The sequence below is a fragment of the Pseudomonas sp. T8 genome (assembly GCF_024610635.1).
In the GTDB taxonomy this organism is placed as follows: Bacteria; Pseudomonadota; Gammaproteobacteria; order Pseudomonadales; family Pseudomonadaceae; genus Aquipseudomonas; species Aquipseudomonas chlororaphis_I.
The window spans coordinates 3,354,020-3,411,112 of record NZ_CP102374.1; the positions used below are offsets into that span (position 1 = coordinate 3,354,020).

Consider the following 57,093-nt stretch of genomic DNA (forward strand, 5'->3'; position numbering starts at 1 on the left):
AGAACATCCTCGGCAAGCTGCGCAACAGCCTGACCGGTACCACGCCGATTGTGGATAACTTCGATGAGGCGCTGGTCACCGAGCCTTATACCTACAGCCCGGAACAGCGCATCCCGCAGCTGCGCAAGCAGATGGAAGCGGTGCACACCGAAATCCACCAGACCACCGGCCAGGACTGGCCGGCGCTGCTCGCCCGCCTGCTGGGCGAGCGCCAGTTGCCGAGCCTGCTGATCGCCCCGACCACGCCCCACGGCCAGCGCGTCAGCCAATACTGGGCCGAGCATCCCGGGCTGCCGACGTTGAAGGCCTACGACCGGCCGGTCGAGCAATGGAAAGCCGAGCTGTTCAACGACACCCCGGCCAGCCTCACCACCACCCTCGGCGCCATCGCCGCCACCGGCAGCCTGATCCTCTGGCCGACCCGCGAAGAACCGCGGCTGATGAGCCTGGTGCCGCCGGTGCATTTCGCCCTGCTCAAGGCCAGCGAGATCCGCGACAACTTCTATCAGGTCCAGCAGGAATACGCCTGGGCCCAGGGCATGCCGACCAACGCGCTGCTGGTGTCCGGCCCGTCGAAGACCGCCGACATCGAGCAGGTCCTGGCGTACGGCGCCCACGGCCCGAAAGACCTGGTGGTGCTGATCCTGGAGGACCAATGAGTCTACCGGCGGCTTTTCTGCGTGATGTACAACAACTGATTCCCCAGGAGCGGCGTTTCGACGATCCGCTCTCCACCCTCGCCTTCGGCACCGACGCGAGTTTTTATCGGCTGATTCCGCAACTGGTGATCCGCGTCGAGTCCGAAGACGAAGTGGTGGCCCTGCTCAAGCTGGCCCAGCGCGACCGGGTTCCGGTGACTTTCCGCGCCGCCGGCACCAGCCTGTCGGGACAGGCCATCAGCGACTCGGTGCTGCTGGTACTCGGCGATAACTGGAACGCCCGCGAGATCCGCGACCAGGGCCAGCAGATCCGCCTGCAGCCGGGGGTGATCGGCGCCCAGGCCAACGCCTGGCTGGCGCCGTTCGGGCGCAAGATCGGCCCCGACCCAGCCTCGATCAACGCCTGCAAGATCGGCGGCATCGTCGCTAACAATGCCAGCGGCATGTGCTGCGGCACCGCGCAAAACACCTACCACACCCTGGCCGGCCTGCGCCTGGTGCTGGCCGACGGCACCCGCCTGGACACTGAAGACGCCGCCAGCGTCGCGGCCTTTCGCAGCAGCCACGGCGAGCTGCTGGAGCGCCTGGCCAGCCTGGGCCGCGAGACCCGTGCCAACAGCCAACTGGCCGCAAAGATCCGCCACAAGTACCGCCTGAAAAACACCACCGGCCTGTCCCTCAATGCCCTGGTGGATTTCGATGAGCCGCTGGATATCCTCAGCCACCTGCTGGTGGGCTCCGAAGGCACCCTGGGTTTTATCAGCGCGGTGACCTACGACACGGTGGTCGACCACCCGAACAAGGCCTCGGCACTGATCGTTTTCCCGGATGTGGAAACCTGCTGCAACGCGGTGACCGTGCTGAAAAGCCAGCCGGTGTCCGCCGTGGAACTGCTGGACCGCCGCAGCCTGCGCTCGGTGCAGGACAAACCGGGGATGCCGGCGTTCGTCCAGCAACTGTCCGCCAATGCCTGCGCGCTGCTGATCGAATCCCGTGCTGCTTCATCCGCGCTGCTGCAGGAACAACTGGCGCAGATCATGGCGTCCCTCGCCCCTTTCCCGGTGGAGAAGCAGGTCGACTTCACCGAAGACCCGAAGGAAAACGCCAAACTCTGGGCGATCCGCAAGGACACCTTCCCCGCCGTCGGCGCAGTGCGCAAGACCGGCACCACGGTGATCATCGAAGACGTGACCTTCCCGGTGGAACAGCTGGCCATCGGCGTCAATCGCCTGATCGCGCTGTTCGACAAACACAGCTACGAAGAAGCAATCCTGTTCGGCCATGCACTGGAGGGCAACCTGCATTTCGTCTTCACCCAGGGCTTCAACAGCGCCGAGGAAGTGGCGCGCTACCAGGCCTTCATGGATGACGTGGCGCAACTGGTGGCGGTGGAATTCGGCGGCTCGCTGAAGGCCGAGCACGGCACCGGGCGCAATATGGCGCCCTTCGTCGAGCTGGAATGGGGCAGCGATGCCTACCAGTTGATGTGGCAACTCAAGCGCCTGCTCGACCCCAACGGCATCCTCAACCCGGACGTGGTGCTCAGCGAAGACCCGCAGATCCACCTCAAGCACCTCAAGCCGCTGCCGGCGGCCGACGAGATTGTGGATAAGTGCATCGAGTGCGGTTTCTGCGAACCGGTGTGCCCGTCCAAGGGGCTGACCCTGAGCCCGCGCCAGCGCATCGTGATCTGGCGCGATATCCAGGCCCGCAAACGCGCCGGCATCGACACCAGGGAACTGGAAGCGGCCTATCAATACCAGGGCCTCGACACCTGCGCCGCCACCGGCCTGTGCGCCCAACGCTGCCCGGTGGGCATCAACACCGGCGAGCTGGTGAAAAAGCTGCGCGGCCAGCACGCCACCCATGCCAAGGCGGCCGATTGGCTCGGCTCGCACTTCGCCACCACCTTGCAGGGCGCGCGGTTCACCCTGCATGTGGCCAACGGTGCGCGGATACTGCTGGGGGCGCCACGCCTGGCCAGGGTTTCGGCGGCGCTGAGCAAACTGTCCAAGGGCCAGGTGCCGCAATGGACCAGCGCCATGCCCCAGCCGGAACGCGCCATTCGGTTCAGCCCGGCGATCAGCGACCAGCGGCCACGGGTGGTCTATCTGGCGGCCTGTGTGTCGCGGGTGATGGGCCCGGCGGCCGGGGACAAGGAGCAAAGCTCGCTCTACGACAAAACCCGCGGCCTGCTGGAAAAAGCCGGTTACCAGGTGGTGATCCCGGACAATGTCGACAGCCTGTGCTGCGGCCAGTCGTTCGCCTCCAAGGGCTACGCGGAACAGGCCGAGCACAAGCGCCAGGAACTGATCGGCGCCCTGCTCCACGCCAGCCGCGGCGGCCTCGACCCGATCTACTGCGACACCAGCCCCTGCACCCTGCGCCTGGTGCAGGACCTGGGCGACGTGCGCCTGGACCTATACGACCCGGTGCGCTTCATCCGCACCCACCTGATGGACAAGCTCGAGTTCACCCCTCAGGAAGCGCCGGTCGCCGTACACGTCACCTGCAGCACCCAGCACCTGGGCGAGAGCCAGGCGCTGATCGATCTGGCGCGGCGTTGCAGCAATAACGTGGTGATCCCGGAAGGCATCCATTGCTGTGGTTTCGCCGGCGACAAGGGCTTCACCACCCCACAGCTCAACGCCCACGCCCTGCGCAGCCTCAAGGACGCGGTGCAGCATTGCAGCGAAGGCATCTCCACCAGCCGCACCTGTGAAATCGGCCTGAGCCAGCATGGCGGGATCGACTACCACGGGCTGGTGTACCTGGTGGATCGGGTGACCCGGGCTAGAACGGTTTGATCGGCATGTACCAACTGTAGGAGCGAGCTTGCTCGCGATGGACTTGAGAGCGCTGCATTTACCCAGTAAATACGCGCTACCGTTAACGACCATCGCGAGCAAGCTTCGCTCCTACACAGGCATTAGGTGTTGCCCGCATGTTCAGTGGTCATGACGCCGGTCAGAAAAATAGAACCCTGCCCCACCACCGCAGTCCACAGATCGAGCTTCCCAAAACGGGAGTTTCCCGAGAACTCGGCAATCCGTGCTGATGGCCAGCAACGCCTGGCCCTTCAGTTCAAGGAGACGCATATGAAACGTTCTGTACTGTCAGGCCTGTTCGTCACCGCTTCGATCCTGGCCTCCCCCAGCTTCGCCGGGAACCAGGAAGACCTGTGCCAGATGAACCTGCAAACCATCCGCGACGCCCGGACCAGCATCCAGGCCGCGGACCTGCAGGCCAACATCGACGCCACCGTGCAACAAGCCCAGGCGGCCCAGGCGAAAAACACCGAGGAAGGCACCAAGGAATGCATCGCCCTGACCACCCGCGCGATCCAGAGCATCCAGAACAGTGCCAAGGGTGAAGGCGGCGGCTAACCGGTCCCGCCTTCGGGATGGCCTTGCGGGCCATTTTGGCGTAGACTGTACAAACCTGCTGGTAATGCACAGCAGGTTCGGGGCCGTTTAGGATTCGACGCCGGTTGCGAAACTTTAGGTGCATGCCGAGTTGGTAACAGAACTCGTAAATCCACTGTTGCAACTTCCTATAGTTGCCAATGACGAAACCTACGGGGAATACGCTCTCGCTGCGTAAGCGGCGCTAGCCTTCCTTCTGGTACCTTCGGGTCCAGCAATCATCAGGGGATGTCTGTAAACCCGAAATGATTGTCATACAGAACAGAATCGCCGTGCAGTACGTTGTGGACGAAGCGGCTAAAACTTACACAACTCGCCCAAAGCACCCTGCCCGTCGGGTCGCTGAGGGTTAACTCAATAGACACGGCTACGCATGTAGTACCGACAGCGGAGTACTGGCGGACGGGGGTTCAAATCCCCCCGGCTCCACCAAAATTACATCTAAAGACGTCCACGGACGTCTTTTTTTGTGCCTGAAATCCAGTAAATACAGGGCTTTCAGCGCCATCAGCGTCCACGGACATCCATGAGCAGCCACACCTTTTGGCATTCCAAATGGCATTCCAAGCCCATAAGTGCTAATTTTTGGAATGCCAAATCCCATCCTGGAATGCCAATGTGCGCACAAGCTACTCGCCTCTCTGAGCTCAAAATCAAATCTGCCAAGCCTTCTGAAAAGGACTACGTCCTGTTTGACGGCGGCGGACTTCAAATGCGAGTGAGAAGCAATGGCTCTAAGCTATGGAACTTCAACTATCGACACCCCGTGACGAAGAAGCGGATCAACATGGGCCTAGGTACCTTCCCTGAAGTCTCGTTAGCGCAGGCACGAAAGGGCTCCATTGCAGCGAGGGAAGTACTTGCCCAAGGCCTCGATCCTAAAGAGCAACGAGATGCAGTGCTGCAAGCAAAGCAAGCTGAAACTGGGCACACATTTCAGAATGTCGCGACGTCCTGGTATGAACTGAAGAAGGATGCAGTGACACCAGCTTATGCCGAGGACATCTGGCGCTCGTTGACGTTGCACGTTTTTCCGGATTTGGGCACCACACCGATCTCAGCCATCAGCGCACCACAAGTCATCAACCTGCTTCGGCCACTCGAAACCAAAGGCAGTCTTGAAACAGTTAAACGGCTATCACAGCGACTCAACGAGATCATGACCTACGGGGTCAACTCGGGACTGATTCACGCAAACCCGCTTAATGGGATTCGATCTGTCTTCAAGAAGCCGAAAAAGAAGAATATGGCGGCACTTGCTCCCGATGAGCTGAAAGAACTCATGGTGGCAATTGCCAATGCCAGCATAAAAAGGACCACGCGCTGCCTTATCGAATGGCAGCTCAACACCATGACCCGCCCAGCAGAGGCAGCTACCACCCGCTGGGCGGACATCGACTTCGAGAAGAAGATCTGGACGATCCCTGCTGAGCGAATGAAGAAACGACGTATACATATCGTGCCGCTTACAGATCAAGCACTGGCACTGCTGGAGGCAATCAAACCATACAGCGGACACCGGGAGTATGTATTTCCTGCAGACCGAGACCCTCGAACCCATTGCAACAGCCAGACCGCCAACATGGCGCTAAAGCGCATGGGCTTTGAAGGTCGGTTGGTGAGCCATGGCATGCGCTCAATGGCTAGCACTATTCTCAACGAACACGGCTGGGATCCTGAGTTGATCGAGGTTGCGCTTGCCCACGTAGATAAAGACGAGGTCCGCAGCGCCTATAACCGAGCCGACTATATAGAGCGCAGACGTCCAATGATGGCCTGGTGGAGCGAACACATCCAACAGGCTGCCACCGGCAACCTATCTGTGTCGGCAATCAGAGAAAATCGAGATAAAAAAGTTGTTTCGATACGCTGATCAAAGGGCCTCCTACCGAGAGGAGCCGAGCCCCTCCCGGTCTTTGCTTGAAATTCAACCTTTGGATAGGAACCGCACGGACATAGTTTTTCTCTGAGTATGCCAAAAGCGAAACAGGAACGAGCTCATTGGGTTCACTCAAATTTTCAAGGGCAATAAATAGAGCCCTGGAGTAACACCAGATCATCCCTAGCTGATCTAGCGTTTCGCCTGCAGGGCGCTCTCGATACTGCTCAAGATAAATGGCTTGAGTGGGCCGCTGATCTTACAGGCGGCTGAACGTGAAAATCCTATCTGGCCTTTAACTCCTTTGTAGACGACTTCATAGGAGGCAGCTTCAACTAGGAAATCAGCTAACCCCAGTAGTTTCACATTCTCTGTATTGATACCTTCTTTGGATGCCAACTCAATCCGAGCGAGCGAATTGGCTCTAGGAATCGCTCCTGAAACTTTCAGGCTGTTTAGGGTTTTGCTAGTGGCTTTCTCCAAGGCCGCCTGTACCAACCTGTCACTGATGACGATCTGCTCACAAGCAAAGCCAAACCCTACAGCGGCCTCCAGCGCGTTCAACATTTCACGTATTGACCTTGCTGGACTCTCAATCCGGAAGATGGTGAAGCCCTCGTTGAGGACAGTAACATACTGGGAGTTGACGGTAGCGACCTGCTGATACTCATAATTCCCATCACTATCCAGGCGGACAGCATTGATAGTAGATGGCCAGATATAGCGAAAGGTTGACTCGCTTGCGTCGCTCAGAAAGCCTGTTGTGCTGGCATTGTCGTAACCTACGTCTCGTAGTTTGGTAAAGAACTCAGCCACAGAGCAGGGTAGGCGAACCTGATACCACTTGTAGCGTGAAATCATGATTACTCATCTCCTTGAGTGCATTCAGCCCTAAGCTTCTGCATCTGTTCACGTGCAGTTTTCTCAATCAACCTGGACATTGAGTCAATCTCAGCTTTCAAGGGCGCACGCCTTTTGCCTAGTTTGCCATCTACGTATGGGTATACAGACTTGATCAGGATCGAGAAGTCTGTGCAGCTTATTGGATCTGCAAACAAAACCTCCACGCTAATTACATCTCCATTGCCAAGGACTCGCTGCGCAGTCCAACACATCTTGAAAATATAGAATGCATCTTCATGTACAAGATCAAGAAGCAAGGAAGATCGTGTTATACCATTACCTTTGAGCAATACTTTTTCGATATGTGTTTCGTGCTCATCAGAGGCTAACCCCTCATCGTCGGCATTTAACTTCGGCTTATACACATAAACGTCTGAAACATCGCGACGACTGAAGCCCTCTAGGCTTGTACTGAGTTCAATGAAGAAACGCGTTCTCATCTTTGGATCAATCACGTCATACAGGTTTACCGTGACGCGCTCAATTTCATCGGGTACTACCGAGTCCACCTTCGCTACAATTTCATCCCGCACAGAGCTCATAAATTCGTTCTGTGCGTTGTTGATCAGATAGCCTTCAGCAGTCTTAATAAACTCGACAACCCCATCTTTTATTTGCTGTTGCGCAAATTCAGTTTTCTTGTAGTCAATGAGTGAATACTGGATCCTCAGAGAGAAATCATTACCACTCCTAACAATATGTGCGATATCTCCATTGGCAACGATTTGCTTCTTGATCTCTTCAAGAGCGAATTTAAGCTCCTCTGGATCAATGGTACCAACAAGATCCATAGAGGTAGTGCGCTCCCTTCGCGGAAGAATGCCCAGCTTCTCCGATATGATCTTGTGGTCGTAGTAGTCATGAGGAAGACGAGAGAAATACTCAGCCAGATCGTCTCTCGGAGTCTTTTTGGAGACAATCATGTTGCGGCGCTCGAAGAGCACGGCCAAGGTGGGGGAATCCACCCGATGCTGAATCAGAGCATCGAAGACATTTTTGTCCGATGCATAGTACATGGCTGGGCCGAAAGTCCTTTTCTTCAATTGCGCCACCCCATCCAACCTGGATTATACGAGTCAGTCACTGCAGTCACCGCCTCAAAGCTGATCGCGTTAAGAACGGTTTCCCGAATCGGATCGAAGCCCCAAGCCTTGGCGTATCTCTCTTTAGCGGCTTTGAAGTTCGCTACCATCTGAGGGTCGGCACTAGGCACTGTGACCCGAATTTGAACTGACTTGCCAGACTCCAACATCTGATATCGCGACAGACTGTCCAAAAAATATTCGAACTCAGTATGCGAGGCGCCCGGGCGATTGTAGTACACCACGTAACCTGGCTCGGTCTTGTCCGTACCTTTGTGCTGGACAATCAAGTAAGGGCTGGTAAGCGCTTCAATAGTTGCCGGTTGTCCCCACACGTCCCCCTGCCGCCGACGCAATACTAGGTCAGGATAGTAAAAGGTGTACTCACTGGACATCTTCTTCTGACTCGTCAGGCGAATCATATCGTTGGCAATAGTAAAGAGACGATTGATGTCATGCGGCCCAAGGTAGTGAAGATAGACATTGGGCGGTATCGGGATTGAGTCAAAGCCAATCTTTTCAATCAGACTGTAAAACGGTTTCTCATAACCGTGATCATGGTTGTGCACGAAGAGAAGCCCACGAACTTCATAGTTGTCGCAGTCAGTAATTGCGAAAGTATTTCGCCAGGAGTCTGAATCCCTGGCGCACTCGACGGTGATCGCCAAAGACTTGAAGGCGTCGCGCAGCTTTTGCTTGCCGATGCTTTCTTTTTTGTAGGCTTTGAGGTCGGTGTGCAAGTAGATCGTGCTGCCGAGGTAGGGGTCTTCATAGTAGAAGATGGCATCGCCAGGGTGTTTTGTCTTCGGCTTGTCGTCGCTACCCAGGTGAGTAGGACAGTGGCAGTCAAAATTCTCGTTCCACTTGCCCTTCATCTGCCAGAAGAAGCTGCTGAAGATATCGACTGAAAGCTTCTCGGCAATCTCACCAACGTTTACGGTTTCCGACATGGCTCCTCCTAAGCAATCGATCCTGGCTCTCAGACCAGAGAATGAGGAGCCAGCATAACAGGATCAAAGGCGTGTAGAAGCCAGCTGCCACTACTTCGCATTAAGTCGATTAATTGCGCCTAACCAATATCCTCACTGTAGGCCTACCTTAAAAATCCGACTCGAAAAATACTTAACACTACATAACCACCTTGACTACACCATCAAGGAGGTTCGCCCCATGTCATTGCAGTGTCCTCGCTGTCATTCCCCCAAAGTCGCTTCTTTCCATCACGCTATGAAAGTCGGCGCGGCCATCGGCACCGTGGGTGGTGCTGCGCGCGGCGTCAGTGCTGCGCTAGCTGGAGGCCAAGCGGGCGCGCTTATTGGCGCTATCGCCGGCCCTGTCGGTATCACACTCGGTTCGGTATCGGGTGCCATCCTCGGCGGGTTGGCCGGCGGTGTCGGCGGCTGTGCTCTCGGCGCCCAACTGGGTGAGTCGCTCGATCGCCACGTCCTGGCCCACAACCTCTGCTTGCTATGTGGCCACCGCTTCAACCTCCCGACCTAACCAAGTCAACTTCCCTTCTATTTATTACGTCCGGTCGGTGCTGCGCTCTGCGTGGCGCTTTATGCCGGCTTGCACCTAACGGAATTACAACCATGGCTCATCTCGTCGAAACTATGGCCTATGCTGGCGAAACTCCCTGGCATGGCCTAGGCAATCAGCTCACTCAGAAGCAACCCATCGAAGTTTGGCAACGCGAAGCCGGCATGGACTGGGAGATCCAGGAAAGCCCGGTTCACTTCAAATCAGAGACCATCGGCCATCTGGGCGCGATCCATTCCTTCCCCGAGCAGAAGGTGCTCTTCCGCTCGGACACCAAGGCACCGCTGTCGGTGGTTTCCCAGCGCTACCACACCGTGCAGCCGCGAGAGGTACTGGAGTTCTACCGCGATCTCACCGAGGTCTCCGGCTACGAGCTGGAGACTGCGGGGGTACTCAAGGGCGGTCGCAAGTTCTGGGCGCTGGCGCGTACCGGTCAAGGTGCTGCGCTCAAGGTTAACGATCAGGTCAACGGCTACCTGCTGTTAGCCACGTCCTGCGACGGCACCCTGGCCACCACGGCAACACCCACCACCGTGCGCGTGGTCTGCAACAACACCTTGACCATCGCCCTGGACGGCACCAGCCGTGCGATCAAAGTGCCGCACAACACGCGTTTCGATCCGAAGGCGGTGAAGAAGCAGCTCGGCATTGCCGTCTCGCAATGGGACGACTTTATGTACCGCATGCGTGCCCTAGCCGAACGCAAAGTGCAGTGGCATGAGGCGCTGGGCTTCTTTATGAATGTGCTCTGCGAAACCAATCCGACCGCTGCGCTGCCGGAGGTGTTGCCCAACGAGCGCGCCCTGCGCAAGGTCCAAGAGCTGTACGAGGGGCGTGGCCGGGGCAGCCAGCTGGACTCGGCACGCGGCACGGCCTGGGGCCTGCTCAACGCTGTGACCGAGTACGTCGACCACGAACGCCGTGCCCGCAGTAACGAGTACCGCATGGACTCAGCCTGGTTCGGCCAGGGTGCGCAGATCAAGCAACGCGCCCTGGACACCGCTCTGCAACTGGTCGCCTGACCGCTTACTTACTCCCCCCATAACGCCCGATCAGCCTTGTTGCTGATCGGGCGTTTCTATTTTCCGCAAGGTGAACGCTATGAAAGCTACTCCGTTGACCAGCGCCAGCAAGTCGCGCCCGGCACTGCGCTTGATCAGTACAAAGGAATTACCGCGTGAAGATTGGCTGGCCGTGCGTAAGCAGGGCATTGGCAGCTCGGATGCCGCCGCGGCGGTCGGTCTGAATCCCTACAAGTCGCAGCTGGAACTGTGGCTGGAGAAAACCGGTCGCGACACCACGCTGCCGAAGGCCGACCCGCACGATGAGCAAAGCCCAATGTACTGGGGCAATGTCCTCGAACCGGTCGTGGCCTGGCATTACAGCAAACGCTCCAAGAACAAGGTTCGGCGCATCAACGCTGTGCTGCAGCATCCGGATCCCGAGCTGCCCTGGATGCTGGCCAACATCGACCGCGAGGTGATCGGTGCGGACGATGTGCAAATCCTCGAATGCAAGACAGCCGGCATAAACGGGGCACGCCTCTGGAAAGATGGCGTGCCCGAGTATGTGGAGTTACAAGTGATGCACCAGCTCGCTGTCACCGGCAAACGGGCGGCAGATGTGGCCGTGCTACTCGGTGGCCAGGCGTTGGAGATTCATCGCATCGAGCGTGACGAGCAGATGATCGCTCGTCTGATCGAGCTGGAGCGCAAGTTCTGGCACTACGTGGAAACAGATACACCGCCGCCGGCTGATGGTTCTGCCTCGGCTGAAATGGCGCTGCGCTGTCTCTATCCAGAGGACAACGGCCGGACCGTCGACTTCAGTGGCCGCGCCGGTTTGGCAGCGGTGTACCTTGAGCTCAAGGCTGTGCGCGAATCCATCAGTGAGAAGGAAAATCGCGAAGCCCAGCTCAAGCAGACGCTACAGCAGGCCATGGGTGAAGCGACCCGAGCGGAGTTCAGCAACGGTTTTATCAGTTGGCGCAAAGCCAAGGACAGCGTAGGCCTGGACGTCACTCAGTTGCTCAAGGACAAGCCGTACCTGCAAGCCAAGTACCCACTACTGAAGCCTGGTGCGCGACGCTTTTTGGTCGGCTGATTCCCCATTCCCCTCAACCATTCCCTCCCTTGGCCAGTCCATGCAGTTCGTTCTGCGTTGCTGGCCTTTTTTCGTTTGTAGGAGAACCACCATGCTCAAAGGTCTGGCTATCACCCCGCCGGTACTAGGTCGGATTTCTATCGGCAAGGTCATCGAGAAGAACGGCAAACGCCTGCCAGAGAAAGATGACCAGTTCACCATCACCTCGCAGGTGCAAGGCAAAGACGGTTGGTTGCTGCACCCGCTCAATGACGAGCTGCGCAAAAGCCAGGAAGACAAGCTACGCAGCATCCCGGTCCGTCTGCTGTTCAATGAACCGGAACTGAATTTTCGCGCCGACTACACCCTGTTTGATCGGCAGACAGGTCGCCCCGTCTGCGTAGGCAATGGCGAAACCTGCAAGCGTGCTACCCAGAAGGGCATGCAATCGCTGCCCTGCCCGTCGCCCGATGCCTGCCCACTGGCCAAAGGCGGTGCCTGCAAACCTTACGGGAGGCTGAATGTGCTGGTTGGAGATGACGATCCGCTTGGCAGCTTTGTGTTTCGCACCACCGGCTTCAACAGCATCCGCACACTGGCCGCTCGCCTGCATTACTTCCAGGCTATCTCCGGCAACCGCCTGGCCTGCCTACCGCTAGAGCTGCGTCTACGTGGTAAATCGACGCGCCAAAGCCATGGCACGCCGATCTTCTACGTCGATCTCACGGTACGTAATGGCATGGGTATGACCGAAGCACTACAGAAAGCGAGCGACCTCGATACACAGCGGCAAACAGCTGGTTTCAACCAGACGGCACTGGATGAGACTGCTCGCCGGGGGTTCGGCAATGGAGCCTTCGAGGACAGCGAGGAGGACAGTCACGTCGTGATCGAAGAGTTCTTCGCAAACTCGGAGCCCGCCAGCACCTCTAGCCAGGGTGAATCGCAGCCAGCTCCCAACTCTCTCGCTGGCAAGCTGGAAGCTCTCGCCTCACAGGCCCATTGAATCGAACCTGCCTGTGCTGAGTAATCTGCCAGGCAAAAGCTTTTGGAGACCCGCCATGCCTCTACTGCGATTCTTGCTCTGTTTGTTCATTTTCGTCGGTGCGCTCGCCGCCGCAGGAGCGCTGGTGCTAAGCATTCTGCTCATGCTGCGTTTCCCACCTCTGTTACTGGCCGTGGTGCTGGCCTGCTGGATCCTGAGTCGCTTACTCAGGCTACTGTCCCCCGACCAGAAAAATCCCACCTGAAATACTCAAAATCACCGTGCGCGGCCGTGTCCATGGCCGCTTTTCCAGGAGAATGAATCATGCTTCGACACTGCTTGATCTGCGACTCCAAGGCCGTCCTGATCCGGGAAGCAGCCAAGGGAATCGCACTGCTGGTCGGCCTAGCTGACAGAGCTTTGCGAGAAGTGCAGAAAGCGAATGAGGATACCCAAGCGCCAGGCAGCCATCTGCTCATCAATGGGTTGGCCGCTATCACTCCCGCCTATCCATCGGCATTGCGGGTAGCCGAGGATGTCGCCAAATATCACTTCGCGGGGTTCAACTGCTTGTGCCTGCGCTGTGGTGCTCTGTTCGACGAGCCAGGGGAACAAGAATCCTCTGAAACAACAAAGCAACCGCCGTGACTGAGCCCATTAGTTGCGATCGAGTCTAGTGACAAGACGCTCCACCATGTCCATGACGAAGTCGCGGTCATGCGCCTCCAGTCTAGACAGCAAGTCATAGAGCCTCCGCGCCTGATCTTCTGGGCGAGAACTCCCCTCGGTCAGCAAATCAGCCGTTTCACAACCAAAAACCGCCGCCAATTCGACCAAACGCTCGATGTTAGGCATGACGATCCCACGCTCGATACGGGATACGGCCTCGCTTCCAATCCCAAGCTTTTCCGCAACCTGCTCCTGACTCAGCTTGCAACGAGCACGCTGGCGAGCAATTGCTTGACCAACAAGCTCCGCCAGCTGCTTCGATTCGGTTTTTGACATGCCACCCTCCAGTTCAACCTGGATGGTTGGGCATCAACCTGTTGACATGAAGGACCTCCCAAACCGAGACTCACCTCAAAAGGTTGACATTCGACTTTTTCTCTAATCCACCACCTCATGCAGGGAGCTCAGAAAAACCATGATCGTCATAACCGGTCTGAATGAAGCGCAGATTGAAGGTCTCGTGAGAAGCAAAGCGTCCTTCGAGATCCATGGCCTCAGAGGCAATTTCATGGCAGGTATCAAACTGGTTGAAACCAAGATTGAAAGCCAGGGGCTGAAGTGTCGAGTTAAAAGCGATGTGAAAAGTGCAGTGGTGCAAGGCGGCGCACTCGGGGCTGTATTCAGTGTACTGACAACACCCGCCACGTTGACCATAGCGACATTAACGGCAGCAGCAGGGGTAGGCCATACGCTCGTTACGTACAACCCCGACTACGAAATCATCAAGGACTACGTCAACAAGCAGCTCAAGGTTGTTTACAAGAAATAGCAGCTTGCTCAAGACCTCCTTCGCTCCCACCTTCATAGTAAGAAACAAACCATGAAACGTATTCTCAGCATCCTCCTTCTCGCGTTCTGTGCTCAAGCCAACGCTGAGATCTCCGCGTACCAAGGTACAGCGGCTTTCTTTCCCGACGAGAAATCGGCGCACAACCTCCCGGAAGCGATTCCATGCGTCACCCGGCCAGCAGCGACGGGTCAACCAATGCTCTTCTGTACCTGGCTCACCAGCACGCGGTACGTGGACCTCTGGGATGCTCAACGCCAGCAGAACGTCCGCGTCACCAATAAAGTCAATGGCATGTGCCAGCGTGGAAATTGTCGAATCCAGGGTGCAGAGGTAGGTAACTGGAATGAGGACACTCCGTTTCAGCTCTCCATCTGGTATCGCATAGGCAGTAGCTCTGATGGCAAGCCAGTCGCCTACCGCGTCGACGCCACCCGTCAAGTGTCATACGCCGAAGCGGGTAGCCTGCTGATGAAGTTCTACTTAGATGCAGGTGTCCCGGACAATGAACTGGTTTCGACCTTCGACAAGCGTTACATCGGTGGTTGGGCAGCTTGGAATCAGGAGAAGGGCGGAACTGCATCAGCAGCGACGAAGACTCCGGCTGCTCCCCTGTCCGAATGGCCAGAAGTCAAAACTGCCTGGTGCAATCCGCGCATGGATGACGACTGCTATATCAATAACAAGAAGGTACCAGTCGCTGAACTGAGTAAGTGGTTGCCGGACATCAGCGAATCGAATGCCGACCAGCTAGGCGGCCACTGTGAAACCATCCTCTGCTTCGACAAAGATGACCAGCCGATGGGCTATCTGATGCAATAACAGCCCTGAACACTGCTGCAGAGGCGATGTAATAAGGGGGGCACCTGCCCCCCTGTTTATTTTCGTCCTTTTTTTTCGACCTCATCCGATGCCAATAGACGGGTGCTCAAGCAAGTGCGCTCGCAGTTTCAGCATATCGCGCCGCTGCCCCTCGGTAACGGGGTCTGGCCTCAGTCGTCCATAGGCGAAATTGCCGCCAGCACGGCGGCAGTATTACTGGCAATCGTCATGCTGGTTGAGATTCTCTTTTGTCAAACCACAGCCCGCTTCCAGCGCGCCTTGTCAGCATATTGGCAAGCCCACTAAAGATGCGATTCTCCAATATCCGCAACACGGCAACTCATGAAAATACTTCTTACACCTAATCCACTCAAGTAACATCACGTCACGTTACAAACCTGAGCCAGGTGCCCATGCCGATGAAAACTAGCAATCGCGTTGTGATCGAGGTTGATCCCGTTCAAAAGCAGAAGATCTACGCCGAACTCAAGGCGCGCGGGTTGACCATGCGCGAGTGGTTTCTGCAGCAGGTGAGCCGAGAGCTTTCCATCCCGCAGCCCACCACCCCCTCCAGCCAGTCGAGCAACGATTAAACAATTCTCAGGGAGTCGAGCAGATGCTCAAGACAGTCAAGCAGGCATGCACATTCAATCCCATCATTCGCGACTACCGGATGAGCGAGGGGATCGAGAACCTTTCCGCCCTTATCTCAGATGAGGGAGATGGCCGCGAGTTCTTTGCACGGAACTACATCACCTCCGGCATGGAACAGCTGTTTCGCGAGGGGATGCTGCGGCTTGACGGCAAATCAGATCAGGCGGTTTTCGAACTGACCCAGGCAATGGGTGGCGGTAAAACCCACATGATGATTGCTCTCGGCCTGCTGGCTAAGCACCCTCATCTGCGCAGCGAAGTGCTGTCACCTGATCTTGCTAAGCGGATTGACGTTGGTGAAGTGCGAGTAGCGGCATTCAACGGTCGAAACACTCCTGAGAACTACATCTGGGGTGAGATCGCTACCCAGCTGGGCGAAGAAGAGGCCGTCAAGCCTTACTGGGTCAATGGCCCTCGTGCGGTCGACCAGGCTGGCTGGAAGAAAATCATCGGGGACAAGCCGACGCTTATCATGCTTGATGAGCTGCCGCCTTACCTAGAGATCGCCAGCACCACTGTCATCGGTGGCGGTACGCTGGCCACTGTAAGCACCTATACGCTCAGCTGCCTGATGAGCGCTGCCTTGGAGCTACCACGTTGCTGCATTGTGATTGCCAACCTATCGGGCAGTTATGTTGCTCAGACAAAGGCAATTGCCGAAGCAATTTCTAACCTCCAGCAAGAAGCCAGTCGCCAGGCCAGCACCATCACTCCCGTCCAACTCGCTGGTAACGAGATCTACGAGATCCTGAAGAAGCGGCTGATTTTGGAGCTGCCCGACGAGTCCGTCATCAATGATGTAGCCGAGGAATATGCTCAGCGTATCAAGGCAGCAGCTGATGGTGGATACATTGTGGCGACAAGCCTGGAACAGGTCGCCCAGCAGGTAAGGGAAACCTACCCGTTTCACCCCTCCTTCAAGCATCTGGTTGCATTGTTCAAGGAGAACGAGGGCTTTCGGCAGACACGAGGCCTGATGCAGTTCGCTGCGCGCCTGCTCAAGAGCGTCGATGACCGCGAGACTGATGATGTCTTCCTGGCTGGGGCTCAGCACCTGCGTCTGAATGACGATGCAGTGCGTGAGGAAGTCGGACGCATTGCCAACTCGCTCCGCCCGGCCATGGCCCACGATATTGCCGACGATGGTCAGTCCATCGCTGAAGAAATCGATGCCAACCTAGGTAGCGATGCCGCTCAGCAGGTTGGTGCTTTGTTGCTAGCGTCCTCATTCTCTCGGGCGGTCGGCGGTCGAATCGGCCTGACCGAGGCAGAGATCATCGAGTTTTTGGCAGCCCCTAACCGTAAGTCAGATGAGTTCAAGACCGCTCTGGAGAAACTGCGTGAGCAGGCGTGGTATCTGCATCGCGAAGAAGAGCGTTTCTTCATTAAAGAAACAGAAAATCTCTCTCGCCAGATTGAACGAAATGCTCGCGACATCCCTCAGCCGAAGATCGACCAGGCACTGATCAACAAGCTCACAGCTGTATTGCAGCCGGTTAGCAAGGCTGCCTACCAAGATGTCCAAGTGCTGCCGCGACTGGATGATCTTAAGCTGAGCGGGCCTCGTGTCCTAATTGTGGTGCGCCCGGACGGCAAGCTACCGCCGAGCGAGCTGGTCAATTTCTTCGTGTACCAGCAAGAAAAGAACAATTTCATGGTGCTGTCCGGTCAGGACAGCTATCTCGCCGATACCGTCGAAGATCGTCTGCGCGATCTGTATGCAATTGAGTCCATCTGCAAGCGCTTGAAGGACGGTGACAGCCTCTTCGAGGAGGCACGTGATCGCCAGGAAGATGCCCAGCAGCGCTTCAATAAAGCACTTTCCGGCACCTACAATCGGATCTACTTCCCGGCCAACGACGAGATGGCCGGCAATGCCCAACTCATGCAAGCCACAATCGATAATGGCCTGAACATGGGACAAGGCACCAACTCTGCCGAACACCAGATTGAGCAGCTCCTGGCCAGCCCTCGTGCCAATTACAAACTGATCCTCAATCTATCGGATGAACCGGGCACCTACTGGGCGATGGCGGAAGAGGATCTTTGGCCGGCGAATGACCGCAGAACGCCATGGAAAGATGTGCTGATGCGTGCAAAGAGCAATCCGATCTGGGCCTGGATGCCCGGAGCCGGAGGTATGGAGACCCTCAAGACAGAAGCCTTGAAGCAAGGCCGCTGGCGACAAGGGACTGACGGTTACATCGAGAAAGGACCGTTCCCGGCAGAAAAAACGGCAGTAAACGTGACCGTGCATGCCTCGAACGAAGCAACAGGTGAAACCACTCTGGCCCTGATTCCTCGCAACGCAGGCCAGAGCCCAGTGGTTTATTACGCGCAGACCGCCAAGGTCAGTAGCAGCGACCCTAAGATCGAGGACCTCGATAACTTCACGACCGACGCGGCAACTCTGTACTTCCTGGCCGTAGACAGCGAAGGCAAACATGAAACCGGCGAGCCGCAGCGCTGGGTGGCTGAGCTTCGCGTGCGTCACCAAGTCCAGGCCATCGCCGACAAGCGCATGGTTACCCTCTCCTGCATGCCTGCAGCCGATATGCGTTACACCCTGGATGGATCCAACCCTAAAGATGGGGAACTGTACGGAAACCCCTTCGAGGTTGGCTCACAGGCCGCCCGCCTGATGGTCTATGCCTGCTCGGGCGAGGCTACACGTACCGCCGACTTCCAGATCCCAGCAGCCAACGACAAACAGGTTCAGATTGACGATGCCAAGCCGGCAAAGTTGGCTGAGAATAAGAAGGTGTCACTCGACAGTACCGAAAAGGTGTTCGGTGTACTCAATAGCTTTAAAAACTCGCCGGCCACCTTCAAGGGTGTACGTATCCAGATTGGTGAAGGTGAGAACACCGTTAGCATCAACTTTGTCGAGCGCGAGGTCACAGCTTCCGTGATCGAGGCAGCCATCAACGGTCTGCGTAAGGCGCTGGGGAATGAGCAAGAAAGCGTTACCGTTCAAGTTCGAAGCGGAGCAGCCTTCGAAAATGGCTTCGCTGCCAAGGAGTTCGCCAAACTCAGTGGTGTTGAGCTGCGCCCTGGCGATGTGATCCAGGAAGAATGACCATGGCCAACGCATTACGTAAAGAGGAATCAGGCATGGCTCGTTCCCCAAGTAAAACAGTAATTGGAGCCAAAAAAACCAAGGCACCTGAGCGCCCGACCATCGGTTTTGGTGTTCCTGCCACCACAGACCCTCATCACTTCCTAGTGGAGGTGCCCAAGAGCTCGACTGGCGCAGTTCGCATCATCGAAAGTATCGGGCTGCAAGCCCAGGATCAGCAAACCGGCATCATCGAGCGCGTTGTGATTGAGCGCTCGCGCTGGACAGCAATCCGCAGTGAGGTTCAGCGGGCCTTCAATGTACGCCTGAAGGAGCACAACTTGCGTGTCAGCGCCTGGAAAGTGGGTGACAACTCTGTGGATCGCCTGCTCGGCAAAGAGCTCTGCGTACTGGCCTGGGCGGTTGAAGACATGAGCCCCGAGAAGATTCCTGTCGCAGTACGCAACTGGCTGGCCTTACGCCCCGAAGAACGCTGGTGGCTGTTCGGCATGACCGCTATGAGTACAGGCGGTGTTCATGACGGCAACAAAGGTTGGCGACTGGCTCTCCGACATGCATTGGGCGACGTGGCACAAACAGAACTATTCAAGCCGCAGACTGTGAAATCCCGCAAACCAGATACTGAGCGTCCGACGCTGGGCCTATTCGATTAAGGAAGACCGAAATGACTGCAATGAATACCGTGCAGCTGGTGCCGTTTGCTCTGAAGAATGCACCAGCTCTGATCGAGATTTTGTTTCCGGCACAGAAAGTCTCCTTCGAGGCGCAGACTGAACGCAAGGCGGTGGCAGCGCAGACCCTGACTGGGCTCGGATCCTACTGGAAGGGTCGCAAGCCGCTGATTCTGGTGCGTGCCATAGTACTCGGCAGCCTGCTACCGCCAACGGACAACGCAGAGGCCGATCTGGCAGTGTTCGAGAAGCTGATGGCGTTTGATGATGAGGGTTTGGCACGCCGTGCCCTGGCCGGAAATGCGTTCTCTGCATCGGTTTTGCAGAGCCTTATCCCGATCTCTGATCCAGAACGCTATTTCGGCCGTCGCGGCTGGCGACGCGATATCACTGATGACGACAAGCTCGTACTGTACCGGCAGGCACTGGCCACACTTTCGAACTATGAGGAAAAGGCCAGCGTTGGCAAGCGCCCGGAGGAAGTGGACCAAGATTGGCTTTACGCTCCAGTATGGTCTGAGATCAATCGTCACTATGCCCACTTGGGCATTAACGTGAAGACCTTGCCCGAGCTAGTGGAGCAACTTGGCATCCTGCGCTACGGTCATCGTCCACGCGTGGGCGACACCTTTAGCGGCGGTGGTTCCATCCCGTTCGAGGCCGCTCGCATCGGCTGCGATGCTTATGCCTCCGACCTCAACCCCATCGCGTGCATGCTGACTTGGGGCGCTTTCAATATTGTGGGCGCCAGCGCCGAGTCTCGTGCCGCGATCGAGAAAGAGAATCGCATAGCTGCAAAAGCTGTAGCTTCAGCGATTGATACACTCGGTATCGAAAAGGATGCCAAAGGTAATCAAGCCAAAGCCTTTCTGTATTGCTTGGAAACGCGTTGCCCAGAGTCTGGCTGGCTGGTTCCACTATCGCCAACTTGGGTCATTTCAAAGAACGGGAACGTAACCGCACTGCTGGTTCCTGACTACTCCAACAAGCGATTCGACATCCAAGTCAAGAGCGGAGCTACGGCTGAAGAGATGCGAGCCGCTGCTACTGGTACCGTTGTGGACGGCAACTTACAGTATCAGTTGGATGGCAAGACATTCCGCATTCCGATCAAAACCTTGCGCGGCGACTTTCGTGAATCGCGCGGCAATACGGGGAACCGTCTTAGGCAATGGGTGAAGGCCGATTTTGTAGCTGCATCGAATGACATTTTTCAGGAGCGGCTGTATGCCATTCACTGGATATCCAAGGACACTCTGAAAGATGCGAGGCCAAAAACCTACTTCGCAGCGCCGAGCGAAGCCGATTTAATTCGTGAGCAGCTGGTGGAAAAGATCGTCGCCGAAAATCTGAGCCGCTGGCAAGACGAAGGTCTTGTGCCGGATATGGTCATTGAGCCGGGCGACAAGACTGATGAACCGATTCGAACGCGTGGCTGGACGCATTGGCATCATTTGTTCAATGCGCGGCAGTTACTGCTGTATGCCGAGTTAAAAAAGCATGCCTCCGCTACCCTTTCGCTGAGCATGTGCCAGATGATTAATACCAGCGCACGACTGACACGCTGGACAATTGGCGATGGTCCTGGTCGAAGCGGCGGTACCAAACAGGTATTTGACAACCAGGCACTGAATGTTCTGTACAACTACGGCTGTCGAGCATCTGGCTACTTGCTTGACTCTCTGGAAGCTAAAGTATCCGGCTCGACAATTCCCAATGGCCCTCGGTTTGAGCAGCGGTGTCTTCCTGCCGCCGAGGTCTCGAGTGTTTGCGATCTCTTCATCACCGACCCACCCTATGCCGATGCGGTGAACTACCACGAAATCACTGAGTTTTTTATCGCCTGGATGCGCAAAAACCCGCCCAAGCCCTTCGACGAATTGGTGTGGGATTCGCGCCGTGCGCTGGCGGTCAAAGGCTCCGGCGACGACTTCCGCCGCGGAATGATCGACGCCTACACGGCAATGGCCAACCACATGCCCGAAAACGGCATGCAATGCGTGATGTTCACCCACCAAAGCACAGAGGTCTGGTCGGACATGGTCGGCATCTTCTGGGCTGCTGGCCTGCAGGTTGTGGCCGCCTGGTACATCGCCACTGAGACCACCTCAGAGCTGAAGAAGGGCGGCTATGTACAGGGAACTGTAACTCTGATGCTGCGCAAGCGCCCGGTAGGTGAAAAGGTGGGCTTCAAGCAACGCATCCTGCCGGTGGTACGCCAGGAAGTCGCTGCACAGATTAAGCAAATGATGCACCTCAACGATGAAACTAAGGCTCACATGGGCGAGCCGGTGTTCAACGATGCTGACTTGCAGATGGCCGGCTATGCCGCAGCGCTGAAAGTTCTGACTGCTTACACCAAGATTGGCGAAATCGATGTCACCACTTTCGCTTTCCGTCCCCGCGTTAAAGGTGAAGAAACCGTGGTGGATGAGATCGTCCAGCAAGCTTCCGAAGCGGCGAATAGCCTGTTGGTGCCGGAGGGCGTGTCACTCGAAACTTGGCAGGCTATTGGCGGTATCCAGCGTTTCTATCTCCGCATGCTGGACATGGAGTCGGTGGGAGCCTCTAAGCTGGATAACTACCAGAACTTTGCAAAGGCCTTCTGCGTCGATCATTACAGCAAGGTCATGGCCAGCATGACGGCCAATGGTGCACGACTGAAGCAAGTTGACGAGTTTGGCTCACGCGAACTAACCGATAGCACGGAAATTGGCCCAACCTGGCTGGGCCACCTGATCATCGCAATTCAGCAACTGCTAACTGATGTCGAACCGCAATCTGTGGTCAAAACACTGATGGAAGATCTGCCTGACTACCTCGAGGTCCGTCCAAAGCTGATCGATCTGGTCCGTTTCTTGGAAAACAAGTCCCGCAATGAAGCTGTGCGTTCGGCTGCAGACGTTCTTGTCTCAAGGATGCAAACGCAGCGATTGGACTCCTGAGAGGTTAAAGCATGACGATCACCCGCTTGTCCTCACGCACTCATGCACTGGATCAGAGCTTTCTCGTCGAACACCTCAAAGGGGCTCGGCGTTATCGGCGAATCGCTGGCTACTTCACCAGTTCGCTGTTTGAGGTCGCCGGAGAGCTGATCGATCAGATTCCCGAGGTGCAGATTGTTTGCAATGCGGACATTCAGGCTGAGGACTTGCGGGTTGCACAGGTGTGTGAGGCCAAGCTGCTGGGCAAGCTAAACGAACGCTCGGTCGAGATTGAGTCGCTACTGAATCGCGAACGCTACCAACAACTGGCCTCATTTCTGGAGAAACGTGGCCAGGTCATTCGGGTTGCGCCTGACAGCGCCTGCGGTTTCGTACATGGCAAGGCTGGGGTGATCGATCTGGCCGATGGCCGCAAGCTAGGCTTCATTGGCTCAATGAACGAGACCAGTAGTGGTTGGCAAAGTCACTACGAAATCCTCTGGTCCGACGATTCCCCCGAAGGGGTCGCCTGGATCGAGGCCGAATTCGATTATCTGTGGAATTCAGCCAAGCCCCTCCCGGATGCGGTGTGCCGGGAGATTACTCGGCGCAGCCACCGCCATGAGGTATCCATTGATGAGGTGGAGGAGCCTGAGCAGATTGCCCCAGCTGCCCTGATTGAGTCCCCGCTGTACCGCGAAGGGTTCTCTCTGCAACCCTGGCAACAGGGATTCGTCACAGAGTGCCTGAAGCATTACCAAGAGTATGGCGTTGTCCGCTTGCTGCTTGCAGATGAGGTCGGCTTGGGTAAAACACTGTCCATGGGAACAGCAGCACTTGCGTTAAGTCTCCTGGCCGAGCAGAAAGGGCGCAGTAAGCCCGTCATCATCTTTGCACCGGCGACCCTCTGCGAGCAGTGGCAGACCGAGATGATGGACAAGCTGGGCATTCCCTGCGCGCGATGGCAGACGCAGCAGAAAGCCTGGCTTGATGAGCAGGGAAGAGCAATCTCGGCCGAAGGAGCTGGGCATGTTGCAAGCTGTCCACTGAGGATCGGCATCATCTCAACTGGCCTAATGCTACGCGACTCGCCGGAGAAGGCGCATCTGCTCGGGCTCCGTGGCGGCTTTGGGCTGGTCATACTCGATGAGGCGCATAAGGCGCGCACCAGACAGGGAATGGGCAAGGACGCAGGCACACCGAATGAGTTGCTGGCGTTCATCCGTGAAATTTCTGCCCGCTCAGATCACGTTCTACTGGGGACGGCAACGCCAATCCAGACTCGCCGGGAGGACTTGTGGGACTTGGTGCGGGTTCTGCACCAGGGCAAAGGTAATTTCGTTCTGGGCGGAGATTTTTCAGAATGGCACAGGCCAAAAAACATTATCCCGATCCTATCTGGGGAAGAGGACGTAACGGATGCAGGTTATGCCTGGCGGTTGCTTCGTGCGCCATTGCCTACCGTTAACTCAACTCAAGACAGCCAAGCTCGGCGGCTGTACAGCTTGATTCGCCAGGATCTGGGGCTACCGCAGAACGAATGGATTGGCGGCTCATACTCCGAGCTGGGTGAGGATGCCCGTGAGGTTATGGAAGATGCACTGGAGCGCCGTGTCGCCGGGGCTAGCTTCTTCCAACGCGAGAATCCATTTGTTCGCCATGTGGTGCTGCGCAAACGTACCACGCTCGAAAATGAGGGGCTTCTCAAGGCCATTGGGGTGGACGTTCATCCCGATGTCGGATTAGTAAAGGATGTTCACCGCTTCCATGCCCTGTTTGAAGGATTGGCTCTACGCTCCAGTGAGGACTTCCGCGAGGCTTACAACCAGGCTCGTGGCTTCGGCAAGGCTTTGGCCAGCAGCGGACGTGGAAGCGGCTTCATGAAAAATCTGATGGAGCAGCGCATATGCAGCAGTATCGTCGCTGGGATCAACACCGCCACCAAATTACTGGGCGGCGAGACGATCACTGAAGAAAGCGATGAGGGTGAGGTTTCGGTGCAAGTACAAAGCACCGATGAGCAGCTGGCCCTGGAGCGGCTGCTAGATCGCCTGAAGCTGGTCAAGGAAGATCCAAAACTTAAGGCAATCCTGCACTACCTGGAGAACGAGGGATGGCGTGAGCTTGGCTGCATTATTTTCAGCCAATACTACGACACCGCCCGCTGGGTAGCTGAATCGCTCGCTGCACGCTACCCCGATGAGGCAGTAGGTCTTTACGCAGGGGCTAGTCGCAGCCGGCTCTATCGACAAGGTGACAGCGTGGCCATCGAGCGTGAAACCCTCAAGCGCATGGTCGCGGATCGCAAGCTTCGCCTTATGGTAGCCACCGATGCAGCCTGTGAGGGACTCAACCTACAGACGCTGGGCGCGTTAATCAACGTTGACCTTCCATGGAACCCGACCAAACTCGAACAACGCATCGGTCGCATCAAGCGTTTCGGTCAGACACGCGACAAAGTGGACATGCTCAACCTCGTGAACGAGCAGACGGTGGACGAAAAAGTCTACGACCGCCTTTCCGAGCGCATGAAGGACCGCTTCGATCTGTTCGGTTCGTTGCCAGATACCATCAAAGACGAATGGATTGACGATATCGAGCATCTAGGGGAATTGATGGATCAGTACATCAATGCCCAGAAGCAGGAAACGGGCTTCGATCTACGGTACAACGCGACCATGCGCCCAACCGATAACGACTGGCGTAACTGCGCACAGGTCTTGTCACGTCGAGATTTTGAAACACTGATGAGGAAGGGATGGTGATCGCCGATTACCAGTCTCCTTCCAATTACGCCCTAATCACGAGACGACTCAACCGTTTCGCACCGGCGTGAGTATGGCTGTAGGAGAGCACACAACTACTTGCCTTGCGCCCCGTGTAAGGGCGACATAAAGGTTTTGGGCTGTCATCAACTCAGGATGCAGAATCACCGAGACGTCCGCCTCCAGGCCCTTGAGAAGTAACGTGCTGCCAACGGAACGTCGTGCAATCGGTCGACCAAGATGGCGATTGCGTTCGCGAGCTTGAATCGCTGCAGTCAGAAAGTCGGATGCCCCTCCTGCTACTGCTTGCATGGCAGAGCGACAGCAGTGCAGGACTTCTGGTCGGAACACGCGAGAGCCAGGCTGGTCAGCTAGGGCATTGATCAGTCGATGCGCTCGCTCAAGCGTTGGCTCCGCGACGAATGCAACGGCCTCGACCTCAGCCGGGGTAGGAGGCGTTCGGGCCCGCCCTCCACGTAGAGACTCGACACGCGTTCGTAAGTTTGCGGCACCAACCCCCGTCATCACGTTTGAAGCGAATTCGGCGAGCTGTGCCAGAGGATTGATGCCTTGCAGGTCGAACTGCCTTGCGAAGTTGACTAGATCTCGTAGGTCGACAGCTTCGACGGCCATGGCCCCTGGTGTCTGGCTCGTGAGCTGATGGCGGCCTTGCACATTCATGGCGTCCCCGATGATGAGGACGCTGCCATGAGCGTTGGGGGCCTCAGTTCTCGCGGCCACTAGCCGCTGCTGGACTTCTGTTCCAGCGTTCAACTGAGCCCAACGTACTTCTGCCGGAGCCGTACGTAGGTCCACCGGCTGGCCAACCTGAAGTTGTTGCCGGATGGCGAGTAACCACTGCCCAAGGTTTTCAGCCCCGGCCAGTCGCCAGCGCCAAGGAGTCGTCAGTTCACCCGCAGCCGGGAATTGGAGCTGAACTTCATTCGCCCAATGCACCAGTCGATTGCCACGGAAACCGAAGATGGCTTGCATGGGGTCACCAAGCACGCAGGTCGGAAGCACCTGAGCCAAACCTGACACAATGGCATGCTGGACGACATTGCAGTCTTGATACTCGTCGACAAGCAACCGCGCGTAGCTGGCACGGATAGGCTGGGCAAGGTGGCCAGCGTGCAGCAACTGCCTGGCGGCCTCTCGAATTGCAGGGTAGTCCGCGTTGGGCTGGTGGAGCTCCAAGATTTGCGGGTTGTGGCCGCTTCGCGCCGGGAACTTGGCAATGAGACGCATCGAGAACCCGTCGATGGTGGAGACCCGATACGCGGAGCTAGGAACGCCTGCACGTCTCAGGCGTGTGCGCAAAGCCGCAACGCCAGCGTTCGTGTGCGTCAGGACGAGGATGGGTTTGCTCTGCGTATGCGCGATGAGCGTGTCAGCAATCAGCTGCGTCTTCCCACAACCTGCGGGGGCTGTTATTGAGCCACGCTCGATGGCGAAGATGTCGATTTCAAGAGGCACTTGTGAACGTCCAGAGCTGGTTCGTGACGACCATGAAACCCGCATCGGCATTCTGCAGAGACGGGCCAACGATGTCCCTCGCGACTTCCTGGTAGGTTGTCAACGACTTGAACCACCCGCTGTTGCGGATACGGGATGCGGCGCCCAGTAGCTCTCGCTTCGCGGGTGAGTAGCCATCCACGAGTCGTTCATCCTGGATGTCGTTCAGCGTCACGCGCCCTTGGGACCTAGTCTGAATATGCTCGTTCATCAGTTCGGCGCCCACTATCGCTTCGGCTTTCGCCAGAAGGGCATCAAGTGCTTGGTCACTGAGATGGCGGAAGATCTCATCCTCCAAAGTAAGGCCCGGACGCCAGGTAAGAATTTGCCCGCCTGCGGCCAAGAATGCTTCCGCCAGTCCTGCGGTCGACGGCTTGTCGGCGTCCACAAAAACCAACACGCGATAGCCTAGGTTCCGAAGTGCGGTTCCGCGGGCAAGGCTGTTATCAGGACTTCCCCCGCCAGCGTTCACGTAAGCACCTCCATGTGCTAGAAACGAGGTGGCCCCAAGGCTGACCCACCATTGGTCAAGGCCACGCGCGAAACCTACCTCGCTCGCTCCCTCGCAGACGATGATGGATTTAGCGAGGAACGCCTCAGGGTCAGTCCGAAGGGTACTCTGTACTTCGTTGGCTCCCCCTGCCGTCATAACGCTGTGGCGTTCAGGCCCTGATCGAACAACGAACAGCTGGCTGCCGGACAACTCGCGAAGCGCGACCGGCGAATGCGTCGTCATGAAGACCTGCAGCGGAGCTGCAGTGTCCTTCGCGCCGAGGGAGTCTAGGAAGCGCATTAGCCGATGAGGTTCGAGTCCATATTCCACCTCATCGACTAAAGCAATTGGCGCGGCGCTTGCCGCAGCCCTCTGAAGCCCAGCCACTAGCAGGCGTGACGAACCTGTACCAAGTGAACGTAGCGGAATGCCTGTCTCGCTGTGCAACGCGATGGCCCCCTCACCAATAGACACAGAGTGTGCATCAAGGAGTGCCAGTGGCATCGCCCCAACCGAAACGCCGAGATGCTGCGCTGTCTGCTGCACGACCTCAAGCGTCTGGGTTAGATGTGCGGCCGCTTGATTGCCAAAGTTCGCTCTTGCCTGCCTGGCGGCGCGCGCTAGTTCCGCGCCAAGCTCCGCTCGTTCATCAGTAAGTCGATTGAGCACCGAACCACGACTCCATGACAGGTTCGAACTCGCAAAGCTACCAATGCGGGCGGGAGCTATTGCCGCTCGCTCTTTCCAGGGGAGGGTGCGCTCAAGCTGCTGCAGTTCCGCGCGCTCAGAGAAAAGCGTCCAGCAAGGCTCCAAATCCGCACCAACCTGCAGAAGCAATGTGATGACAGTCTCAAGACCCACCCGAGGTTCATCTTCGACCGCCCCCGTTTCGGGATTGAATCCACGCAAGAAGTCGCCGTACAGGTCGATGTCCATCAGCGATGTAGGAAGATCACCAAGCGTCACGCTGATGGTGATGGGCACTTCGACGTTCAGAGCGAAGAAATCCATATCGCCGAATGAGCTGCTTCGGCGAGCGCCAAGGCAGAGGTCAATCGCGTCGAGGATGGTGGATTTTCCGCTGTCGCCAGGGCCTATGAGGCAGTTAATACCGGGAGATGGCACCCAATCCAGCACTTGGATGGACCTGAAGTTGCTGATTTTCAGTCGGCGAATGCGTGCCACAGAAACTCCTCAAAGGTTAACGGCAGTCAGTGCTCTAGCGACGGAGCCAGAGTCGATAGTATGCCGTCTCTTCATCAAGGTGCAGGGAACTTCAATCAAGTGGTGGTTGTGTTGCTGATGGCGGAACCCTAACCGGTCAGGAAGTGAAGGACCAGCACGCGGGCTGCGACTTGTAAAGATTTCAGGTAGATAGCTACCGTAGCAATCCCTTGCGCAGGCATTTGCCCCGGAGCGGCTTCATCCGCAACTGCTGATCATCCTTGACCAGGTAGCGCACCGCGTCGTGGACATGGGGACGAATATTTCGATCACTACGCAAGATGATGCCAATACCGCGCCTATTCCCGTATTTTTTTTCTTTGTTGTGATTGCAGCTATTGAAGTAGCCCTGCCCCCGCGTAATACGCTCCCACAACTCGCCAATCTGCTGGGCTTTATAGATGTCTCCGCGCACTTCATTACCGTTGAAGAAGAAAGCCGCATGGACGTGGTATCCCCTGTCTTCACCCTGTTCAACACTGCAGATGTAACCAGTCTCAAGGTCGAAGATCGGATTGCGCTCACGCTCAGCAATCAGCCGATCCAGGTCGTCGAATACATGCTCGACACGTAACCTTGCCTGCGCTTCCGAGAGGTAGTACAGATTGACCCTGACTATGGTGGTGCGAGAGTAACGATCAAGCACCGCATCAACGTAATCGGTGACGCTGCCCGCCTGCTGCCTAGCCAGATAACGACGGTCATCCTTCTTACGGCGATACCATAGTTCACGAGTCAACTGACGGATCCGTGCTACCAGGAAGTTCATGCTGCGGTGATGGTCAAGGTAGATCGTACCCTCTTCATTCAGGCAGACAGGACCGGTAGGACGATGCTCCAATCCGATGCCCTGGTATGCCTCCCTGAACGCTTGCAGGTGCTCGCTGTAGCGGTATTCAACCCGTTCATCGAACAGATCCATCATCTGCCGGATGTGAGTGAAGTATCTGGAGAGTCTGGTCTCCTCAACTCGCTCATAACCTGTACGGGTTTGCCTGAACCGAAATGCTGGGCTGTCATGCTGCTCGATGGCCTGAACGAGTCGTTCAATCTGAATGGCGATGTCGGACTGGGAAAGGTAGGTGTATGTATTGCGTTTGGTCATGGTGATGTACCTGATGGGTTATTCGCATATCAGGCACGTGAAGTGTACTTTTTAACCGATGACTTATCGCTCGCTTGAGCGGTATGTACTGTTTGGCTGAAATGGATTAACTATTGGACAATTACTGATTGATAGTTAATGGCTATATAACTAGAAGCACATCAACCCACTGTGGTCGATCCCGGTCAGGCCTGGCAATGGGGAGCAACATTGCCAAGCCTGCCGAGAGATTGACCCATTTGGATCCTGGGGGAGTTAGCTGAGAACACAGGCTTTCCCCCCAGCGGCATAAACGCCATGACCGGCTACCAACCGGTCATGGCGCAGATGATTGATTAGCTGGCCACACTCAGGCGACTAGATCGGGTCACAGTGTCCTCAGCTAGATCACGCTCCTCGATTCTTGCCAAAATCCAGTCGTGCACCTCGCTTTCAACCCAACCGACACAACGGTCCCCCAATGAGACCGGCTTCGGGAAGGTGCCCTCCCCGATGTACTTGTAAATAGTCGACCGTGCTAGGCCGGTCGAATCGATAACGTCTTTCAGGCGGATGATCCTCATGAACGGGGCTCCTCGTATTCGTTCAGAGGATCGGCAGGGGCGGTAAAAAATGACTTACCTTTTTAGTAACCGTCTCGCTGGCGGTGTCAACAACCCGCCATAGAAGCGATAGTCCAGCGGTATTTCCGCCTCTGTCCGCCAGTTTTCGGGGATCACGTCACCGCGCCCCTGCTCCCACAGAATCGTGCATGCGTAAGCCTCCATAGGCCGAGGTTGCAGCAGCAACGCAATGGTTTCGTCGCCCTCGCCTCGCAACACTGGCAGGATACTGAGCTCCGCCAAGTCGAACCCGATCCAATTCGCCGCACCAAACCTAGCTCTGTACGCCTGCGCAATCCCAGCAACCAGCTTGCAAAAATGGCTGATGACAACCTTCCACTCCCGATCAGACTCGACCTCTCCCCTTCCCAAATCGAGTGGCCTTTGCAGGTCTGCCTCAATCCGCTCCCTCAGCCAGCCATGATCGACCGAACCTTCACGATCGAGCTCAAACCAGTGGCGCGAAAGCAATTCGGAGGCGCATCGATAGAGCATGAGCCGCAAGACATCGAAAACAGATCGCCGTTCACGAGCTAGAAAGTGAAGTACCGCCTTGGGTGTCTCTGCGCGGTTCAATGCAGGTGGACGGCGAAAACCATGAATGTCCCGCAACAACACACCGAAAGTATCGTTCCGAACTTTGGACTGCGGCAGCCAGTGCACCAGAACCGCACCTTCGCCACTCAAGCCATAGCCTGGATGATTTAGGTTGAGGAAATACGAGCTGTTTACCTTCTTGGTACGAAAAACCGAACTCGTCACTCCGGGTACGTAGCTGCGAATCAAGCCCACTCCCCTAAGACGCTGGAGCCGATGACTCAAACTCTCGGAGTCGAGTCCTGTCAGTCGTCTCAGGTCCAAGTTGCTGAGCCCTGTCACAACACCAAATTGATCGGCATTCGCTAGCAATGCTCCCAGCAGCAATCGATTACAAATACTCAACCTGCTACGAGCCCCCGGAGGCGCAGGTTTTCCAAGCTTGGTAACTGTCGACCTCTCCCTCTGGGGCTTCGGCTGCGCCCCCAAGATTTCTGCCGGGATATCAGCTCCAGAAAAAAGCCGCTTCAGATGTTCCGGGTGAGAGGCATGTGAACATTGTTGGCCCTCAAGAGTGGCCAGCGACTGCGGAGCAATTTGATAACTGATCTTTGGCCGACCTTTTCCGGCAGGGGCCGACTCCAAACGTTCCACCACACCAACCGCCACTAGTTCCCCCAAGGCAGCACTGACTATTCCTTCCACCATGTGGAGCTGTTTCGCAAGCAGCTTGCCTCGGAAGCACTCGCCAGCACTACCACCATACGAGCCGCCCCTTGCAATGGCTTCCAATATGAATCGCGCCTCAGGTCCGCAATCAGTCAGCTTCTGTAGGAGGGGCTGAATACGCAGGGTCATTCTTTGATAATCCAGATTTAAATTGCAGATTATACACCCTGTATAAATTTGATTAGTGTTACCGCATAACGTTACGAATAACGTATTTACAAACGATAGCGACAGGAGAGATTAAGACCTAGAATTCATCAACGAAAATTAGCGGGAGGAAGGGCGATGACCGGGAACGCAGGCAGACCTCGATGGTTGCGAAAGGAGGGAGGTGAGTGGGAGTGGGCCTATCGCTACATGCAGCAAACCCCCGACGAAGGAATACAAACCAGTCTCAAATACGCAACTCGGGGAAAGGAACCTAGCTATGGAATGGTTGCTGACGCGATTGCGTACCTGCAGGGAACTCGTGACGGCCTGGAGTTCGTGACACGTCTTAGGAACACCCTTCGGCAGCATCGACATCGATCATTGAACGCAGGTAAGAAAAGGAAGCCCTACTCGTTCACACTTCCGACCGATACCAAAAAGGCCCTTAGCATCAACGCAAAAAAACTAAAAATGACGGAGACAGCCTTGGTCGCCGACCTCCTCAATGGCGCGGGGAAATTGCTTGAGGAACACCATGAACGAGAGCAGTTGCTTCGCGACGCCTTGGACTTTGAACGCAAACGAGTGAAGCAGCTTGATGATCGCTGGAAGGCTCAGCACCGCGAAGCCATGAGACAGATCGAACGACTGGCCACGCTTCTGTCAATGTGGGAGCTCACCTTGGAGCAGGCTGAGCCAGGCTTCGAAGGAGACCAGGCGACCCTGCAATCTGAGACGAAGAAAAAGACTAGAGAAATCGAGAAAGCCATCAGCGATGCTCTTAAAATGCACGCACTGACTGAAGCGAGACTGATCTAGCCGACTACATCACGCAGCCCAAGGTACCAAGCAAATCTCATTGGCATTCCAAACGGCATTCCAACAAAAAAATAAAACCGATATTTTATTTTAAAATCAATAAGTTGTATTACCTGTTCAGATTACCCCGGCCCACCAAACGAAGCAAAAACAAAGCCCGCCTTGTGCGGGCTTTGTTGTTTCTGGCCTCTCAGAAACCACCCTCCTCCTCAGCAGTTCCTGACCCGGCGCACCTACCAAACACTCAAAAAAGCACCTCCAACTCCACCCCTTCCGCCATCGCCCTATTCCCCGCATCCCCCGGATGCAGGTGATCGCCCGAATCCACAAACTGCAATAACCGGGTTGGATGCTGTGGATCGCGGGTCATCTGGTCGAAGTCGATCACCGCGTCGAATGCCTGGCTGGTGCGTATCCACTGGTTGAGCGCCTGGCGCAGTTGTTCCTTCGGGGTGCTGTGATAGTGCTCGATGATGCTGCCCTGCAGGGCGCCTTCGAAGGGCAGCAGGGTGGTGCCGATGATGCGGAGGTTGTGGCGATGGGCCTGGTCGATCAGTTGTCGATAGCCGGCGATCAGCTTGTCCAGCGATGGCAAGGGTGCGTTCGGCGCGAAGGCGGTGCCGGGCCAGCTGATGTCGTTGATCCCCAGCATCAGCACCACGCTTTTCACTCCGGGTTTGCTCAGCACGTCGCGCTCGAAACGTGCCAGTGCACTGACGCCCATGCCATCTTCGAGCAGGCGCGCGCCGGATATGCCGCCGTTGAGCACGGCGACGTTCTTCGCGACCAGGCGCTGGGCGAGGAAGTCGGGCCAGCGCCGGTTGCTGTCCAGGGTCGAGCCGTTGCCGTCGGTAATGGAGTCGCCGAGTACCACCAACGCTCGGCTGTCGAGCGGGGCGTCCACCAGGATGTCGCTGAGGAACAACCGCGCCTCCACCTGTTCCTTGCCTTCCAGCCGCTGCGCATTGACCTGGTTGCCCGGGCTGATAAGCGCGGTTTGCTTGCCGTCCCAATGGAAAGTGGTCAGCGGCGTGCGCTGTGGCAGATACAGCGAGACTAGCAGATCGCCGAGGGCCGGCACTGCCAGCGCTACCGGGTCGCTGGTCCGGGTTTCACCCGGCGCGATGCTGACCTGTTCTTCACCGCCGAACCTCAGGCTCTGCCCGGAGCCTGCGCGAACGGACTCGCCCTCCTCCATGGTGGCGACCCGTGCTGCGCCAATCAGCAGAGGCTGCTTGCCGTATTCATTGGAAATCACCACCCGTACCTGGCTGCCGCCGACGCTGACACGCAGCTTCTGGTGAATAGTGCTGTCGGCCAGGGCCTCGGGAATCCGCGTGGGCAGTGGCAACTCGTTGCCCCAGGTCGGTTGCGGGCTGGCCATCCAGGTGGTGAGCCAGTTGTCCTGGGCCAGGGCAGGACCTGCGGCCAGCAGGGCCGTGACGATCAACGGCAGGGAAAATCGCGCGTGCAGGGCTTTCATCCGGGTAGCTCCTTTAGGCAGTAAGGCTGAGGCGAGCCAGATTGCTCCATTCGAAATAACCGTGATAGAAGGCATAACTTCATACAACCCATTCCGATATCGAATACCCATGGACAGCCTCAAAGCGATGCACTGCTTCGTCCGCGCCGTCGAGCTGGGTAGCCTGTCATCGGCCGCCCGCGAGCTGGGCAGCACGCAACCCACCGTCAGCAAGCTGGTGGCGGCCCTGGAAAAGCAGTTGGGTACCCGCCTGCTCACCCGCGGCACCAGCGGGCTGACGCCCACCGAACAGGGCAAGCGCTTCTACGAGCGGGCGAAAGCCGTGCTGGAGGAATACAGCGAAGCGGTGGCCGAAGTACGCGGCCTGACCGAACGCCCCGAGGGCGTGCTGCGGGTCAACGTGCCGGTGAGCCTGGGGGTGCTGCACCTGAATGCGTTGCTGCTGGCGTTCATGGCGCAATACCCGGACATCGAGGTGGAGCTGATCCTCAACGATCGCTTCGTCGACCTCACCGAGGAGAACGTCGACCTGGCCCTGCGCCTGGGCGGTGACCTGCCGCCAAACGCCATCGCCCGACGCATCGCCACGTCGCCGCGCTACCTGGTAGCGGCGCCGGAGTACCTGCGCCAGCATGCGCCCTTGAACAGCCCGGCCGACCTGGGCGCGCACAATTTCCTGCGCTTCGCCTGGTTGAGTTCGGGCGACCGCCTGGAACTGAGCGGCCCGAGCAGTGAGAAGGTCAGCGTCACCACGCAAGGGCGCTACCGGACCAACAGCTCATTGGCCATTCGCGACGGCGTGTTGCAGGGCGCCGGACTGTGCATCACCCCGGCCTGGCTGGTCAGCGACCTGCTGGACAGCGGGCAAATGGTGCGGGTCCTGCCCGACTGGAGCGGGCCAGCGAACGAGGCGTTCCTGATCTACCCCGAGCGCCGCTACCGGCCCCTGCGCGTGCGCTTGCTCATGGAGTACCTGGCCGAACGGGTACCGCAGCTACCCGGCTTCATTGCCTGACCCGATAAACATCGATACCCGCCCCGGACACGATCAATGGCCATTACGATCCCCTTTTGGCCAACCCCGTGCTGTGAATCCCAGGGGCCGTCGGCAAGAATCGAACCCGGACCGTTGACTCAGTGACCCAGGCTGTCACCAGAACCGCCCTTGTGAACCTTGACCCTCTTTGTCCTTTGCCCTTTTAAAGGACCGCCTGCCGCGTACAGAACATAAAAACCATTCGCCACGCTGGGGAAAAAATTCATGGCCACGATGAAAACCATACTGAGTGCCACCGTTTGTGGGCTGTCGCTGCTGGCCGGCGCGGCGCAGGCCGAGCAGCGTGAGCTGCGGGTGTACAACTGGGCCGACTACATCCTGCCATCGGTGCCCAAGGACTTCGCCAAGAACAGCGGCATCAAGGTCACCTGGGACACCTTCGATACCAACGAATCCCTCGAAGCCAAGCTGCTGACCGGTAACTCGGGTTACGACCTGGTGGTGCCGTCGAACCAGTTCCTCGACACCCAGATCAAGGCCGGGGTGTTCCAGAAGCTCGACAAGTCCAAGCTGCCCAACTGGAAGCACCAGGACCCCGAGCTGCTCAAGCTGCTGGACAGCAACGACCCCGGCAACCAGTACGGCGTGCCCTACATGTACGGCACAGTGCTGATCGGCTTCAACCCGGCCAAGGTCAAGGCAGCGCTGGGCGACAACGCGCCGGTGGACAGCTGGGACCTGGTGTTCAAGCCGGAGAACATGGAAAAGCTCAAATCCTGCGGCGTGGCCATGCTCGACTCGCCGTCGGAAATCCTGCCATTGGCCCTGCATTACCTGGGGCTGGACCCCAACAGCCAGAACCCGCAGGACTATGAAAAAGCCAAGGAGCTGATGCTGAAAATCCGCCCCTACGTCACCTACTTCAACTCGGCCAAATACATGACCGATATCGCCAACGGCGACATCTGCGTGGCCATCGGTTACTCCGGCAGTTTCTACCAGTTCGGCAACCGCGCCAAAGAGGCCGGCAACGGCGTGGTGGTGGACTGGCGCCTGCCCAAGGAAGGCGCGCCGATCTGGTTCGACACCTTCGCCATTCCCAAGAGCGCGAAGAATGTCGCCGAGGCCCATGAGTTCCTCAACACCCTGCTGGACCCGAAAGTCATCGCGCCCATCAGTGACTTCCTCGGCTACCCCAACGCCAACAAGGATTCGATTGCGCTGATCAACAAGGAGATCACCGGCAATACCGACCTGACACCAACCCCCGAAGCCTTGAAGAAGCTCTATGTGGTGCAGCCGCTGCCGCAAAAGCTGGAGCGCGTGCGCACCCGGGTCTGGACCAGCATCAAGTCGGATAAATGATCCCCCTCGGGCAGCCCCGCCCTGGGGCTGCCTGATCTTCACTTCAGCTCGAACAGCAGGCAGGGATTGCCGTTCAAGCGCCCTTCGAACACCGGGGTCGCCTGCTCCAGCGCAGTCCCCGCCAATAACGCCCGATCCTTGCGCGCCAGGATCACCCAGGCCGGACGCGGCAACGAGGCCAGCGGCGCCAGATCGTCCTTGCCGATAAACCGCGGTTGCTCGTCGTGGTCCAGGTTCATCATGTAGCGCACCGCCCAGGTGTCCTTGCCCAGGTTGAGAAACACCAGGGTTCCGCGGTCCTCCCCACGCAGTTGCTCGACCTGCCCGACAAAACCCCGGGTGTCGAATTGCAGGTCCTTGGCCGGTTCGATCACCTTCACCAGCAGCCACCACTGCGCCGCCAGGGCCAGCAGGCTGAGCAGCACCAGGCGCCGCCCCGGCGCTTTGTATGTGGTTCGCCAGCAGTACAGCGCCAGCCCCTGCAAACCGAGAAAGACCGCGATCATCAGCGGCAATGACAGCGCCGGCCAATAACCGTGCTTCTGCCAGCTGTGCCGACAAACCAACAGCACCACGACACACAGCCCCGGCAACAGCGCGACCAGGCCGAGATAAAACCGCCGCGCCCCGACCAGCCAACGCTGCGGCTTGAGCAGGCCGTAAGCCGCCACCGCCGCGAACATCGGCACCATGGGCAGGATGTAATAAGCGCGCTTGAAGTGCGGCACCGACAAGCCGAGCAGGATCATCAGTCCGCAGGCGCCCAGGCGCACCAGCAACTGCATCTGATCGTCCGTGTGCCGCGTGGACCATTGCCGGCGCAGGACGAACAGGGTCGCCAGCGCCAGCGGCACCACCGGAAAGTAACGATAGAGGCTGAGCTGGAAGTAGAAATAGAACGGATCGCCGCTCTCATCCAGACGCCCGCTCACCTGCATCTGATAGACCTGCCGGGCGAAAGCCTCGCCGCCACTGAAGTGCGCCAGCTGCATCAGCGACCACCAGCAGGCGGCCAGCAGGAGCAGGCCGATCACCCCGTGGACCATCACCTTCCTCGCCAGCCGCCAGGCGTCGTCCCTGGAACGGTAACGCCCCAGCGCCCAATAGGTGCAGGCCACGCCGCAGACCTCGATCAGCCCCAGGGGGCCACGGATGGCGAAGGCAATAACGAACAACGGAAAAATCGCGTATTGGCGCAGGCGCGAGCCCAGCTGCTCGCCGCTGTGCAGCAGGTAAAAACAACCCAGGCACAGCAGCGAGACCATCTGGTCCAGGCACACCGAACGCGACTTCTCCAGCCACTGGGTGGTCAGCGCCGTCAGCAGCACCGCCAGCAATGCCCAGGTACGGTCGAACGGCGCCAGCAGGCGGTACAGCAACGCCAGCACCCCGGCCGAGGCCAGCGCCGTGGGCAGGATATTGGCCAATTGGTTGGGCGCACCGAACAGCTGGGCAAAGCCATAGCTGAACCAGGTGGCGGTACCCGGATAGTCCGGGTACGGCTCGCCGTAGGTGGTGGGAAACAGGCTGGCGCCGTGGCGGAACATCTCCTGCAAAAACAACCACCAGCGCCCGTCGAAACCTTGCGCTGGCTGGTCCCAGATGCCGAACGTGAACAGCAGCAGTGCGAGCAGAAAGACGCCCAACATCTCGATGCGAATGCGGTGGTGGTCCATGGATGATCCGTCAGAGGGTGCATTGCCCGAAGGCTTGGGCATGCCGGCTGCCATGTTGCAGCCGCAGGCCCTGAACCCTCCCTGAACAGGCCGCAAAAAAATCCCGGCCCGTCCATCAGCAGCCACTCAAGAAGACAGCCTGGCGCGCTCAGCCCTCCTGCCGCAGAAACGGCAGCAGATGAGCAATAAAGGCCTCGGGCGCCTCCTCGGTGATGAAGTGACCACACCCCAGCACTATCGCTCCCTGAAGATTCAGCGCATTGCCCTGCATCGTCAGCAGCGGCGCATCGTGGGTGGCATGTTCGGCGCCAATGGCCAGGACCGGCATTTCCAACGGACGGCTGGCACGCTCGCGGTTCTGCCGGATGCTCTCGGGGATGGCCCGGTAATAGGCGAACCCACCCCGCAGCCCGCCGGGTACCGAATAGGCTTTGACATAGGTCTCGACCGCGACCCGCTCCTGGTGCACCGACCACTTTTCGAACATGTAGGCCAGGTACTGCGCCTCGCGCCCGGCGATCAGCATCTCCGGCAGGTCCTGCAACTGGTTGAACATGAAGTGCCAGAGAAAGATGTTCTGCCCTGGCGGCGCGAAGATCGTCGGCGCCTCGGCGAGGCCGGGAATCACCGCCTCCGTCAGGGCCAGTTTCTCCACCACCTGCGGATAGTCGCAGGCCAAGGCGTAGGCCACCCACATGCCGACGTCATGCCCCACCACCGAGTACTGGCTGTAACCCAGCGCCAGCATCAGGGCCTGCAGGCGAGACGCCGTGCTGCCGGTGTCGTAGCCCTGCTCGGGGCGATCGGACAGGCCCATGCCAGGCAGGTCGACCGCGATCGCCCGGTACCCCTGCCCGGCCAGCGCCTGCATGACGTGGCGCCAGGTGAACCAGGTCTGCGGCCACCCGGGGATCAACAACACAGGCCGGCCCTGGCCCTCGCTGACATAGTGAATGCGCCCGCCGTCCACCTGTACGTAGCCATGGTGGTAGTCACGCCCGGCAAAAGCCTGCTGTTCGAAAAGATCCATGGTCAGCGTCCTTGATGAGAGGGCTGGGCAATGCCCAGCAGTCGGTTGATCTGCGCCTGGTCCACCGGCGCGCCGGCGAAGTCGTCGAAGACTTTGTCCGTCACCTGGATGATGTGCTGGTTGATAAAGGCCACGCCTTCGCGCGCGCCCTGCTCCTGCTCCTTCAGGCAGCACTCCCATTCCAGGGTCGCCCAGCCGGCATAGTCATACAGCGCCAGCTTGGAAAAGATCCCCTTGAAATCCACCTGCCCGTCGCCCAGCGAACGGAACCGCCCGGCCCGGTCGGCCCAGGGCTGATAACCGCCGTAGATGCCCTGGCGGCCGGTGGGATTGAACTCGGCGTCCTTCACATGAAACATGCGAATGAACTCGTGGTAGATGTCCAGGTAGTCCAGGTAATTGAGCTGCTGCAGGACAAAATGGCTGGGGTCGAAAAGCATCTTGCAGCGCGGATGGTTGCCGACCCGTTCCAGGAACATCTCGAAGGTCACGCCGTCATGCAGGTCCTCGCCCGGGTGGATCTCGTAGCACAGGTTCACCCCCTGCTCGTCGCAGGCGTCGAGAATCGGCCGCCAGCGCTTGGCCAGCTCATTGAACGCCGAGTCGACCAGGCCTTCCGGGCGCTGTGGAAAGGGAAAGAAATAGGGCCAGGCGAACGAGCCGGAAAAGGTTCCCATGTCGCTGAGCCCCAGCCGGCGCGAGGCCTTGGCGGACAGCTTCAGCTGTTCGAGGGCCCACTGGGTCTTGGCGCCACTGTCGCCCCGCAGGGCCGTCGGGGCGAAGCCGTCGCACAGGGTGTCGTAGGCGGGATGCACGGCCACCAACTGGCCGAACAGGTGGGTGGTCAGTTCGCTGATCACCAGGCCATGTTCGGCCAGGGTGCCGCTGACCTCATCGCAATAATCCTGGCTGCTGGCCGCCAGGCGCACATCGAACAGGCGCTCATCCCAGGCCGGTACTTGCAGCGCCTTGAACCCCAGCCCCGCCGCCCACGCGGCAATGGCGGGCAGGGTATTGAATGGCGCTGCCGCGTCACTGAATTGAGCCAGGTGCAGGCTCGGTCCCTTGAGGGTTTTCATTGTTTACGCCCTATTGCTTGTCGATCGACAAACAATAGGGCGACCCTTAACGCGCCGTCAATACGACGGCTTGATTTTTTTGTCGATCGACCAATAATTGGCAGCACTCCCTTTGCATCGAGAACTGGACATGGCTGGCAGACCCCGCGAATTCGACCGAAAACAGGCCCTGTACAAGGCGCGTGATGTGTTCTGGCAGCGCGGCTTCGAGGCCACCTCCATGTCCGACCTGGTGGACGCGCTGGGCATTGCCTCGGCGCGTATCTATGCGGCCTTCGGCTCCAAGGAAGCGCTGTTTCGCGAAGCCATCGAAGTCTACGAATCGGGCGACGGCGCCTTTGCCGACGCCGCCCTGGGCGACGACATCAGCGCCCGCGATGCCATCGAGCGCATGCTCAGGGAAGCCGTCGAGCTCTACACCCAGCCCGACCGGCCACAGGGCTGCATGGTGGTGTCCTCCGCCACCAACTGCTCGGCGGACAACGACGGCATCAGAGAATGGCTGGCCGAGCACCGCCGCGACAGGACCCGCTCCATCATCGAGCGCCTGGAACAGGCCGTGCGCACTGGCGAGTTGCCCAAGCGCACCGACGTGATGTCCCTCGGGGACTGCTATGCCACGGTGCTGCATGGGCTGTCGGTGCAGGCCCGGGACGGCATCGGCAAGTCGCGCCTGCTGGCGATGATTCCCATGGCCATGGCGGCCTTCGATGCACAAACCGAAGCGTCCAAATAGCCCTCAGCGAACCGCCAACCGCGGATAAAAAAACGGCCCGGCGGGATCACCGCCAGGCCGCATTCGAGTCGTTGCGCGAGTTACAGAAAGACCGCCGAGAGCATGCCCAGCGCGCCCAGGCAACAGCCGATCAGGGTGCCGCGTCCCGGCAACTCACGGAACACCGACCAGATCACCAGCGGTTCGAGCAGCAACAGCGAGGTCACCGACACCACCGTGATCATCCAGATATCGCCGACCGCCAGGTACCCCAGCCAATAGGCGCCAATCAGGCAGATACCGGCGAAACACATGATCAGTACGGGCAACGCCAGGTCCGGCCATGATGTGTTGCCCGTATGCGCCAGGCGGGCGGCGACCACTTCGCTGTAGATCGCGCAGAACTCGCCCAGCACCATCAGCCCTACAGCAGAAACTCCGAGTAATTCTTTGGACATATGACAAACCCCTTGGTATTGAGAGCCAGATTTTTCAGCTCCCAGGCAGCAATGGCTCCGCTGACGGAGCCGCCATGACCATGCCGAGGGGTTTGCTCTAATTCAGTGACCGTAAGGAACCTGAACATGTCCATCTCCTGAGTGGTGGGTTACGGGTGTCAGTATCGCCATGAGCGATGGCGGCCGTTCTCTGTATAGGGTATTGGCGCGGCGACCGATACGCGTTTTTTGTAGGGCATTTGTGTTGCAAGAAGCTAGTCGGCCCGGAAGTTCCAGACGATCTCCACCACGCGCAGGGCAAGGATCAGGTACACCAGGAACAGGCCGATCTGCAGGGCCGTGTGATAACGCAGCTTGGCCAGCCGGCGCAGGCCGTCGCTGACATTGAGCAGCATCAGCAGCGCCGACACCGTGATCAACCCCCAGCCGGTCAGGTTGGAGCCGAGCAGGCCCATGAACAGCTGATGGTCACCGTGCAGCGCGTTGGTCCCGGCGGCGAACAGCAAGGCGCAGACCAGCAGGTTCTTGAAGTTGTCGAAGACCCGCGTATTCAGGTCGCCGTCCAGCAGTTCCAAATACTTTTGCCATAGTTTGCGCATATTCAAGGCACCGGTTCAGCCGCAGGGTAGAAAGGCGCCCGTAGCGTTTCAGAAGCCTGAAGGCCCGCCGGGCGCACCTTCCAGCGTAGTGACGATTGCCACAACCTGCTTGCGATCCGTGGCTCGCCTCAGACCCGCAGGCGCACGGTCTCGAACAGCGCCCGGTCCTCTTTGCGCGCCGAGCGCGCGTGCCGGCGGATCACCTGCAGCAGGCAATCGGTGAAACACAGGGCCGGGTTGCTGAGGGCGACGTTGCAACGGGTGACGATGCTCAGGTGCCGGGGCTCAAACTGCTCCTCCAGTTGCAACGACACCAGCCGCCCGAGGAACGGCGGCGCGGTGCTCATGATGGTCGGGCCCCAGGTACACATGTCGGCGTGCTCGACCAGCATTTGCAGGATCGCCAGGGAATGGGCGCGGACGATGCGGCGCTCGTCGATCTGCGCGCCGTGGCGCCAGAACAGGTCCCGCATCAGCGCGTCGTGGCCGTCCGGGGCGTAGTTCAGGGTCCATTGCTGATCCAGCAGTTCATGGATCGAGCGGGCATCCTGCCGGGCATGGCCCTGGCGCACCAGCACCGAGGTCTGGTAGTCCAGCAGGGTCTCGCAGGAAAAGTCCTGCGGCGCCTGGGACGGGTGCAACTGGCCAATGGCGAAATCCATGCTGCCGTCGCGCAGCAGCGGCTGGGCCACCGCCATCAGGCTTTCGAACAGCTCCAGGCGCACCTCTGGCATACGCTGGCGAAACTCCAGCACCACTTCCGGCAGCAGGGTCAGAGCGATCCACGGCGTGACCCCGACACACAGCCGGCCGCTGTTTTTCCCGCGCAACTGATCCAGCTCGGCCTGGGCATGCTCCAGTTGCTTGAGCACCAGCCGGGCGTGGGTCAGCAGCACCTTGCCGTACTCGGTGAAGTTCAGGCCGCTGGGCGTGCGGACGAACAGCGGCAACTGCTGGGCGGTTTCCAGCTCGCGCAACGCCTTGGTCACGGCCGCCTGGGACAGGTTCAGCGAACGCGCGGCGCCGCGGATGCTGCCGGTCTCGGCGCTGGCGATCAAGGCTTGGAGTTGATGCAATTTCATCAGCGTGCCCAGGTGACAACTTTGGGTTGTCATCATAACCAAACTGAGCCTCCCCGACAGGCCGCCCGATGCCTAAGATCAGCCCAACAGCGCCTCGACGATTCGCCCGACGGGTCAGAGCTGGCGAGCGACCTTAGCCGAGGAGCACCACCATGAACGCCCGTTACGTGCTACCCGAGATAGCCGAACAGCAGAACGCAATGATCGCCCTGCGCCGCCAGATCCACGCCCACCCCGAACTGGGGTTCGAGGAGTTCGCCACCAGCACACTGGTGGCCGGGCAACTGCGCGAATGGGGTTATGAGGTCAGCACCGGGGTCGGCCGCACCGGCGTGGTGGCCACCCTGAAAAACGGCGAAGGCCGCGCGCTGGGCCTGCGGGCCGACATGGACGCCCTGCCGATCCAGGAAACCAGCGGCGTGCCCCACGCCAGCCGGATTGATGGGGTGATGCATGCCTGCGGTCACGACGGGCATACCGCCACCCTGCTGGCGGCAGCGCACTACCTGGCGCGCTCGCGCAACTTCAAGGGTACCCTGCAACTGATTTTCCAGCCCGCCGAAGAGGGCCTGGGCGGCGCCCGGGCGATGCTCGATGACGGCCTGTTCGAGCGTTTTCCCTGCGACGCGGTGTTCGCGATGCACAACGTACCGGGCCATCCAACCGGGCACCTGGGCTTCTACAACGGCCCGTTCATGGCCTCGGCCGACACCGTGACCGTCAAGATCATCGGCCACGGCGGGCACGGCGCGGTGCCGCACAAGGCGGTCGATCCGGTGCTGGTGTGCGCCTCGATCGTGGTCGCCCTGCAAAGCATCGTCGCGCGCAATATCAACCCCCAGGACACGGCCATCGTCAGCGTCGGCGCGATCCATTCCGGAACCGTCTCCAACGTGATCCCGGCCTCGGCCGACATGAGCATCAGCGTGCGCGCCCTGACGCCCGAGGTCCGCCAGTTGCTCGAACGGCGCATCACCGAGCTGGTGCATGGCCAGGCCGCGAGTTTTGGCGCCCAGGCGCAGATCGACTATCAGCACTGCCATCCGGTGCTGATCAACCACCCCGAGGAAACCGCCCTGGCCCGGGAGGTGGCCCGCGAGTGGCTGGGCGAAGAGCAGTTGATCCACGATCTCAAGCCGTTCACCGCCAGCGAGGATTTCGCCTTCATGCTCGAACGCTGCCCCGGCAGCTACCTGGTGATCGGCAATGGCCAGGGCGAAGGCAGCTGTCTGCTGCACAACCCGGGTTACGACTTCAACGACCACTGCCTGCCCATCGGCGCGACCTACTGGGTCAAGCTGGCCGAGCGTTTTCTCGGCCCAGAGGGCAGGTAGCGACAAAAGGCTGTAGCAGTGTCATCACTGACGTAGCCGGCGATTAACCGAGGAAAAAACAATGAGAAAAATGATCGCTGCGGTTTCATGGGTGCTGTTGTCGGTGTCGGCCAGCGCCGGCGCGGCCGACTGGTCGGGCAAGGTGCTGAAGCTGGGCGTGGACCCGACCTACCCGCCCCTGGAATACAAAGACCCCGACGGCAAGCTGAGCGGGTTTGGCATCGACATCGCCGAAGCCCTGTGCGCCGAGCTGAAGGCCCGCTGCGTGTGGGTCGAAAGCAGCTGGGACGGGATGATTCCCGCCCTGCTGGCGCGCAAGTTCGACGCCATCGCCTCGTCGATGACCGTCACCCCCAAACGCATGACCCGCATAGCCTTCACCGACAAGATCTCCAACGCCCCCGCGCGGCTGATCGCCAAGCGCGGCTCGGGCCTGGTGCCGACCCTCGAGTCGCTCAAGGGCAAGCGGGTCGGCGTCGAACAGGGCTCGGCCCAGGAGGCCTACGCCAAGGCCAAGTGGGGTGCCCAAGGGGTGCAGATCCTGTCCTATCAGAGCCAGGACCAGGTGTATGCCGACCTGCTCGTCGGCCGTCTCGACGCCTCGTTGCAATCGTCGATCCAGGCCAGCTATGGCTTCCTGTCCAAACCCATCGGCAAGGATTTCGAGTTCGCCGGCGACACCCTCAGCGACCCGGGCTTTTTCGGCGTTGGCGACGGCATCGGCCTGCGCAAGGACGATGTGGAATTGCGCGAAGACCTGAACAAGGCGCTGGCGACCATCCTGGCCAACGGCACCTACGCCAGGATCAACCGCAAATACTTCGACTTCGATATCTACGGCGGGCCCTGACCCCGACTCCGCAACCCCAGGCGCGACGCCCGCCGAGACCACGGCCGCGTCGCCGCTTTTTCAGCTCACTCTAATAACAACAAGGGGCGTGAAATGCTTCTGGAAGGTTTTGGCCCGCAGATTCTGCAGGGCACCCTGACCACCCTCAAACTGGCCCTGTCGTCACTGCTGCTGGCGGTGCTGCTGGGGCTGCTCGGCGCCAGCGCCAAGGCCTCCGGCAACCGTGCCTTGCAGGCGGTTGCCGGCGGCTATACCACGCTGATCCGCAGCATGCCGGACCTGGTGATCATGCTGCTGTTGTTCTTCAGCCTGCAGATGCTGCTCAACCAGCTCACCGACTGGCTGGAGATGGCGCAGATCGACATCGACCCGTTCCTGGCCGGGGTGCTGACCCTGGCCTTCATCTACGGCGCCTACTTCACCGAGACCTTTCGCGGCGCGTTCCAGGCGGTGCCCCGCGGCCAGCAGGAAGCGGCCAGGGCCTACGGCATGAGCCGCGCCCAGAGCTTTCGCAAAGTGCTGTTTCCACAGATGTTGCGCCATGCCCTGCCTGGCATCGGCAACAACTGGCTGGTGCTGATCAAGTCCACGGCGCTGGTGTCGATCATCGGCCTGAGCGATGTGGTCAAGGCCACCCAGGACGCCGGCAAAGGCTCGATGCAGTTCTTTTATTTCACCCTGGTCGGCGGCCTGATCTACCTGGCCATCACCAGCCTTTCCAACCTGGTGCTGATCTGGCTGAGCCAGCGTTACTCGGTGGGTGTGAAGAGGGCTTCGCTATGACCGGCATTCTCGAAGAATACTGGCAGGCCTACCTGTGGAGCGATGCCGCGCAGCTGTCCGGGCTGGCCATGACCCTGTGGCTGCTGGTGCTGTCGGTGCTGATCGGCTTCACCCTGGCTGTGCCCTTGTCCCTGGCGCGGGTCAGCCGCAACCCGCTGCTGCGCATTCCGGTGTGGCTTTACACCTACGTGTTTCGTGGCACGCCGTTGTATATCCAGTTGCTGTTCTTCTACGCCGGGGTCTACAGCCTGAGCGTGGTGCGCGCCCAGGACTTTCTCGACGCGTTCTTTCGCGACGGCTTCAACTGCACGGTGCTGGCGTTCGGGCTCAACACCTGCGCCTACATGACGGAGATTTTCGCCGGCTCGATCCGCTCCATCGCCCATGGCGAGGTGGAAGCGGCCAAGGCCTACGGCATGAGCCGATTCACCTTCTACCGGCGCATCCTCCTGCCGTCGGCGCTACGCCGGGCGCTGCCGTCCTTCAGCAATGAAGTGATCCTGATGCTGCACTCCACCTCGGTGGCCTTTACCGCCACGGTGCCGGACCTGCTGAAGGTCGCCCGCGACGTCAACTCGGCCACCTACGCTTCCTTCAGCGCCTTCGGCATTGCAGGCGTGCTCTACGCCTGCAGCGCCTTTGTCCTGATCTGGCTGTTCCGCCGCGCCGAACTGCGCTGGCTGGCCTACCTCAAGCCACAGACACATTGATCTCCAACGGAGAGGCTCGCATGTACCCATTGATCGTCGAAGACCTGCACAAGAACTACGGTAGCCACGAGGTGCTCAAGGGCGTATCGCTCAAGGCCAGGGCCGGCGATGTGATCAGCATCATCGGCTCCTCCGGCTCCGGCAAGAGCACCTTTCTGCGCTGCATCAACTACCTCGAACAACCGTCCGGCGGACGCATCCTGGTCAACGCCGAGGAGTTGCGCACCCGCAGGAACCGCCTGGGCGAGCTGTGCGCGGCCGACCCGAAACAACTACAGGCAATGCGCAGCAAACTGGCGATGGTGTTCCAGCACTTCAACCTGTGGAGCCACATGACGGTGCTGGAAAACATCATCGAATGCCCGATCAATGTGCTGGGCATCGCCCGGGACGAGGCCATCGAACGAGCCCGCAAGTACCTGGACAAGGTCGGCCTGCCAGCCAAGGTCGAGGCCCAGTACCCGTCCTACCTGTCCGGCGGCCAGCAACAGCGCGTGGCCATCGCTCGGGCGCTGGCCATGGAACCGCAGGTGATGCTGTTCGACGAGCCGACCTCGGCCCTCGACCCGGAGCTGGTATCGGAGGTGCTGCGGGTCATGCAGCAACTGGCCGAGGAAGGCCGGACCATGGTGGTGGTCACCCATGAAATGGCCTTCGCCCGCGAAGTCTCCAACCACGTCATGTTCCTGCATCAGGGCCGGGTGGAAGAGCAAGGCCCGCCCGCTCGGGTACTGGAAGCCCCCAGCAGCGAGCGCTTGAAGCAGTTCCTCTGCGGCAGTCTCAAATAGGGTCCTGAGGGCCGCGTTCGGGCGCCAGGACCAGAGATTGGCCTGGCGCCCGGGAGCGCGGTGCTTCGCCATCGCCCCGGATAAACCGACAGCCGCCAGCGCCATCACCCGATCCCTCGCTCGTTCACGATTTGTTAAGAATCGCCTCCGTATACTCGGAGCGCCTGATCCTCCCCCGGCGCAACCTCTTCGGCAGTTCCCCCATGTCGCGACCCGCACCGCTGTTGCTTCTGCTTGCCGCCCTGCTGTTCTTCTTCGCCCTGGGCAACCACCAGTTGCAAGGCTCCACCGAAGCCCGGGTGGCCGGGATCGCCATGCAGATGCACCTGGACGATGACTGGGTGACGCCCCGCCTGTTCGGCCAGCCCTTCCTGGAAAAACCGCCGCTGAGCCTGTGGCTCGACGCCAGCGCCATCCGCGTGTTCGGTGGCACGCCGTGGGCGGTGCGCCTGGCGTCGGCCTTCGCCGGGCTGTTCAGCGTCATGCTGCTGTACGCCATGCTGCGCCGCTTCGGCCGCCCGACAGCGGTGGCCTGGGTGGCCGGCGCCATGCTGGCGACCATGGCCAGTTACTGGGGCAATGTGCGCGGGGTCGGTGAAGACGCCCTGCTCAGCCTCGGCGTGACCCTGGCGCTGCTGGCGTTTTTCCAGACACAACGGCGCCAGGCCGAAGGCCAGCCGGCCACCCTGGGCTGGCTGCTGTTCGCCCTCGGCATCGCCATCGCCACCCTGAGCAAGGGCGTGCTGGGCCTGGCGATGCCGGGCGTGGTGATCTTCGCCTACCTGCTGGCCGACAGCCTGATCAAAAAGCGCTTCGCCCTCGGCCACTGGCTCAAGCCCGCCTTGCTCACCGTCCTCGGCCTGGTCCCCCTGCTGATCTGGCTCTACCTGCTGTACCAGCGCGGTGGCCTGCAGGCCCTGGGCGAAGTGCTGTGGACCAACAGCGTCGGGCGCTTCGATGGCTCCTTTGTCGAGGCCGGGCATTACGAACCCTTCTATTACTACCTGGCCAAGCTGCCGCAAGCCTTCCTGCCGTGGAACATCCTGGTCTACCTGGGCCTGTGGCACTTTCGCAAAAGCCTGGTGAAAAACCGCTACCTGCTGTTTTTCAGCCTGTGGCTGCTGGCCCAGTTCACCCTGCTGTGCCTGGCGTCGAGCAAGCGCACCGTGTACCTGATGTCGCTGACCCCGGCCGCGGCGGTGCTGGCCGCCGAATACGCGACAGTGCTGTACGAACGCCTGCGCCAGCGCGCCGCCGGTGAGGGTTTCTGGAGTGCCGTGGGGCGCCAGCGGCGGGGCCTGGCCATTGGCGTGCTGACGCTGGTGGTGTGCAGTTACCTGGTGGCCGCGCAATGGGCCGCACCACGCGCCGATCGCCAGCTGTCCTTCGTGCCGCTGATCAGCCAGATCCAGACGCTGCAGGCCGCCGGGCAACAGGTGGCGTTGTATCAGGCCAACGAACGCGCGGCCGGCGCCAGCGTGTTTTACACCCGGAGCCTGCTCAAGGATGTGCAGACCGAAGCCCAGCTGAATGCGTTTCTCGGCACCTCGCCGAACAACGTGGCGGTCATGGCCCTGCAGGAAGACCGCAAGCCACCGCTCAAGGTACTGAAGAAGATCACGGTCAGTCGCCAGGCCTACTACTTTGTCAGCCACTGACCGGCACAGTGAGCGCCCATAAAAAAGGCACCCTCATGGGTGCCAGTCAGTCAAGAAAATTGTAGGAGCGAGGCTTGCCCGCGATGAACTTGAGAGCACCAGGTTTACCCAGTAAATACTCGGTATCGTTAACGACCATCGCGAGCAAGCTTCGCTCCTACAGTGGATCACCTTCGCTTAACTGATCGGCATTAACCCTCATTTTCGTCGCCAGGCTTGCGCGCCGGCGCCGGCATGGCTCACTGAACGGTTTTCAGCTTGACCACATCGCCGGAGACCTTGGTGGTGTAACCGCTCAGTACCCAGGCCCAGAACCAGTTTTCCTGGATCTGGGTGTTGATCATCGCGTCACCGCCCTTGGCCTGGATGGCGGCGGTCTGGGCGCGGACGAAGCGGTTGTTCTGCCGGATTGGAATGACCCCGAACAGCATGATGCCGGTAGCCGTTGCTTCGCTGTGACCGACCACGGTGTACTGGCTACTATCAAGTTGCTGAGTTTTCATCGCGGTGCCGGTGCAGCCAGCCAGGGCCAGGACAACCAGCGCAGAGGCGGCGATTTTGCTCAAGTGTTTCATGCATGACTCCATAAACCAGGAACCCGGGAACTCTTTTCTCCGGGGGCGCGCACCCTAACAGTTCTGGTCACCGAAAAAACATCGGCAAGCACCAAAAATTGCGTCGGGCCCCTCTCCCGCCAGGCGCCAGGCACCGACGATTGGGTCAGCTACTGCAGCACCGTTAGCGGTCCGCCGCTGCGATCAGCGCCGCGGACGGGTCGGGCCTCGGTTCGGTGTGCGCCAGCACCGGTTGTTCCAGACGGGCGCGGCCATAAAACAGCAGCGCCACCAGCAGGCAGGTCAGCCACACCACGATCCCCGCCCAGAAGGTGTGGGACATGTAGTGCCAGCCCTGCAGCACCCGAGTGGTGCCATAGACGAAGCCCAGCAGCAGCGAACCGTGCAGCAGCGCCTTGGAATGGCGCCAGCGATAACGCCGGGCCACGAAGTACAGCGCGAGCAGGGTGAAACCGCCCGAGGCATGGCCGCCCGGCCAGCAGCGGCCGTCACCCGCGGTCTTCAACAGCTCGAAGTTCTCATACCATTCCTTGTGCTCGATCTTGCCGGCGTACTGGGTGGTTTCCACCGGGCAGTACACGCTGGTGTGGCCCTTGAGGTAGTGAATCGCCCCGGTGCACAGGGCGAAGGCCACCACCACGAACAAAAAGTCCCGGCGATGGCGCGCGGTAAAGCGCAGCAGCGGCGCCACGCGGATCTTCTCCAGCAAAGCCTTGCCACGGCCGAACCTTGCGCCCTTGAACAGCGGCCAGACGAATGACAGCAGCAGCCCGATCAACGCCAGCTCGCCCGTCCAATTGGGGATGATCCGCGCCCACTTGTGGGTGATCTTCTCGAACAGGTGGGAGTGATCCAGCGGGAAGGTCTGGCTCACCGGATCGAAGAACAGGTCGCTGAAGGCGATGTCGATCCGGGTCATGTCGAACATCAGGAACACCAGCGCCGCGCACAGCAGCGGGAGGCCAAGGTTCCATCCATAAAAACGCCACGCATCAGCGCGGGAACGGGAAAGCGCCTGCATAGTCAGGGTCTCGGGCAAGGGACGGTCAGGGACGGTTGAAGGCAACGGAGCGCCAGTCGCTGGCTTCGATGAAGCCGAGCATCTGCGGACGCCCGCCTGGGGTATCGGTGGAGACGAACAACGAGGCGCCATAGCCCAGGGTCGAAGACGGCAGCTTCAGCTGCTTCTCCAGCGCGGCCATGCATTCGCTGTGGGTCACCAGCACCAGATTGCGCCCGGCCACCTTGTGCGCCAGGGCATCGCGCAACAGGCTGTGCTTGCAGTCGATCAGCCAGCCTTCGCCGCTGCCGGCCTGGTTGAACATGTAGCCCGAGGTCTGCACCGCGCGGGTCAGCGGGCTGTGGTAGATGTCGGCCTTGTCCAGCCCCAGGTGCTCGAACTGCGCGCCGACACCCACCGCCACCTCGCGGGCACGGTCGGTGATGCCATCGGGCAGGTTCAGGCAGGCGGCCCTGGAGTGGTCGCAACGCTCCACATGACGAATCAGCACAATCATCTGGCCCTTGGCCCAGCCGGCGCTCAGCGCCTTGGCTCCGGCCAGGTTGCCGTGGGCCAGGTCCGGCACCGCCGCGGGCTTGAGCAGAAAGAACACCAGCGGCAGCACCAGCAAGGCCACCAGGCCTATCACCAGGGCATTGCGATAACGGGCAAAACGGCTCGCGACAAGCGCGGGTTTTGCCACCGGAAGACTGAGTCCTGACGTCACGTTCGAGCCGCCCCTATGACCACCAGACATAAAATCGAGCAGCGCCGCCCACGCTAACCGCTGCCCATGACAATCGAGCGCGAGGCACCCGATCGATGGGCGGACTCTAGGGAGCCTGACGTGGACCAGGGGTGAAACGGATGTGAAAAAAAGCTCAATCGGCCAGGCGGTTTCCATCGTGAAATCAGGCCCTTGCAAAGCCCCAAAATGGTGCACAAAACTAATCCGACGAAATCGTTTCAGCTATTGCCCTTGCCGCCGATACACACCTGCGAACAAATCCTTGCTGGCCACCAATAACAACAATCTTCCAGCGATACACGATCAAGCAGCACAACGTTCCTGGAGGAATTGCATGAATAGCTGGTTCGGCAACATCAGCGTCAATCTCAAGTTAGGCCTGGGCTTCGGCCTGGTCCTGGCCCTGACTACCATCCTCGCCATCACGGGCTGGACCAGCCTGGGCGGTCTGATCGACCGCAGCAACTGGATGAGCGACATCACCCAATTGAACGCCGGGCTGACCAAGCTGCGCGTGACCCGCCTGCAATACATGCTGACCAACGGCGACGAAACCGCCGCGCAGAATGTGCAGGCCACCCTGGACGACTTCTCGGCCCAGCAGCAGAAGCTGCAGAACAGTTTCAAGAACCCGGCCAACGTCAAGCTGCTCAAGGAACAGGGCGCCACCATCAGCGCCTACCAGGCGTCCCTGAACAAGATGCGCAACGCCTACCGCAACGCCAATGCCGCCCGCGTGGTGATGAATGGCAATTCGGAAACGGCGCGCAACCTGATCGCGGCCATCACCACACGCGTTGAGCAAATGCCCCTGAGCGACCAGCGCTTCGAACAGTTCCAGGCCATCACCAAGGCCAATGACGAATTCCAGCTCGCGCGCTTCGCCGTCCGTGAATACATCTACAACAGCACCGCGGACGCCGAGCGCGACGCCGCCGCCCAGATGAACGCGGCGATTGCCGCACTGGGCCCTCTGGACAGCCATTTCAGCAGCACCCAGGGCGATGCCCTGCGCCAGCTCAACGCCGCGCTGGGCGACTATCGCAACTCCCTGCTGGCCTTCAAGGCCGCCGTCGGCGAAGCCGGCCAGGCGCGCAAGGAAATGACCGAACAAGGCGCGCTGATCGTCAGCCAGAGCGAAGAGCTGTACCAGTTCCAGCTCGATCGCCGCGACGAAGAAAGCGTCCAGGCCCGCAGCCTGCAAATGATCAGCACCCTGCTGGCGCTGCTGGTGGGCATCCTGGCCGCGGTGATCATCACCCGCCAGATCACCCGTCCGCTGCGTGAAACCATGACCGTGGTCGAGCGCATCGCGTCCGGCGACCTGACCCAGGACGTGCGCGTTACCCGCCGCGACGAACTCGGCGTGCTGCAACAAGGCATCGGCCGCATGGGCGTGACCCTGCGCGAACTGATCGGCGGCATCCGCGACGGCGTGACCCAGATCGCCAGCGCCGCCGAAGAACTGTCGGCCGTCACCGAAGAAACCAGCGCCGGGGTCAACAGCCAGAAGGTCGAGACCGACCAGGTGGCCACCGCCATGCACGAGATGACCGCCACCGTGCAGGAAGTCGCGCGCAACGCCGAAGAAGCCTCACAAGCCGCAGCCGCCGCCGACGGCGAAGCCCGCGAAGGCGACAAAGTGGTGGCCGAAGCCATCGCCCAGATTGAGCGCCTGGCCAGCGAAGTGGTGCGCTCCACCGACGCCATGAGCGTGCTGCAACAGGAAAGCCAGAAGATCGGCAGCGTCATGGACGTGATCAAGGCCGTGGCCGAACAGACCAACCTGCTGGCCCTGAACGCCGCCATCGAAGCCGCCCGCGCCGGTGAAGCCGGTCGTGGTTTCGCCGTGGTCGCCGACGAAGTCCGCGCCCTGGCGCAACGCACGCAGAAATCCACCGAGGAAATCGAAGGCCTGGTGGCCGGCCTGCAGAACGGCACCCAGCAAGTGGCCAACGTGATGAACAACAGCCGCAGCCTGACCGACAGCAGCGTCGACCTGACCCGCAAGGCCGGTGCCTCCCTGGAGAACATCACCCGCACGGTGTCGAACATCCAGTCGATGAACCAGCAGATCGCCGCCGCTGCCGAACAGCAGAGCGCCGTGGCCGAGGAAATCAGCCGCAGCATCATCAACGTGCGCGACGTCTCGGAACAGACCGCCGCCGCCAGCGATGAAACCGCCGCCTCCAGCGTCGAACTGGCCCGCCTGGGCAACCAGCTGCAAATGATGGTCAGCCACTTCCGCGTCTGACCCTCGCCTTCGCCCCGGGAACAACGAGGCGCCCACAAGGAAGTGGGCCCCCATCGCCACCTCGCAATCACCCCTCCCGCAACACCCCCTGCCGGCCCGCGCCATCCAGCAACGCATCCACCACCGCCCGCGCCATCTCCACCGAATGAATCATCGACCAGATCAAGCCACGCTCGATGCCGCTGGCACTGGTGATCTCATCCGCCGTCTCCTCGGCACACTTGAGCAACAACGACACATGCAACAACGCCTCCTCGGCACTGACCCCGGCACGCACCGCAAACAACGGCCGACCGTTACCGTCGCGACAACCGAAAGAAACACTGCCGGTTTCCTGCAAAGCACAATGCAAAGGCTCCCCCTCGACGCGACTGTCCAGCGCCTGACGAAGGGTTTGATTGGGGACTTCCAACTGAACGATCCGTTCGCGACTGGGCGAAAGCATGGGCGGATCGGGGACGAGCTTTTTCATGGTGGATCCTCTTGGAATGGAGCCACCACCTACCGCTGCTAAACGAATGAGGGTGGCAGCTGTACGCGGGTTAGCAGACCGGTCCAAGAATCCGGCGCACCCGAAGGCGCCCCACGCACAGCCGCCATGACAGCAACCGAAAAAAGCTGGTTGAGCTGACAGCGATACCTGCGTGACTTGGAAGCGAGCTGCTAAACCCGATCACCGAAAAACCGGTGACAAACCCGAGGCTAGACAGCGCCCTTCCCAGACGCAAGCGCCCCGGAGTTTCTCGGAAAAGCCTTACAAAATAAAGCGAAGAGCCTCACTTTCAGACAGCGTCCTACACGACAAAACCTGTCATCCGCAGGACCTGATACACACGGTCCCTGTAGCCGCTGCCGAGCCTGCGAGGCTGCGATAGGACCGAAGGTCCTCCAGCGGTTTCAAGATCCTGCGCCCCCTTCGGGGTCGATCGCAGCCTCGCGGGCTCGGCAGCGGCTACAGGGTTCAGCGCCGACCGGTAGGTCGCGCCCGGCTTTTGCTTTTGATCCACCCGCCCCATCGGGAGGCTGAGCGGAGGTGTTCATCAGGGGGATGGCGCGCAGCGCCCCTCGACGCAGTCGAGGACATCGTATGGAGGTCGAAGCGAAGCCGACCGGAGTCGATGCCCCCTGATGGACACCGGAGCGAGGGAACCTGAGCGCAGCGAAGGCCGTACGCAGGGGCAAGCGTTTTTTGGTTACTTTTTTTGGCGTTTGAAAAAAAGTGACTCGCCGTAAGGGCCATCCCTTTCAAGGTCTTGGGTAAAATCCGCTGAAATTCAGTCAGGAAGACCCGAACGATGTGGGCCGATGTACTAGCGCGATTCGAGAAAAAAGCACCTGCCAGCGTGATGGCCAAACTTGCCTTGGAGCAAGCCATTGCGCCGGAGTGGGTCGATCAGGTTTTCGAAGAACACCGGCAACGGCAGTACTCCCGCGAATTGCTGTTCTCAACCATCGTTAAGCTCATGTCCCTTGTTTCATTGGGCTTGAAGCCGTCATTACATGCCGCGGCCAAGCAGCTGGAGGATCTTCCGGTTAGCCTGGCGGCCCTTTACGACAAGGTCAGCCGTACCGAACCGGCTCTGTTGCGCGCCTTGGTCACAGGTTGCGCGCAGCGCCTGACTCCGACGATCAAGGAGTTGGGGGGCTCAGCCATGCTGCCCGATTGGCAGGTTCGGGTGGTAGACGGCAGCCACCTGGCGTCCACCGAAAAGCGCCTTGGAGCACTACGGCACGAGCGCGGAGCGGCTCGTCCCGGATTCTCGGTCGTGGTCTACGATCCCGACCTGGATCAGGTCATTGACCTGCAACCCTGCGAAGACGCCTACGCAAGCGAGCGAGTCTGCGTGTTGCCGCTACTGGCCGATGCCAAGACGAACCAGGTTTGGATCGCTGATCGGCTCTACTGCACGCTTCCTGTAATGGAGGCCTGTGAACAAGTGAAAACGTCATTTGTCATTCGCCAGCAGGCCAAGCACCCGCGCCTGATTCAAGAGGGCGAGTGGCAAGCATCTTTGCCTGTTGCAACAGGTACGGTGCGTGAACAAAGCATTGAGGTAAGAGGGGGGCATCAGTGGCGACGCATCGAGTTGACGCTCCATTCACCAAACGACTCAGGTGACCGCAGTTTGATGTTCTGGAGCAACCTGCCCGAGAGCATCAGCGCACCGCAGATCGCGGACTTCTATCGCCGTCGTTGGAGTATTGAAGGGATGTTCCAGCGACTGGAAGCCATTCTGGAAAGTGAAATTGAATCTCTCGGCAGTCCACGAGCTGCCTTGCTTGGATTCACCACTGCCGTGCTGGCGTACAACGTACTGGCCTTGCTCAAGCGCAGCGTCGAACACGCTCATCGAGAGACTCAGCCTGAGGGCTGGGAGGCTTCGATCTATCACTTGGCGATCCAGGTCAGAGCTGGATATGAGGGCATGCAGATCGCTCTGCCCGTCGAATATCTACCGATCGTCTCAATGGAAAAACTGGCCCAGCGCTTGTTGGAATTAGCCAAGAACATTCAACCCAAGCAAGTCGCCAAAAGCCAACGAGGCCCCAAGGTACCCAAGCCCAGGACATGGGTTCAAGGGACGGCGGTACATGCCCACGTTTCAACAGACAGGGTCATCAAGGCTGCCAAAACGAAAAGACCTTGAAAGGGATGGCCGTAAGGGCGAAACCGCCAGCCGCCGTTACCGCAGGAATGGATATGTACACCGTCCAAAAAATGCAGCGCCAGCACAGACGCTATCGCGGGCAAGCCTCGCTCCTACAGACGCCTGCGCTACTCGATCCGCCAGATCCGCACCGTGGCGCTCTTCAACTCCAAGGACCACTCCTCTTCCGACAAACGAAGCCGCCGCAGCACCTCCCCCATCTCCGTCTCAGCCACGTAGTCCTTGGCAATCACCAAAACAAGAAACTTGTTCCGAACCCCCACCATCCGTTGCAAACGGCGCAGATCCGCAAACACCGACCAGACCACAGACTCACCCGAATCAACCTGCGGAAACCAGAGTCGCCCATCCCCATCCTCTCGAAGAACGGATCGGGTCTCGCCCATCCCCTTGCCCATCAGGCACTTGGCAAAAGACACATCCCCCAGGCATTTCACCTCGGCCGCCATGTCGAGATCTTCCGTGTACAAGTCGACTTTCGTGCGTCCACCGGCCTTACCGCTGGTCCAGATATCCGGATAACCATGCTGCCAGGCATACAGGCTGAGCTCCGCCTGAATCCAGTGCTCCCGGCAATCGCTCAACTCCAGTACCTGCGCCATGCGCTCGCTGATCGCATCAAAAGCCCCGAGAAAAACCTCCGGCCATACAGGTGTCGTATTCATCTTTGGATTCCGTTCCTGGGGTTGTTGGGGAGCACTTTTCAGGCCCCCCGTAAATTTTCCTACCTCTCGCAGATCGGCCGGCACCCCACAGTCTTGAGTTACCGTGTACACCGCCCAACATTCCCTGCGAGGCTACCACCGTCATCGCGGGCAAGCCTCGCTCCTACAAGACCAGCGTTGCACCCGGGATCACAGGCATTTACCTTTACCCTCAAAAAGCGCGCCCACCGCCAGGAACCCCACCATGCAGCCCCTTGGTTACACCTCGGTCCCACCGCTGCTCAAATACCTGCGCCACGCCGAACACCTCGGCCTGCCCACCGCTCCCGCGCTGCACGCCGCGGGCCTTGCCGCCGAACAACTGAACGACAACAGCCTGCGCCTGCCCGTCGAGGTCCACGAACGCCTGCTGGGGT

General features: G+C 59.3%; 51 protein-coding genes, 1 other RNA gene and 1 pseudogene (2 of these 53 only partly in view). 32 read left to right on the forward strand and 21 right to left on the reverse strand.

Annotated elements, in window-relative coordinates; translation table 11 throughout:
• The 5 genes from NRG23_RS15105 to NRG23_RS15125 all read left to right on the forward strand — a co-directional run.
• Positions 1-659 carry the 3' portion of a lactate utilization protein gene (locus NRG23_RS15105; RefSeq protein WP_009046913.1) on the forward strand. 13 nt of this gene lie to the left of the window's left edge, so 659 of the gene's 672 nt are visible here — the last part of the coding sequence; its start codon lies off the left edge, out of view; its stop codon occupies positions 657-659.
• Entirely contained in the window at positions 656-3,466 is a 2,811-nt protein-coding gene (locus tag NRG23_RS15110) for an FAD-binding and (Fe-S)-binding domain-containing protein (RefSeq protein ID WP_257374977.1), read from the forward strand. The genes NRG23_RS15105 and NRG23_RS15110 overlap by 4 nt, the downstream gene beginning before the upstream one ends.
• Positions 3,467-3,757: 291 nt before the next feature.
• Positions 3,758-4,045 carry a hypothetical protein gene (locus NRG23_RS15115; RefSeq protein ID WP_257374979.1) on the forward strand — a complete coding sequence of 96 codons (288 nt, stop codon included), beginning with the start codon at positions 3,758-3,760 and terminating at the stop codon, positions 4,043-4,045.
• Positions 4,046-4,124: 79 nt separating this feature from the next.
• Positions 4,125-4,516, forward strand: a transfer-messenger RNA (tmRNA) gene (ssrA, locus tag NRG23_RS15120).
• 184 nt (positions 4,517-4,700) lie between these two features.
• Positions 4,701-5,957, forward strand: a complete 1,257-nt coding sequence (locus NRG23_RS15125) for an integrase domain-containing protein (protein ID WP_257375074.1) — start codon at positions 4,701-4,703, stop codon at positions 5,955-5,957.
• A 198-nt stretch (positions 5,958-6,155) separates the two neighbouring features.
• Here the strand turns inward: NRG23_RS15125 and NRG23_RS15130 are convergent, their stop codons facing one another.
• The 3 genes from NRG23_RS15130 to NRG23_RS15140 are packed head-to-tail and all read right to left on the reverse strand — an operon-like array spanning position 6,156 to position 8,898.
• A complete protein-coding gene (locus tag NRG23_RS15130) occupies positions 6,156-6,824 on the reverse strand; it encodes a hypothetical protein (protein WP_257374981.1) in 669 nt (222 codons plus the stop codon).
• A 2-nt stretch (positions 6,825-6,826) separates the two neighbouring features.
• Positions 6,827-7,918, reverse strand: a complete 1,092-nt coding sequence (locus NRG23_RS15135) for a hypothetical protein (RefSeq protein WP_257374983.1) — start codon at positions 7,916-7,918, stop codon at positions 6,827-6,829.
• Entirely contained in the window at positions 7,906-8,898 is a 993-nt protein-coding gene (locus tag NRG23_RS15140) for a hypothetical protein (protein ID WP_257374985.1), read from the reverse strand. Before NRG23_RS15140 ends, NRG23_RS15135 begins: the two co-directional genes overlap by 13 nt.
• Positions 8,899-9,175: 277 nt before the next feature.
• On the opposite strand from NRG23_RS15140, the gene NRG23_RS15145 reads away from it, so the two are divergent.
• From NRG23_RS15145 to NRG23_RS15170, 6 genes are all read left to right on the forward strand, one after another.
• Complete coding sequence (locus tag NRG23_RS15145) at positions 9,176-9,448, forward strand: hypothetical protein (protein WP_174446962.1); 273 nt, start codon at positions 9,176-9,178, stop codon at positions 9,446-9,448.
• A 92-nt stretch (positions 9,449-9,540) separates the two neighbouring features.
• Complete coding sequence (locus NRG23_RS15150; protein WP_257374987.1) at positions 9,541-10,509, forward strand: DUF932 domain-containing protein; 969 nt, start codon at positions 9,541-9,543, stop codon at positions 10,507-10,509.
• Positions 10,510-10,588: 79 nt separating this feature from the next.
• Positions 10,589-11,590: a YqaJ viral recombinase family protein gene (locus NRG23_RS15155; protein ID WP_257374988.1), complete on the forward strand. Its 1,002-nt coding sequence runs from the start codon at positions 10,589-10,591 to the stop codon at positions 11,588-11,590.
• A 91-nt stretch (positions 11,591-11,681) separates the two neighbouring features.
• Positions 11,682-12,575 carry a hydrolase or metal-binding protein gene (locus tag NRG23_RS15160; RefSeq protein WP_257374990.1) on the forward strand — a complete coding sequence of 298 codons (894 nt, stop codon included), beginning with the start codon at positions 11,682-11,684 and terminating at the stop codon, positions 12,573-12,575.
• 55 nt (positions 12,576-12,630) lie between these two features.
• Entirely contained in the window at positions 12,631-12,819 is a 189-nt protein-coding gene (locus NRG23_RS15165) for a hypothetical protein (protein WP_257374992.1), read from the forward strand.
• 59 nt (positions 12,820-12,878) lie between these two features.
• Positions 12,879-13,202, forward strand: a complete 324-nt coding sequence (locus NRG23_RS15170; RefSeq protein ID WP_257374994.1) for a hypothetical protein — start codon at positions 12,879-12,881, stop codon at positions 13,200-13,202.
• A gap of 9 nt (positions 13,203-13,211) precedes the next feature.
• Here NRG23_RS15170 and NRG23_RS15175 read toward each other — a convergent pair whose 3' ends face one another.
• Complete coding sequence (locus tag NRG23_RS15175) at positions 13,212-13,559, reverse strand: helix-turn-helix domain-containing protein (protein WP_257374995.1); 348 nt, start codon at positions 13,557-13,559, stop codon at positions 13,212-13,214.
• Between the two features lie 139 nt (positions 13,560-13,698).
• On the opposite strand from NRG23_RS15175, the gene NRG23_RS15180 reads away from it, so the two are divergent.
• The 7 genes from NRG23_RS15180 (at position 13,699) to NRG23_RS15210 (ending at position 24,985) form a co-directional block, all read left to right on the forward strand.
• A complete protein-coding gene (locus NRG23_RS15180; protein ID WP_257374996.1) occupies positions 13,699-14,052 on the forward strand; it encodes a hypothetical protein in 354 nt (117 codons plus the stop codon).
• Between the two features lie 51 nt (positions 14,053-14,103).
• Positions 14,104-14,892, forward strand: coding sequence for a hypothetical protein (locus tag NRG23_RS15185; protein WP_257374997.1), 789 nt, complete (start codon positions 14,104-14,106; stop codon positions 14,890-14,892).
• A gap of 419 nt (positions 14,893-15,311) precedes the next feature.
• On the forward strand, positions 15,312-15,485 hold the full coding sequence (locus NRG23_RS15190; protein WP_175439672.1) for a hypothetical protein: 174 nt from the start codon (positions 15,312-15,314) through the stop codon (positions 15,483-15,485).
• 23 nt (positions 15,486-15,508) lie between these two features.
• Complete coding sequence (locus tag NRG23_RS15195) at positions 15,509-18,625, forward strand: anti-phage-associated DUF499 domain-containing protein (protein ID WP_257375001.1); 3,117 nt, start codon at positions 15,509-15,511, stop codon at positions 18,623-18,625.
• Between the two features lie 2 nt (positions 18,626-18,627).
• On the forward strand, positions 18,628-19,278 hold the full coding sequence (locus tag NRG23_RS15200) for an anti-phage-associated DUF3780 domain-containing protein (RefSeq protein ID WP_257375003.1): 651 nt from the start codon (positions 18,628-18,630) through the stop codon (positions 19,276-19,278).
• A gap of 11 nt (positions 19,279-19,289) precedes the next feature.
• Positions 19,290-22,241: an anti-phage-associated DUF1156 domain-containing protein gene (locus tag NRG23_RS15205; protein ID WP_257375004.1), complete on the forward strand. Its 2,952-nt coding sequence runs from the start codon at positions 19,290-19,292 to the stop codon at positions 22,239-22,241.
• An 11-nt stretch (positions 22,242-22,252) separates the two neighbouring features.
• The gene (locus tag NRG23_RS15210; protein ID WP_257375006.1) at positions 22,253-24,985 is read left to right on the forward strand and encodes a phospholipase D-like domain-containing anti-phage protein; all 2,733 of its coding nucleotides are present in this window, start codon (positions 22,253-22,255) and stop codon (positions 24,983-24,985) included.
• A gap of 48 nt (positions 24,986-25,033) precedes the next feature.
• Here the strand turns inward: NRG23_RS15210 and NRG23_RS15215 are convergent, their stop codons facing one another.
• The 5 genes from NRG23_RS15215 to NRG23_RS15235 form a co-directional block, all read right to left on the reverse strand.
• Complete coding sequence (locus NRG23_RS15215; protein WP_257375008.1) at positions 25,034-26,461, reverse strand: UvrD-helicase domain-containing protein; 1,428 nt, start codon at positions 26,459-26,461, stop codon at positions 25,034-25,036.
• Positions 26,451-28,178 (reverse strand): ATP-dependent endonuclease, encoded by a 1,728-nt coding sequence (locus NRG23_RS15220; RefSeq protein WP_257375009.1) that lies wholly within the window; start codon positions 28,176-28,178, stop codon positions 26,451-26,453. Before NRG23_RS15220 ends, NRG23_RS15215 begins: the two co-directional genes overlap by 11 nt.
• Positions 28,179-28,371: 193 nt before the next feature.
• Positions 28,372-29,322: an inovirus Gp2 family protein gene (locus tag NRG23_RS15225; protein WP_257375010.1), complete on the reverse strand. Its 951-nt coding sequence runs from the start codon at positions 29,320-29,322 to the stop codon at positions 28,372-28,374.
• Positions 29,323-29,657: 335 nt separating this feature from the next.
• Positions 29,658-29,885, reverse strand: a complete 228-nt coding sequence (locus NRG23_RS15230) for an AlpA family transcriptional regulator (protein ID WP_257375011.1) — start codon at positions 29,883-29,885, stop codon at positions 29,658-29,660.
• Between the two features lie 54 nt (positions 29,886-29,939).
• Positions 29,940-31,319, reverse strand: coding sequence for a hypothetical protein (locus NRG23_RS15235; RefSeq protein ID WP_257375012.1), 1,380 nt, complete (start codon positions 31,317-31,319; stop codon positions 29,940-29,942).
• A gap of 303 nt (positions 31,320-31,622) precedes the next feature.
• Here NRG23_RS15235 and NRG23_RS15240 point away from each other — a divergent pair, with 303 nt between their 5' ends.
• Positions 31,623-32,159: a hypothetical protein gene (locus NRG23_RS15240; protein WP_257375013.1), complete on the forward strand. Its 537-nt coding sequence runs from the start codon at positions 31,623-31,625 to the stop codon at positions 32,157-32,159.
• Between the two features lie 244 nt (positions 32,160-32,403).
• On the opposite strand, the gene NRG23_RS15245 is transcribed toward NRG23_RS15240, so the two are convergent.
• Positions 32,404-33,642, reverse strand: coding sequence for an SGNH/GDSL hydrolase family protein (locus NRG23_RS15245; protein ID WP_053268186.1), 1,239 nt, complete (start codon positions 33,640-33,642; stop codon positions 32,404-32,406).
• 109 nt (positions 33,643-33,751) lie between these two features.
• On the opposite strand from NRG23_RS15245, the gene NRG23_RS15250 reads away from it, so the two are divergent.
• A complete protein-coding gene (locus NRG23_RS15250) occupies positions 33,752-34,657 on the forward strand; it encodes a LysR family transcriptional regulator (RefSeq protein ID WP_257375014.1) in 906 nt (301 codons plus the stop codon).
• A gap of 246 nt (positions 34,658-34,903) precedes the next feature.
• Positions 34,904-36,004, forward strand: coding sequence for a polyamine ABC transporter substrate-binding protein (locus tag NRG23_RS15255; protein WP_124337649.1), 1,101 nt, complete (start codon positions 34,904-34,906; stop codon positions 36,002-36,004).
• 38 nt (positions 36,005-36,042) lie between these two features.
• Here the strand turns inward: NRG23_RS15255 and NRG23_RS15260 are convergent, their stop codons facing one another.
• The 3 genes from NRG23_RS15260 to NRG23_RS15270 all read right to left on the reverse strand — a co-directional run bounded on the left by NRG23_RS15260 (position 36,043) and on the right by NRG23_RS15270 (position 39,789).
• Positions 36,043-37,680, reverse strand: coding sequence for a glycosyltransferase family 39 protein (locus tag NRG23_RS15260; protein WP_257375015.1), 1,638 nt, complete (start codon positions 37,678-37,680; stop codon positions 36,043-36,045).
• 148 nt (positions 37,681-37,828) lie between these two features.
• Positions 37,829-38,710: an alpha/beta fold hydrolase gene (locus NRG23_RS15265; protein WP_257375016.1), complete on the reverse strand. Its 882-nt coding sequence runs from the start codon at positions 38,708-38,710 to the stop codon at positions 37,829-37,831.
• A 2-nt stretch (positions 38,711-38,712) separates the two neighbouring features.
• Positions 38,713-39,789 carry a sugar phosphate isomerase/epimerase gene (locus tag NRG23_RS15270; RefSeq protein ID WP_257375017.1) on the reverse strand — a complete coding sequence of 359 codons (1,077 nt, stop codon included), beginning with the start codon at positions 39,787-39,789 and terminating at the stop codon, positions 38,713-38,715.
• Between the two features lie 130 nt (positions 39,790-39,919).
• Between NRG23_RS15270 and NRG23_RS15275 the strand changes: the two genes are divergently transcribed.
• Positions 39,920-40,525: a TetR/AcrR family transcriptional regulator gene (locus tag NRG23_RS15275; protein ID WP_038582204.1), complete on the forward strand. Its 606-nt coding sequence runs from the start codon at positions 39,920-39,922 to the stop codon at positions 40,523-40,525.
• An 80-nt stretch (positions 40,526-40,605) separates the two neighbouring features.
• Here NRG23_RS15275 and NRG23_RS15280 read toward each other — a convergent pair whose 3' ends face one another.
• The 3 genes from NRG23_RS15280 to NRG23_RS15290 all read right to left on the reverse strand — a co-directional run bounded on the left by NRG23_RS15280 (position 40,606) and on the right by NRG23_RS15290 (position 42,679).
• The gene (locus NRG23_RS15280) at positions 40,606-40,923 is read right to left on the reverse strand and encodes a hypothetical protein (protein ID WP_009046893.1); all 318 of its coding nucleotides are present in this window, start codon (positions 40,921-40,923) and stop codon (positions 40,606-40,608) included.
• A 293-nt stretch (positions 40,924-41,216) separates the two neighbouring features.
• The gene (locus tag NRG23_RS15285; RefSeq protein WP_016701637.1) at positions 41,217-41,561 is read right to left on the reverse strand and encodes a hypothetical protein; all 345 of its coding nucleotides are present in this window, start codon (positions 41,559-41,561) and stop codon (positions 41,217-41,219) included.
• Between the two features lie 128 nt (positions 41,562-41,689).
• Positions 41,690-42,679: a LysR substrate-binding domain-containing protein gene (locus NRG23_RS15290; RefSeq protein WP_009046891.1), complete on the reverse strand. Its 990-nt coding sequence runs from the start codon at positions 42,677-42,679 to the stop codon at positions 41,690-41,692.
• A 116-nt stretch (positions 42,680-42,795) separates the two neighbouring features.
• Here NRG23_RS15290 and NRG23_RS15295 point away from each other — a divergent pair, with 116 nt between their 5' ends.
• The 6 genes from NRG23_RS15295 to NRG23_RS15320 all read left to right on the forward strand — a co-directional run bounded on the left by NRG23_RS15295 (position 42,796) and on the right by NRG23_RS15320 (position 48,766).
• Positions 42,796-43,977 carry a M20 aminoacylase family protein gene (locus NRG23_RS15295; RefSeq protein ID WP_124301118.1) on the forward strand — a complete coding sequence of 394 codons (1,182 nt, stop codon included), beginning with the start codon at positions 42,796-42,798 and terminating at the stop codon, positions 43,975-43,977.
• Between the two features lie 70 nt (positions 43,978-44,047).
• Positions 44,048-44,827 carry an ABC transporter substrate-binding protein gene (locus NRG23_RS15300; RefSeq protein WP_371920906.1) on the forward strand — a complete coding sequence of 260 codons (780 nt, stop codon included), beginning with the start codon at positions 44,048-44,050 and terminating at the stop codon, positions 44,825-44,827.
• A gap of 93 nt (positions 44,828-44,920) precedes the next feature.
• Positions 44,921-45,610 carry an ABC transporter permease gene (locus NRG23_RS15305; RefSeq protein WP_009046888.1) on the forward strand — a complete coding sequence of 230 codons (690 nt, stop codon included), beginning with the start codon at positions 44,921-44,923 and terminating at the stop codon, positions 45,608-45,610.
• Positions 45,607-46,320, forward strand: coding sequence for an ABC transporter permease (locus NRG23_RS15310; protein WP_009046887.1), 714 nt, complete (start codon positions 45,607-45,609; stop codon positions 46,318-46,320). Before NRG23_RS15305 ends, NRG23_RS15310 begins: the two co-directional genes overlap by 4 nt.
• Positions 46,321-46,340: 20 nt before the next feature.
• Positions 46,341-47,108, forward strand: coding sequence for an ABC transporter ATP-binding protein (locus tag NRG23_RS15315; protein WP_009046886.1), 768 nt, complete (start codon positions 46,341-46,343; stop codon positions 47,106-47,108).
• Between the two features lie 203 nt (positions 47,109-47,311).
• Complete coding sequence (locus NRG23_RS15320; RefSeq protein ID WP_257375018.1) at positions 47,312-48,766, forward strand: glycosyltransferase family 39 protein; 1,455 nt, start codon at positions 47,312-47,314, stop codon at positions 48,764-48,766.
• 239 nt (positions 48,767-49,005) lie between these two features.
• Here NRG23_RS15320 and NRG23_RS15325 read toward each other — a convergent pair whose 3' ends face one another.
• The 3 genes from NRG23_RS15325 to NRG23_RS15335 all read right to left on the reverse strand — a co-directional run bounded on the left by NRG23_RS15325 (position 49,006) and on the right by NRG23_RS15335 (position 51,098).
• A complete protein-coding gene (locus tag NRG23_RS15325) occupies positions 49,006-49,341 on the reverse strand; it encodes a hypothetical protein (protein ID WP_028681622.1) in 336 nt (111 codons plus the stop codon).
• A 163-nt stretch (positions 49,342-49,504) separates the two neighbouring features.
• Positions 49,505-50,362, reverse strand: a complete 858-nt coding sequence (locus NRG23_RS15330; RefSeq protein ID WP_257375075.1) for a phosphatase PAP2 family protein — start codon at positions 50,360-50,362, stop codon at positions 49,505-49,507.
• A gap of 25 nt (positions 50,363-50,387) precedes the next feature.
• On the reverse strand, positions 50,388-51,098 hold the full coding sequence (locus tag NRG23_RS15335; protein WP_050899115.1) for a histidine phosphatase family protein: 711 nt from the start codon (positions 51,096-51,098) through the stop codon (positions 50,388-50,390).
• A 460-nt stretch (positions 51,099-51,558) separates the two neighbouring features.
• Here NRG23_RS15335 and NRG23_RS32840 point away from each other — a divergent pair.
• Positions 51,559-52,437: pseudogene (locus NRG23_RS32840) on the forward strand (methyl-accepting chemotaxis protein); the annotation flags it as partial.
• Between the two features lie 201 nt (positions 52,438-52,638).
• Complete coding sequence (locus NRG23_RS32845) at positions 52,639-53,343, forward strand: methyl-accepting chemotaxis protein (RefSeq protein ID WP_371920907.1); 705 nt, start codon at positions 52,639-52,641, stop codon at positions 53,341-53,343.
• Positions 53,344-53,410: 67 nt separating this feature from the next.
• On the opposite strand, the gene NRG23_RS15345 is transcribed toward NRG23_RS32845, so the two are convergent.
• Entirely contained in the window at positions 53,411-53,815 is a 405-nt protein-coding gene (locus tag NRG23_RS15345) for a DUF3077 domain-containing protein (RefSeq protein WP_053268174.1), read from the reverse strand.
• A gap of 874 nt (positions 53,816-54,689) precedes the next feature.
• Here NRG23_RS15345 and NRG23_RS15350 point away from each other — a divergent pair.
• Entirely contained in the window at positions 54,690-55,991 is a 1,302-nt protein-coding gene (locus tag NRG23_RS15350; protein ID WP_080577987.1) for an IS4 family transposase, read from the forward strand.
• 128 nt (positions 55,992-56,119) lie between these two features.
• On the opposite strand, the gene NRG23_RS15355 is transcribed toward NRG23_RS15350, so the two are convergent.
• Complete coding sequence (locus NRG23_RS15355; RefSeq protein WP_028681619.1) at positions 56,120-56,677, reverse strand: hypothetical protein; 558 nt, start codon at positions 56,675-56,677, stop codon at positions 56,120-56,122.
• A gap of 244 nt (positions 56,678-56,921) precedes the next feature.
• On the opposite strand from NRG23_RS15355, the gene NRG23_RS15360 reads away from it, so the two are divergent.
• Positions 56,922-57,093: the 5' end (the start) of an AraC family transcriptional regulator gene (locus tag NRG23_RS15360; protein ID WP_257375019.1), read on the forward strand. The gene runs 857 nt beyond the window's last position; 172 of the gene's 1,029 nt are visible here — the first part of the coding sequence; it begins with the start codon at positions 56,922-56,924; the stop codon falls past the right edge of the window.

Bases quoted from the DNA above. Each gene is read 5' to 3' on its own strand.
- NRG23_RS15110 (WP_257374977.1), top strand. From the start codon at position 656: ATGAGTCTACCGGCGGCTTTTCTGCGTGATGTACAACAACTGATTCCC.
- NRG23_RS15115 (WP_257374979.1), top strand. From the start codon at position 3,758: ATGAAACGTTCTGTACTGTCAGGCCTGTTCGTCACCGCTTCGATCCTG.
- NRG23_RS15125 (WP_257375074.1), top strand. From the start codon at position 4,701: ATGTGCGCACAAGCTACTCGCCTCTCTGAGCTCAAAATCAAATCTGCC.
- NRG23_RS15130 (WP_257374981.1), bottom strand. From the start codon at position 6,824: ATGATTTCACGCTACAAGTGGTATCAGGTTCGCCTACCCTGCTCTGTG.
- NRG23_RS15140 (WP_257374985.1), bottom strand. From the start codon at position 8,898: ATGTCGGAAACCGTAAACGTTGGTGAGATTGCCGAGAAGCTTTCAGTC.
- NRG23_RS15145 (WP_174446962.1), top strand. From the start codon at position 9,176: ATGAAAGTCGGCGCGGCCATCGGCACCGTGGGTGGTGCTGCGCGCGGC.
- NRG23_RS15150 (WP_257374987.1), top strand. From the start codon at position 9,541: ATGGCTCATCTCGTCGAAACTATGGCCTATGCTGGCGAAACTCCCTGG.
- NRG23_RS15155 (WP_257374988.1), top strand. From the start codon at position 10,589: ATGAAAGCTACTCCGTTGACCAGCGCCAGCAAGTCGCGCCCGGCACTG.
- NRG23_RS15160 (WP_257374990.1), top strand. From the start codon at position 11,682: ATGCTCAAAGGTCTGGCTATCACCCCGCCGGTACTAGGTCGGATTTCT.
- NRG23_RS15165 (WP_257374992.1), top strand. From the start codon at position 12,631: ATGCCTCTACTGCGATTCTTGCTCTGTTTGTTCATTTTCGTCGGTGCG.
- NRG23_RS15170 (WP_257374994.1), top strand. From the start codon at position 12,879: ATGCTTCGACACTGCTTGATCTGCGACTCCAAGGCCGTCCTGATCCGG.
- NRG23_RS15175 (WP_257374995.1), bottom strand. From the start codon at position 13,559: ATGTCAAAAACCGAATCGAAGCAGCTGGCGGAGCTTGTTGGTCAAGCA.
- NRG23_RS15180 (WP_257374996.1), top strand. From the start codon at position 13,699: ATGATCGTCATAACCGGTCTGAATGAAGCGCAGATTGAAGGTCTCGTG.
- NRG23_RS15185 (WP_257374997.1), top strand. From the start codon at position 14,104: ATGAAACGTATTCTCAGCATCCTCCTTCTCGCGTTCTGTGCTCAAGCC.
- NRG23_RS15190 (WP_175439672.1), top strand. From the start codon at position 15,312: ATGAAAACTAGCAATCGCGTTGTGATCGAGGTTGATCCCGTTCAAAAG.
- NRG23_RS15195 (WP_257375001.1), top strand. From the start codon at position 15,509: ATGCTCAAGACAGTCAAGCAGGCATGCACATTCAATCCCATCATTCGC.
- NRG23_RS15200 (WP_257375003.1), top strand. From the start codon at position 18,628: ATGGCCAACGCATTACGTAAAGAGGAATCAGGCATGGCTCGTTCCCCA.
- NRG23_RS15205 (WP_257375004.1), top strand. From the start codon at position 19,290: ATGACTGCAATGAATACCGTGCAGCTGGTGCCGTTTGCTCTGAAGAAT.
- NRG23_RS15210 (WP_257375006.1), top strand. From the start codon at position 22,253: ATGACGATCACCCGCTTGTCCTCACGCACTCATGCACTGGATCAGAGC.
- NRG23_RS15225 (WP_257375010.1), bottom strand. From the start codon at position 29,322: ATGACCAAACGCAATACATACACCTACCTTTCCCAGTCCGACATCGCC.
- NRG23_RS15230 (WP_257375011.1), bottom strand. From the start codon at position 29,885: ATGAGGATCATCCGCCTGAAAGACGTTATCGATTCGACCGGCCTAGCA.
- NRG23_RS15235 (WP_257375012.1), bottom strand. From the start codon at position 31,319: ATGACCCTGCGTATTCAGCCCCTCCTACAGAAGCTGACTGATTGCGGA.
- NRG23_RS15240 (WP_257375013.1), top strand. From the start codon at position 31,623: ATGGTTGCTGACGCGATTGCGTACCTGCAGGGAACTCGTGACGGCCTG.
- NRG23_RS15245 (WP_053268186.1), bottom strand. From the start codon at position 33,642: ATGAAAGCCCTGCACGCGCGATTTTCCCTGCCGTTGATCGTCACGGCC.
- NRG23_RS15250 (WP_257375014.1), top strand. From the start codon at position 33,752: ATGGACAGCCTCAAAGCGATGCACTGCTTCGTCCGCGCCGTCGAGCTG.
- NRG23_RS15255 (WP_124337649.1), top strand. From the start codon at position 34,904: ATGGCCACGATGAAAACCATACTGAGTGCCACCGTTTGTGGGCTGTCG.
- NRG23_RS15260 (WP_257375015.1), bottom strand. From the start codon at position 37,680: ATGGACCACCACCGCATTCGCATCGAGATGTTGGGCGTCTTTCTGCTC.
- NRG23_RS15265 (WP_257375016.1), bottom strand. From the start codon at position 38,710: ATGGATCTTTTCGAACAGCAGGCTTTTGCCGGGCGTGACTACCACCAT.
- NRG23_RS15270 (WP_257375017.1), bottom strand. From the start codon at position 39,789: ATGAAAACCCTCAAGGGACCGAGCCTGCACCTGGCTCAATTCAGTGAC.
- NRG23_RS15275 (WP_038582204.1), top strand. From the start codon at position 39,920: ATGGCTGGCAGACCCCGCGAATTCGACCGAAAACAGGCCCTGTACAAG.
- NRG23_RS15280 (WP_009046893.1), bottom strand. From the start codon at position 40,923: ATGGTGCTGGGCGAGTTCTGCGCGATCTACAGCGAAGTGGTCGCCGCC.
- NRG23_RS15285 (WP_016701637.1), bottom strand. From the start codon at position 41,561: ATGCGCAAACTATGGCAAAAGTATTTGGAACTGCTGGACGGCGACCTG.
- NRG23_RS15290 (WP_009046891.1), bottom strand. From the start codon at position 42,679: ATGATGACAACCCAAAGTTGTCACCTGGGCACGCTGATGAAATTGCAT.
- NRG23_RS15295 (WP_124301118.1), top strand. From the start codon at position 42,796: ATGAACGCCCGTTACGTGCTACCCGAGATAGCCGAACAGCAGAACGCA.
- NRG23_RS15300 (WP_371920906.1), top strand. From the start codon at position 44,048: ATGATCGCTGCGGTTTCATGGGTGCTGTTGTCGGTGTCGGCCAGCGCC.
- NRG23_RS15305 (WP_009046888.1), top strand. From the start codon at position 44,921: ATGCTTCTGGAAGGTTTTGGCCCGCAGATTCTGCAGGGCACCCTGACC.
- NRG23_RS15310 (WP_009046887.1), top strand. From the start codon at position 45,607: ATGACCGGCATTCTCGAAGAATACTGGCAGGCCTACCTGTGGAGCGAT.
- NRG23_RS15315 (WP_009046886.1), top strand. From the start codon at position 46,341: ATGTACCCATTGATCGTCGAAGACCTGCACAAGAACTACGGTAGCCAC.
- NRG23_RS15320 (WP_257375018.1), top strand. From the start codon at position 47,312: ATGTCGCGACCCGCACCGCTGTTGCTTCTGCTTGCCGCCCTGCTGTTC.
- NRG23_RS15325 (WP_028681622.1), bottom strand. From the start codon at position 49,341: ATGAAACACTTGAGCAAAATCGCCGCCTCTGCGCTGGTTGTCCTGGCC.
- NRG23_RS15330 (WP_257375075.1), bottom strand. From the start codon at position 50,362: ATGCAGGCGCTTTCCCGTTCCCGCGCTGATGCGTGGCGTTTTTATGGA.
- NRG23_RS15335 (WP_050899115.1), bottom strand. From the start codon at position 51,098: ATGTCTGGTGGTCATAGGGGCGGCTCGAACGTGACGTCAGGACTCAGT.
- NRG23_RS32845 (WP_371920907.1), top strand. From the start codon at position 52,639: ATGACCGCCACCGTGCAGGAAGTCGCGCGCAACGCCGAAGAAGCCTCA.
- NRG23_RS15345 (WP_053268174.1), bottom strand. From the start codon at position 53,815: ATGAAAAAGCTCGTCCCCGATCCGCCCATGCTTTCGCCCAGTCGCGAA.
- NRG23_RS15350 (WP_080577987.1), top strand. From the start codon at position 54,690: ATGGCCAAACTTGCCTTGGAGCAAGCCATTGCGCCGGAGTGGGTCGAT.
- NRG23_RS15355 (WP_028681619.1), bottom strand. From the start codon at position 56,677: ATGAATACGACACCTGTATGGCCGGAGGTTTTTCTCGGGGCTTTTGAT.